Annotated in this window: 55 protein-coding genes and 2 pseudogenes (2 of these 57 only partly in view); 26 read left to right on the plus strand and 31 right to left on the minus strand. The window is 59.6% G+C overall.

The features are described from left to right. The 5 genes in view from peaD to qhpG are tightly spaced (at most 36 nt apart) and all read right to left on the minus strand, a layout consistent with a single transcriptional unit that may run on beyond the window. Nucleotides 1–175: the beginning of a quinohemoprotein amine dehydrogenase subunit beta gene (peaD, locus tag AC2A6O_RS13330; protein WP_498927692.1), read on the minus strand. 917 nt of this gene lie to the left of the window's left edge; the window shows 175 of its 1,092 coding nt (coding positions 1–175); it begins with the start codon at nt 173–175; the stop codon falls past the left edge of the window. A 36-nt stretch (nt 176–211) separates the two neighbouring features. Then, nucleotides 212–544, minus strand: coding sequence for a quinohemoprotein amine dehydrogenase subunit gamma (gene qhpC / locus AC2A6O_RS13335; protein ID WP_148586296.1), 333 nt, complete (start codon nt 542–544; stop codon nt 212–214). Continuing rightward, the gene (peaB, locus tag AC2A6O_RS13340) at nt 541–1,977 is read right to left on the minus strand and encodes a quinohemoprotein amine dehydrogenase maturation protein (RefSeq protein ID WP_498927694.1); all 1,437 of its coding nucleotides are present in this window, start codon (nt 1,975–1,977) and stop codon (nt 541–543) included. Before peaB ends, qhpC begins: the two co-directional genes overlap by 4 nt. A gap of 17 nt (nt 1,978–1,994) precedes the next feature. Beyond that, nucleotides 1,995–3,560: a quinohemoprotein amine dehydrogenase subunit alpha gene (gene peaA / locus AC2A6O_RS13345; RefSeq protein ID WP_498927696.1), complete on the minus strand. Its 1,566-nt coding sequence runs from the start codon at nt 3,558–3,560 to the stop codon at nt 1,995–1,997. Next, entirely contained in the window at nt 3,557–4,906 is a 1,350-nt protein-coding gene (gene qhpG, locus AC2A6O_RS13350) for a flavin-dependent monooxygenase QhpG (RefSeq protein WP_498927698.1), read from the minus strand. Before qhpG ends, peaA begins: the two co-directional genes overlap by 4 nt. 240 nt (nt 4,907–5,146) lie before the next feature. Here qhpG and qhpR point away from each other — a divergent pair, with 240 nt between their 5' ends. Then, a complete protein-coding gene (qhpR, locus tag AC2A6O_RS13355) occupies nt 5,147–6,172 on the plus strand; it encodes an AraC-like transcriptional regulator QhpR (RefSeq protein ID WP_498927700.1) in 1,026 nt (341 codons plus the stop codon). A 49-nt stretch (nt 6,173–6,221) separates the two neighbouring features. Here the strand turns inward: qhpR and AC2A6O_RS13360 are convergent, their stop codons facing one another. Then, nucleotides 6,222–7,262, minus strand: coding sequence for a glutathione S-transferase C-terminal domain-containing protein (locus tag AC2A6O_RS13360; RefSeq protein ID WP_498927702.1), 1,041 nt, complete (start codon nt 7,260–7,262; stop codon nt 6,222–6,224). Between the two features lie 74 nt (nt 7,263–7,336). Beyond that, nucleotides 7,337–7,903 (minus strand): hemerythrin domain-containing protein, encoded by a 567-nt coding sequence (locus AC2A6O_RS13365; RefSeq protein ID WP_498927704.1) that lies wholly within the window; start codon nt 7,901–7,903, stop codon nt 7,337–7,339. Nucleotides 7,904–8,052: 149 nt separating this feature from the next. On the opposite strand from AC2A6O_RS13365, the gene AC2A6O_RS13370 reads away from it, so the two are divergent. Next, nucleotides 8,053–8,967 (plus strand): LysR family transcriptional regulator, encoded by a 915-nt coding sequence (locus AC2A6O_RS13370; protein WP_498927706.1) that lies wholly within the window; start codon nt 8,053–8,055, stop codon nt 8,965–8,967. Nucleotides 8,968–9,012: 45 nt separating this feature from the next. Here AC2A6O_RS13370 and AC2A6O_RS13375 read toward each other — a convergent pair whose 3' ends face one another. The 4 genes from AC2A6O_RS13375 to AC2A6O_RS13390 all read right to left on the minus strand — a co-directional run bounded on the left by AC2A6O_RS13375 (nt 9,013) and on the right by AC2A6O_RS13390 (nt 13,260). Continuing rightward, nucleotides 9,013–9,789 carry an SDR family oxidoreductase gene (locus tag AC2A6O_RS13375; RefSeq protein WP_498927707.1) on the minus strand — a complete coding sequence of 259 codons (777 nt, stop codon included), beginning with the start codon at nt 9,787–9,789 and terminating at the stop codon, nt 9,013–9,015. Then, nucleotides 9,786–10,772: a D-erythronate dehydrogenase gene (denD, locus tag AC2A6O_RS13380; RefSeq protein WP_498927709.1), complete on the minus strand. Its 987-nt coding sequence runs from the start codon at nt 10,770–10,772 to the stop codon at nt 9,786–9,788. The genes AC2A6O_RS13375 and denD overlap by 4 nt, the downstream gene beginning before the upstream one ends. Nucleotides 10,773–10,951: 179 nt before the next feature. Next, a complete protein-coding gene (locus AC2A6O_RS13385) occupies nt 10,952–11,722 on the minus strand; it encodes a MauE/DoxX family redox-associated membrane protein (RefSeq protein WP_498927711.1) in 771 nt (256 codons plus the stop codon). A gap of 146 nt (nt 11,723–11,868) precedes the next feature. After that, nucleotides 11,869–13,260 carry an aminotransferase-like domain-containing protein gene (locus AC2A6O_RS13390; protein WP_498927713.1) on the minus strand — a complete coding sequence of 464 codons (1,392 nt, stop codon included), beginning with the start codon at nt 13,258–13,260 and terminating at the stop codon, nt 11,869–11,871. A 161-nt stretch (nt 13,261–13,421) separates the two neighbouring features. Here AC2A6O_RS13390 and AC2A6O_RS13395 point away from each other — a divergent pair, with 161 nt between their 5' ends. Further along, the gene (locus AC2A6O_RS13395; protein WP_498927715.1) at nt 13,422–14,282 is read left to right on the plus strand and encodes a DMT family transporter; all 861 of its coding nucleotides are present in this window, start codon (nt 13,422–13,424) and stop codon (nt 14,280–14,282) included. A gap of 170 nt (nt 14,283–14,452) precedes the next feature. Continuing rightward, the gene (gene lysM, locus AC2A6O_RS13400) at nt 14,453–14,887 is read left to right on the plus strand and encodes a peptidoglycan-binding protein LysM (RefSeq protein WP_498927717.1); all 435 of its coding nucleotides are present in this window, start codon (nt 14,453–14,455) and stop codon (nt 14,885–14,887) included. An 882-nt stretch (nt 14,888–15,769) separates the two neighbouring features. Here lysM and AC2A6O_RS13405 read toward each other — a convergent pair. Continuing rightward, a pseudogene (locus AC2A6O_RS13405) lies at nt 15,770–15,925 on the minus strand (IS6 family transposase); the annotation flags it as partial. Between the two features lie 148 nt (nt 15,926–16,073). Here AC2A6O_RS13405 and pncB point away from each other — a divergent pair. Both pncB and AC2A6O_RS13415 read left to right on the plus strand, forming a co-directional pair. Beyond that, the gene (gene pncB / locus AC2A6O_RS13410) at nt 16,074–17,366 is read left to right on the plus strand and encodes a nicotinate phosphoribosyltransferase (RefSeq protein ID WP_498927718.1); all 1,293 of its coding nucleotides are present in this window, start codon (nt 16,074–16,076) and stop codon (nt 17,364–17,366) included. Between the two features lie 38 nt (nt 17,367–17,404). Next, entirely contained in the window at nt 17,405–17,671 is a 267-nt protein-coding gene (locus AC2A6O_RS13415) for an IS66 family transposase (protein ID WP_498927720.1), read from the plus strand. A gap of 374 nt (nt 17,672–18,045) precedes the next feature. Here AC2A6O_RS13415 and AC2A6O_RS13420 read toward each other — a convergent pair whose 3' ends face one another. Further along, nucleotides 18,046–18,681 carry a TetR-like C-terminal domain-containing protein gene (locus AC2A6O_RS13420; protein WP_498927722.1) on the minus strand — a complete coding sequence of 212 codons (636 nt, stop codon included), beginning with the start codon at nt 18,679–18,681 and terminating at the stop codon, nt 18,046–18,048. Nucleotides 18,682–18,737: 56 nt separating this feature from the next. On the opposite strand from AC2A6O_RS13420, the gene AC2A6O_RS13425 reads away from it, so the two are divergent. Genes AC2A6O_RS13425 through AC2A6O_RS13435 form a run of 3 tightly spaced genes read left to right on the plus strand, consistent with a single transcriptional unit; the run spans nt 18,738 to nt 20,375 of the window. After that, a complete protein-coding gene (locus AC2A6O_RS13425; protein WP_498927724.1) occupies nt 18,738–19,184 on the plus strand; it encodes a nuclear transport factor 2 family protein in 447 nt (148 codons plus the stop codon). Continuing rightward, on the plus strand, nt 19,177–20,010 hold the full coding sequence (locus AC2A6O_RS13430; RefSeq protein ID WP_498927726.1) for a Rossmann-fold NAD(P)-binding domain-containing protein: 834 nt from the start codon (nt 19,177–19,179) through the stop codon (nt 20,008–20,010). Before AC2A6O_RS13425 ends, AC2A6O_RS13430 begins: the two co-directional genes overlap by 8 nt. After that, the gene (locus AC2A6O_RS13435) at nt 20,010–20,375 is read left to right on the plus strand and encodes a transposase family protein (RefSeq protein ID WP_498927728.1); all 366 of its coding nucleotides are present in this window, start codon (nt 20,010–20,012) and stop codon (nt 20,373–20,375) included. The genes AC2A6O_RS13430 and AC2A6O_RS13435 overlap by 1 nt, the downstream gene beginning before the upstream one ends. On the opposite strand, the gene AC2A6O_RS13440 is transcribed toward AC2A6O_RS13435, so the two are convergent. Continuing rightward, nucleotides 20,372–20,557: a hypothetical protein gene (locus AC2A6O_RS13440; RefSeq protein WP_498927730.1), complete on the minus strand. Its 186-nt coding sequence runs from the start codon at nt 20,555–20,557 to the stop codon at nt 20,372–20,374. The two genes, AC2A6O_RS13435 and AC2A6O_RS13440, sit on opposite strands and share 4 nt — an antisense overlap. A gap of 709 nt (nt 20,558–21,266) precedes the next feature. Continuing rightward, nucleotides 21,267–21,611: an EthD domain-containing protein gene (locus AC2A6O_RS13445; RefSeq protein WP_498927732.1), complete on the minus strand. Its 345-nt coding sequence runs from the start codon at nt 21,609–21,611 to the stop codon at nt 21,267–21,269. Nucleotides 21,612–21,719: 108 nt separating this feature from the next. Here AC2A6O_RS13445 and AC2A6O_RS13450 point away from each other — a divergent pair, with 108 nt between their 5' ends. Continuing rightward, on the plus strand, nt 21,720–22,643 hold the full coding sequence (locus AC2A6O_RS13450) for an AraC family transcriptional regulator (protein WP_498927734.1): 924 nt from the start codon (nt 21,720–21,722) through the stop codon (nt 22,641–22,643). Nucleotides 22,644–22,891: 248 nt separating this feature from the next. Beyond that, nucleotides 22,892–23,101: pseudogene (locus tag AC2A6O_RS13455) on the plus strand (cold-shock protein). Nucleotides 23,102–23,252: 151 nt separating this feature from the next. On the opposite strand, the gene AC2A6O_RS13460 reads toward AC2A6O_RS13455, so the two are convergent. After that, a complete protein-coding gene (locus AC2A6O_RS13460; protein WP_498927736.1) occupies nt 23,253–24,131 on the minus strand; it encodes a LysR substrate-binding domain-containing protein in 879 nt (292 codons plus the stop codon). 100 nt (nt 24,132–24,231) lie between these two features. On the opposite strand from AC2A6O_RS13460, the gene AC2A6O_RS13465 reads away from it, so the two are divergent. The 3 genes from AC2A6O_RS13465 to AC2A6O_RS13475 all read left to right on the plus strand — a co-directional run bounded on the left by AC2A6O_RS13465 (nt 24,232) and on the right by AC2A6O_RS13475 (nt 26,225). Then, nucleotides 24,232–24,954, plus strand: coding sequence for an SDR family oxidoreductase (locus AC2A6O_RS13465; RefSeq protein ID WP_498927738.1), 723 nt, complete (start codon nt 24,232–24,234; stop codon nt 24,952–24,954). Then, a complete protein-coding gene (locus AC2A6O_RS13470) occupies nt 24,951–25,262 on the plus strand; it encodes an Atu4866 domain-containing protein (protein WP_498927740.1) in 312 nt (103 codons plus the stop codon). The genes AC2A6O_RS13465 and AC2A6O_RS13470 overlap by 4 nt, the downstream gene beginning before the upstream one ends. 486 nt (nt 25,263–25,748) lie before the next feature. Then, a complete protein-coding gene (locus AC2A6O_RS13475) occupies nt 25,749–26,225 on the plus strand; it encodes a hypothetical protein (RefSeq protein ID WP_498927742.1) in 477 nt (158 codons plus the stop codon). 440 nt (nt 26,226–26,665) lie between these two features. Here AC2A6O_RS13475 and AC2A6O_RS13480 read toward each other — a convergent pair whose 3' ends face one another. Beyond that, a complete protein-coding gene (locus AC2A6O_RS13480) occupies nt 26,666–27,133 on the minus strand; it encodes a GNAT family N-acetyltransferase (RefSeq protein ID WP_498927744.1) in 468 nt (155 codons plus the stop codon). 528 nt (nt 27,134–27,661) lie between these two features. Between AC2A6O_RS13480 and AC2A6O_RS13485 the strand changes: the two genes are divergently transcribed. The 3 genes from AC2A6O_RS13485 to AC2A6O_RS13495 all read left to right on the plus strand — a co-directional run bounded on the left by AC2A6O_RS13485 (nt 27,662) and on the right by AC2A6O_RS13495 (nt 28,647). After that, complete coding sequence (locus AC2A6O_RS13485) at nt 27,662–27,871, plus strand: cold-shock protein (protein WP_148586277.1); 210 nt, start codon at nt 27,662–27,664, stop codon at nt 27,869–27,871. Nucleotides 27,872–28,005: 134 nt separating this feature from the next. Further along, nucleotides 28,006–28,230: a hypothetical protein gene (locus AC2A6O_RS13490; protein ID WP_498927746.1), complete on the plus strand. Its 225-nt coding sequence runs from the start codon at nt 28,006–28,008 to the stop codon at nt 28,228–28,230. A gap of 36 nt (nt 28,231–28,266) precedes the next feature. Continuing rightward, nucleotides 28,267–28,647, plus strand: a complete 381-nt coding sequence (locus tag AC2A6O_RS13495; RefSeq protein WP_148586275.1) for a DUF6481 family protein — start codon at nt 28,267–28,269, stop codon at nt 28,645–28,647. Between the two features lie 5 nt (nt 28,648–28,652). Here the strand turns inward: AC2A6O_RS13495 and AC2A6O_RS13500 are convergent, their stop codons facing one another. The 4 genes from AC2A6O_RS13500 to AC2A6O_RS13515 form a co-directional block, all read right to left on the minus strand. Beyond that, nucleotides 28,653–29,069 carry a hypothetical protein gene (locus AC2A6O_RS13500; RefSeq protein ID WP_498927992.1) on the minus strand — a complete coding sequence of 139 codons (417 nt, stop codon included), beginning with the start codon at nt 29,067–29,069 and terminating at the stop codon, nt 28,653–28,655. 227 nt (nt 29,070–29,296) lie between these two features. Then, nucleotides 29,297–32,398, minus strand: a complete 3,102-nt coding sequence (locus tag AC2A6O_RS13505) for an autotransporter outer membrane beta-barrel domain-containing protein (RefSeq protein ID WP_498927749.1) — start codon at nt 32,396–32,398, stop codon at nt 29,297–29,299. 260 nt (nt 32,399–32,658) lie between these two features. Continuing rightward, entirely contained in the window at nt 32,659–33,447 is a 789-nt protein-coding gene (locus AC2A6O_RS13510) for a helix-turn-helix transcriptional regulator (protein WP_498927751.1), read from the minus strand. A gap of 473 nt (nt 33,448–33,920) precedes the next feature. Continuing rightward, on the minus strand, nt 33,921–34,424 hold the full coding sequence (locus AC2A6O_RS13515) for a TetR/AcrR family transcriptional regulator (RefSeq protein WP_498927753.1): 504 nt from the start codon (nt 34,422–34,424) through the stop codon (nt 33,921–33,923). Nucleotides 34,425–34,532: 108 nt separating this feature from the next. Here AC2A6O_RS13515 and AC2A6O_RS13520 point away from each other — a divergent pair, with 108 nt between their 5' ends. Beyond that, nucleotides 34,533–35,423 (plus strand): sterol desaturase family protein, encoded by an 891-nt coding sequence (locus AC2A6O_RS13520; protein ID WP_498927755.1) that lies wholly within the window; start codon nt 34,533–34,535, stop codon nt 35,421–35,423. 273 nt (nt 35,424–35,696) lie between these two features. Here AC2A6O_RS13520 and AC2A6O_RS13525 read toward each other — a convergent pair whose 3' ends face one another. Both AC2A6O_RS13525 and AC2A6O_RS13530 read right to left on the minus strand, forming a co-directional pair. After that, nucleotides 35,697–36,740, minus strand: a complete 1,044-nt coding sequence (locus tag AC2A6O_RS13525) for a metallophosphoesterase (RefSeq protein WP_498927757.1) — start codon at nt 36,738–36,740, stop codon at nt 35,697–35,699. Between the two features lie 369 nt (nt 36,741–37,109). After that, nucleotides 37,110–37,925 (minus strand): SDR family oxidoreductase, encoded by an 816-nt coding sequence (locus AC2A6O_RS13530; RefSeq protein ID WP_498927759.1) that lies wholly within the window; start codon nt 37,923–37,925, stop codon nt 37,110–37,112. Nucleotides 37,926–38,087: 162 nt separating this feature from the next. Between AC2A6O_RS13530 and AC2A6O_RS13535 the strand changes: the two genes are divergently transcribed. Together AC2A6O_RS13535 and AC2A6O_RS13540 are read left to right on the plus strand one after the other, a co-directional pair. Then, complete coding sequence (locus tag AC2A6O_RS13535; protein ID WP_498927761.1) at nt 38,088–38,975, plus strand: AraC family transcriptional regulator; 888 nt, start codon at nt 38,088–38,090, stop codon at nt 38,973–38,975. Between the two features lie 254 nt (nt 38,976–39,229). Next, on the plus strand, nt 39,230–39,709 hold the full coding sequence (locus AC2A6O_RS13540) for a GNAT family N-acetyltransferase (protein ID WP_498927763.1): 480 nt from the start codon (nt 39,230–39,232) through the stop codon (nt 39,707–39,709). A 147-nt stretch (nt 39,710–39,856) separates the two neighbouring features. Here the strand turns inward: AC2A6O_RS13540 and AC2A6O_RS13545 are convergent, their stop codons facing one another. Continuing rightward, entirely contained in the window at nt 39,857–40,762 is a 906-nt protein-coding gene (locus tag AC2A6O_RS13545; protein ID WP_498927765.1) for an alpha/beta hydrolase, read from the minus strand. Nucleotides 40,763–40,889: 127 nt separating this feature from the next. Between AC2A6O_RS13545 and AC2A6O_RS13550 the strand changes: the two genes are divergently transcribed. Next, a complete protein-coding gene (locus AC2A6O_RS13550; RefSeq protein WP_498927767.1) occupies nt 40,890–41,795 on the plus strand; it encodes a LysR family transcriptional regulator in 906 nt (301 codons plus the stop codon). A gap of 110 nt (nt 41,796–41,905) precedes the next feature. Here the strand turns inward: AC2A6O_RS13550 and AC2A6O_RS13555 are convergent, their stop codons facing one another. From AC2A6O_RS13555 to AC2A6O_RS13565, 3 genes are all read right to left on the minus strand, one after another. After that, complete coding sequence (locus tag AC2A6O_RS13555; RefSeq protein ID WP_498927769.1) at nt 41,906–42,880, minus strand: GGDEF domain-containing protein; 975 nt, start codon at nt 42,878–42,880, stop codon at nt 41,906–41,908. Between the two features lie 492 nt (nt 42,881–43,372). Then, on the minus strand, nt 43,373–43,780 hold the full coding sequence (locus AC2A6O_RS13560) for an MAPEG family protein (protein WP_498927771.1): 408 nt from the start codon (nt 43,778–43,780) through the stop codon (nt 43,373–43,375). Nucleotides 43,781–43,894: 114 nt separating this feature from the next. Continuing rightward, a complete protein-coding gene (locus AC2A6O_RS13565; protein ID WP_498927773.1) occupies nt 43,895–44,206 on the minus strand; it encodes a hypothetical protein in 312 nt (103 codons plus the stop codon). 96 nt (nt 44,207–44,302) lie between these two features. On the opposite strand from AC2A6O_RS13565, the gene AC2A6O_RS13570 reads away from it, so the two are divergent. Then, nucleotides 44,303–45,142 (plus strand): LysR family transcriptional regulator, encoded by an 840-nt coding sequence (locus AC2A6O_RS13570; RefSeq protein ID WP_498927775.1) that lies wholly within the window; start codon nt 44,303–44,305, stop codon nt 45,140–45,142. A 287-nt stretch (nt 45,143–45,429) separates the two neighbouring features. Here the strand turns inward: AC2A6O_RS13570 and AC2A6O_RS13575 are convergent, their stop codons facing one another. After that, the gene (locus tag AC2A6O_RS13575) at nt 45,430–46,482 is read right to left on the minus strand and encodes a 2,3-butanediol dehydrogenase (protein WP_498927777.1); all 1,053 of its coding nucleotides are present in this window, start codon (nt 46,480–46,482) and stop codon (nt 45,430–45,432) included. A 635-nt stretch (nt 46,483–47,117) separates the two neighbouring features. Here AC2A6O_RS13575 and AC2A6O_RS13580 point away from each other — a divergent pair. Further along, nucleotides 47,118–47,906 (plus strand): phosphodiesterase, encoded by a 789-nt coding sequence (locus AC2A6O_RS13580; RefSeq protein WP_498927779.1) that lies wholly within the window; start codon nt 47,118–47,120, stop codon nt 47,904–47,906. Nucleotides 47,907–48,238: 332 nt separating this feature from the next. Continuing rightward, the gene (locus AC2A6O_RS13585; protein ID WP_498927781.1) at nt 48,239–48,976 is read left to right on the plus strand and encodes a hypothetical protein; all 738 of its coding nucleotides are present in this window, start codon (nt 48,239–48,241) and stop codon (nt 48,974–48,976) included. A 294-nt stretch (nt 48,977–49,270) separates the two neighbouring features. On the opposite strand, the gene AC2A6O_RS13590 is transcribed toward AC2A6O_RS13585, so the two are convergent. Further along, nucleotides 49,271–49,573, minus strand: coding sequence for a putative quinol monooxygenase (locus AC2A6O_RS13590; RefSeq protein ID WP_498927783.1), 303 nt, complete (start codon nt 49,571–49,573; stop codon nt 49,271–49,273). A 74-nt stretch (nt 49,574–49,647) separates the two neighbouring features. Next, nucleotides 49,648–50,664, minus strand: a complete 1,017-nt coding sequence (locus AC2A6O_RS13595) for an NADP-dependent oxidoreductase (RefSeq protein ID WP_498927785.1) — start codon at nt 50,662–50,664, stop codon at nt 49,648–49,650. A 91-nt stretch (nt 50,665–50,755) separates the two neighbouring features. Between AC2A6O_RS13595 and AC2A6O_RS13600 the strand changes: the two genes are divergently transcribed. After that, the gene (locus tag AC2A6O_RS13600) at nt 50,756–51,658 is read left to right on the plus strand and encodes a LysR family transcriptional regulator (RefSeq protein WP_498927787.1); all 903 of its coding nucleotides are present in this window, start codon (nt 50,756–50,758) and stop codon (nt 51,656–51,658) included. 379 nt (nt 51,659–52,037) lie between these two features. Here AC2A6O_RS13600 and AC2A6O_RS13605 read toward each other — a convergent pair whose 3' ends face one another. Continuing rightward, nucleotides 52,038–54,410 (minus strand): arylsulfatase, encoded by a 2,373-nt coding sequence (locus AC2A6O_RS13605; RefSeq protein WP_498927789.1) that lies wholly within the window; start codon nt 54,408–54,410, stop codon nt 52,038–52,040. A 366-nt stretch (nt 54,411–54,776) separates the two neighbouring features. Here AC2A6O_RS13605 and AC2A6O_RS13610 point away from each other — a divergent pair, with 366 nt between their 5' ends. Next, nucleotides 54,777–55,651, plus strand: the 5' portion of a protein-coding gene (locus tag AC2A6O_RS13610; RefSeq protein WP_498927791.1) for a hypothetical protein. 439 nt of this gene lie beyond the right edge of the window; 875 of the gene's 1,314 nt are visible here — the first part of the coding sequence; it begins with the start codon at nt 54,777–54,779; its stop codon lies off the right edge, out of view.

The raw sequence follows: 55,651 nt of genomic DNA on the forward strand, positions 1-55,651 counted from the left end.
CGGGGATCAGGTTGAAGTCGAGCTTGCAGTCGTTCTGTACCTTGCGCGCCTTGGCATCGATGACATACAGCCGGTCGGGCTTTGCCACCGCGACGATCAGGTCCTTGGCGATGGCCGGTAGAGCAGTAACGCTCAGGGCCAGGGCTGCGGCTGCCGCAGCAATCAGATTTCGCATCGGGTTTCTCCGAATATCTTGTAGGGCATCAGCCGGTCAGGTTTCGCTGTCGGACGGGAAAACCGTTCCGAGCGAGCGCCAGTCCTTGCTGGCATTGTCGGCATCGGCGCCCCAATCCGGATAGGAATTGATCGTGTCCGGCACCTGGGCCGGCCACCAGCACGGGTCAGAGCAGCCGTAAAGATCGGCCTCCATCGGCTGGCAAAGGGCGGCGACACCGCCGAACGGGTCGACCTCCCAGCCGGGATCGAGGGTTGCTGTGCAGCCCACGACCACAGACTGCATGGCCCGCACTTCGTCCATCTTGTCGGTTTCGACCGCAGTGACCACGCGGTCGGCTTTCTGGTTCAGGGGTTTCAAGTGTCTCATTTGCCGAATGCCCTCCGAGGCATGATGTGATCCGAAAAGAATGCCGGTGCGCCGGCGATCAACTCGCCATAAACGCCGATGCCGAAATCCACCCAGTCGCGCATGAGGTCGCAATAGTGGTAGGTCGGCTTCATCGGATCGGAGAAATGGGCGTAACTCTCGTGGTAGCAGCCGCCCGCGCAGATATTGCGGATGCGGCAGGTGGAGCAGCCCTTGTCGGTGCGGTCGGCCCTGTCCTCGATGAAGCGGGCCAGCTTCTGCTTTTCAATGCCACCATCGACCGTGCCGTAGGTCTCCATGTCGGAACCGGTGAACCGGTGGCAGAGATTGAGCCCGCCCTCGTGATCGACCGCCAGCATGCCGAGCCCGGCTCCGCAAGGCAGAGCCTTGGACCGGCCTTCGTAAAGGTCGTTCATGAGCTGGTGCATGTTGGAAAAACCGATGTTGCGCCCCAGAAGCGCTTCATCCCGATAGTGCTTCCCGAGACGTTTCATCTCGTCGAACACTGTCTGAAGCTCGTCTCCGGTCAGGTTGAACGGCGCGATGGGACCGGAGGTCACCGGCGAGAAGCCGACTTCATGAAAGCCGATCTCGTTTTTCAGGTGATCCCAGATCTCGTAGACCGCCGTCACGCCATGGGTCAGCGTCACCCGCCCGCCGACAGGGCGAGAGGTGTAGCGTTCCAGCAGCATCCTGGTCTTGGAGGCAACGACGTTGTAGGTGCCCTTGCCGCCGACAGTCTTGCGGTTCTTGTCGTGAAGCGCCTTCGGCCCGTCCATCGAAACGGTCAAGCCGAACCGGTGGGCGTTGAGCCAGTCGACGATTTCCTCGGTCAGAAGTGTCGCGTTGGTCGTCATGGTGAAGTCGACACGCTTGCCGAGAGAGCCGAAACGCTCTTCCGCGTAGGCAACCACTTCCTTGATCAGGCCAAGGTTGCTGAGCGGTTCGCCGCCAAAGAAGACAATATTGTAGCTGTCTCGGTCGGGGCTTTCCGCCAGCAGCAGTTCGATTGAGCGTTTTGCTGTCTCGAACGCCATCCGCCGGCCCTTGGACGGCGTATCCAGATCCTCCTTGTAACAATAGGTACAGGAGAGATTGCAGCCCGTGTTGACGTTGAGGACAATCGTCGTCAGCGGGAAGTTCTGGATATGGATCGGCGGCCGTTCCGCCCTTGGCGGGCGGCCGTCGGTGATGATGTCGAGATCCAGCAGCGAACGGATTCGCTCGGTCACCTCGCTCGGATCGACACGGCCGCCGAAACGCTCCCGGACATCGTCTTCGGAAACCTTGTTGCGGTTGCTGAAGAGGTCAATCACGTCATTGTCGAGCCGGTCGATCTCGAACAGAGATGTCGTCGGCACGTGGAAGAGCAGATGACGCCCGTCCACCTCGACCCGATGCGCGTTCTGCGGCTGAAAAAAGAGATATCCCATGGTTTCAAACTCCTGTTTCAGCGGATCGGGGGATCGTTCCAGCGCTGCACCGTAACGATGAGCTGACCTTCACCGGTCGCCTCGCCGCTGGTTGCCAGCACCTTCAAATTGCCCGCATTGTTGGTGGAGAACGGACGGTCGGGATTGGGGCCGGCAACGGCCGGCATGAAGATGCCGAGCGTTTCGTCCATCGTCCCTGCGAATTGCGTGTCCTTGAGCTCTTCCGCTTCTTCGTTGAAGGGCGCGACCGACCAGGTAGCCGGCACGGAGCCGATGCGGATATCGTCTTTCGTCCCCGGCTTACCGTCCGGACCGTTCCAGTAGCCGACCGCATCGAAGTGCGCCGGAACCTTGCCGGCTGAACCACCGCCGCCACCGACACGGGCAACCGCAAAGGCCGGTTCCACCTTCAGGCTGTCGATATGGCTGTAGACAGCAAGCGTGTCTTCGGAAGTGGTATCCCCGGAGGCAATCGTGATCAGGCCGTCGGCATCTGCGGCGGGGTCCACGTCGATGGCTGCACCATAGGAATTGGCCTCTCCACCAGTGGCCTCAAGCGCACCGCTGAGGGCGACTTCGCCAAGCCCTGTGCCGACGATCTGAACCTTTGCGTTGCTGCCGGCCGGAACAGTGGACGGAACCACGCCAACAATGGCCGGATCACCATCCGCCCTGGCCGCCTTGAAGGCACCTCCCAGGCTGTCTTCGGCATGCAGGAACTGGCGGCCGCTCAGACTGCTGCCGTCTTCCGAAATTTCCAGGATCTGCCGGTACTTCGTGCCGCCAATGTCAAGGTTGGCGCGCCATTCGTAGCCCGTGTAGACGTTCAACTTGCCGGAAAGGGTCAACTCTTCGCCGTCGACGGTCATCAACGTGCCGGATACCTCATAAGGCTGGCTATCGCCGGTGACTTCAAGCGCGCCATAGGCCTCGCCCTTTTCCGGCAGGGTGGTTGCAAACACCCATCTGCCGGTGGCATCCGGCTTCTGGGCCGCCAGCCATTTGCTCCAGGCTTCCGATTCCAGCGGATACCGTTCGGCCAAAAGCGGCACCACTTCCTCGCGGGCCAGTTTCAGCCATTGCCGGTCGCGGGCAAGAGCCTGATATTCCAGGGTCGGCCATTGGCCGAGGTGGAAATCGATATGCAAACCCCATTCTTCCGGTGTCCGCCGCTGCAGCTTGAACCGGGCGCCGGAATGGCAACGGGCGCACATTTCGCCGAGCGGGGCTTCCACCTGCTCCTGGTAATCCGGATCGCGTTCCAGAGCATACCGCAGCCCTTCGGTCTCGCTTGGGGCAAGGCCTTGCGTATCGGAAAGGTAATGGACCAGCTCACTCTGGACGGCGGGCTCGATTTCCAATCCGTGGAAGAGGCGCATGCGCACGATGGTCATCAGCCAGCCTTCGGGCGTCTTGCGCTGGCCGCTGATACGGCTGAGCGCGCCGTTGTCGTCGACCATATGACAGCCGCTGCAATTTTCCTCCAGAAGCGTAGCCCCATCCTGCGCCCCGGCTGGAACAGGCATCAGAAGCATTAGCCCGGCAATGCCGGCCAGATGCCCCTTTCGCATTCGTTTGATCATGCTGTTTCCCTCGTTTTGGTCTGGTGTTGTTGTGTGCGGCTCAACGAGCCGTGCAGAAGGCCGCGGCTTTCAAGCCAGCCGAAGGCGGCCTTGAGCGCGGGAGACGGTGTGCAAGGCGGTGGCTGCGCCCTTGCGGAAGACGGAAAGAACGGCTTGAGATCGCCAACCGGGATACCCGCGACATAAGCAACGCCGCCGGGATCCTGCGGCGTCACCAGAACCTCCCGTTCGACCAGCCGGTTGCTGTCGACAACGACGCGCTGTTGCAGGTGGATTTCCGAAACGTCCGGGTGTGAGGGCGCGTCGTCCGGCCAGCAAACCCGCTCTCCCCAGAAAGAATTGCCAGAAAGACGCGTTTCCAGCCGGTAGAAGTCACGCCCGGTCCGGGCCTGACGCCAGAAGGTTTCCACCACGCGGTCACGGTAGAACCGGGCTGCGAGTTGCGGCCCCTTTTCCGGGTATTCCAGAATGGTCAACACGCTCGGCACCGCGGAAAGTGCGGAGGACAGGGCCCAGAACAGCCCGTGACCGGACAAGGGGTCGATCGCAACCGCGGCATCGCCAACCGGAATGACCGGAAGCTGCAGGCAAGGAGCAGACAGAACCAGACCGGCGGCCCTGGCGATCAATGGATCCTGAAAGGAAAGATCTGAGAACCGACCGGCAAGTTGTTCCTGGGCAAGAAACCGGCTCATCCGGTCCCGCAGGGCTACCTGACCGGATCCGCTGAGATCGTCAGCTCCGATGGAAATCTGCAGCCAACGGCCAAAATCCGGATCTTCCGCAACCCAGAGCCAACCCTGCGGCGTCGCTTCCACATGGGTGCCGGCAACACCTGCCGGTTCCTGGACCAGGCCTGCGATGGCCAGGGTTTGCGGACCTTTGAGGCGCTGGGCGGAACCGGCTTGCCGACCGCGTGCGTCGATCAGCAGCCGTGCGCGGACCTCCTCACCTGTCGAAAGCTTCAGGAGCACGCCCTCATGTACTTCGGATTTCAGGATACGGCCGAGGCGCGCCTGTCGGGTCTGCGCACCCGCTTCAAGGGCTGCACGCCTCAAGGCTTCATCGAAGACATGACGGCGGACCAGTCGCTCACCATTGGCGGTGCTGTTGAGGCCGGCCCATGTCACATGACGAGGTAAGGGCGCGCTGGCAGCCGCCAGCGCTTCGTCGAGCCCCTTGGCAATGAGAAGCTGCGCCACCCGCTCGCCAAGGCCTTCCAGCCTGGGTCGGCAAGTTGCCGGGTCGATCATGAGCACGCTGAGCCCGGCACGAGCCAGCTCACGCGCTGTGAAGGCACCAGCGGGTCCACCGCCGGCCACTGCCACATCGATGCAGGTTACCAAATCTGTTCCCTCGTCCGGACGCCCAAGTTTTCAAGGTACTGAACCGGATCTCTCTGTGCTGCCCATTAGAGAGAGGGCTTTTGCGTACTTCTCGACAATTTTGGCCAATCTTTACGTAGATCTTGAAATCCCGCGGACCTCAATTGCAACAGCTGCTGAACTCTGCTGTATTTGTTACTTCCACTTGGCGTCACCTGCGTCAGGTGGTTGAAGCGAGGCTGTCGGGAGAGGGCGAGAGTCATGCCAAGAAGTGCAACAATCATTTCAGGTGCCTTGAGCGGTCTGCAGTCGATGCTGATCGACAAGGGCCTCGAACCTGCGGCACTGGGACGCCAGAGTGGCGTCCCGATTGACGCCTGGCACGACACGCACGTCGAGATACCGCTGTGTTCCTTTGTCGAAATTTACGAGCAAGGTGCGGCGATGCTCGACCAACCTGGCATCGGCTGGCAAACTGGCCCCAGGCTTCGTCTTCACGACCTCGGCGAGCTGGGTGATGCGCTTTTGACCGCATCCACTGTCGGCTCGGCCTTGCGGACTTTTGAACGCTTCATAAAATTCGTCCAGAGCGAGACGGATTTGCAGCTGTCCGTCGAAGACGGTGTTGCCACGCTCACCTACCGCATCCTCAATCCGGATATCTGGCCACGCAGGCAGGATGCCGAATTCACACTGTCCGTGTTAAGGGAACTTATCCGGCGTGGCGCAGGCGCCGACTGGCAGCCCGATCTCATCTGCTTTGAACATACCTCTGCACGCCCGCTGTCGATCTGGGCGGAAACCGCAGGGGGTTTCTGCCTGTTTGACTGTGAAACGAACGCTCTCAGTTTTCCTGAAAGGGTTCTGAGCGCACCAATGCCACGAGAGGTCGAAGACGGTCATCGAAATGCCCTTGCCAGTCTGAGCCAGGCTCTTGCGAGCAGGTCCCACACCAAGTCTTTGACAGCCCGCACCCGCACGGCCATTTACGAAGGGCTCGGTTCAGGGGCTTCCGACCAGGAAGCCGTTGCGCGGAGGCTTGGCCTGTCACGCCGCAGCCTGCACCGGCACCTGGGCGAGGAAGGCTTGCGCTTTTCCACCCTTCTGGAAGACTGCCGCTATCGCATAGCCCGCCATGCCCTTGTCGACACCAGTCACTCGCTGGCGCAGATTGCCTGCGAACTTGACTATTCCGACCAGACCGCCTTCGAGCGGGCGTTCAAGCGCAAGACCGGCATAACGCCGAAGCAATACCGGCTGAGCTATAGCCGGACACCTGCCCGCTAGTGATCCCCGGCGAGGTTTGCCGAAAGCCCCGCGCCCGTTCCGGCCCAAGCTAGCACCGCTCAGCAAGTTCGGGATGCGCATAGGCCTGCGGATAAGGCATTGGCCGGAAAGGCCCAAGCGGAACGACGTTGTTCCACGAGCGTCCGAAATAGCCCTGTCTGCAGTGGATCAGCGACGAACTGTCGGCGACACCCGGCAAGGCGTGAACGCGGCACAGCCAGCGCCACAGATTTGGATAATCCAGAATGCGCGCGCCGTTCAGCTTCATGCGTACAAAATAAACCGGGTCATGCCGATAAAGCGTCGGAAACAGTCTCAGGTCGGCTTCGGTAAAGCTGTTGCCGGTCAAAAACGGCCTGCCATCGGCACCCAGCCGGTGTTCCAGCTCTGCCAGCAGGGTGAAATACCCTTCGTAAGCTGCTGCATAAATACTCTGGTCGGATGAAAATCCGGCCTTGTAGGCGCCATTGTTGATCCGCGCGTAGATCGTTTCGTTCAGGGCGTCGATCTCCGCCTGCAGATTCGCATCATCCGGATAAAGGTCAGGCCGCGCTTCCTGGGCAATTGTGCTGCCCAGCGCCCCGGCGTACGCGTTCAGCATGCGGATGATCTCGGCGCTTTCATTGTTGACGATGCGCTTTTGCGTCTTGTCGTAAAGAACCGGGACGGATCGTTCATCCGATCCTTCTGCCTGGTAGATCTGTTTCACCAGACGCAGCCCCTCCCCCGTCGCCGTTTCCTCCGTGCACTCCGGCAGGGGCTCACCCGTCAGGCTGGCAACTCTTTCAGGATTGAATTCCCATAGATTCTCCCCTGCCGGGTCATCTTTTTCAGTCCGGCCCGGAAAGGCGACGTCCATGGAAACCCCTGCCTCCAGCCCGAGCACGCTTCTGGCCAGCGTCACCCGGTGACACCAGGGGCAATTGAGTGCGACGAACAGATGGTACCGCCCGGGCTCTGGCGGAAAATCTTTATCGCCAATGGCAGAGCGAAACCCGCTGACACCGCGCACGAACTCCCCTTCCGCACGCCGGCTGGCGGCATCGGTCTGGTTTTCTTCCTTCGACAAGTCGGCAGTCGGCTTGGGCATCGTCTTTCTCCGCGTCTTTCAGTCTGAAACCAGCACACGGCCGGGAGCAAAACCGCGCCGGCCGTGCGTTGCAGCTATCCGCGCAGGCGATGGTGAAGAATGATCGGCACTGCCAACTCCTCTTCATCGCTCAGGTGGCGCGACAGCAGTTTTTCTATCATCTCGGTTACCGGCTGCAGCTTTCCAGCCTCCTCGCGCGCCTGTGCTTCGTCAAGCTGGACCAGCTTGATTGCGAGGTTGGCGGTCCGCGAAAACCGGAACAGCATCGCGTCCAGCGCTTCGTGGTCCTTTTCCAGGATTTCCAATCCCTTCTCGAAACGCGGGTCGGCCTCACACAGTTCCGGAAAGTATCGACTGTCTTCCCAAGTGTGGTGGCCGTGGAGATTGCGCACCAGAAGGTCGCCGTAACGAGACAGTCTGGCGGCAAAAGCGTCCGGGTCTATCAGCTTCTCCAGATAGGCCTGCGTTTCGAGACGCACCAGTTCCGCCAACTGCCGGAACATCACATGTGCCCCCAACCAGTTGCTGGTTTTCTCCTTGAAGCCTGGATGCGCTTCCCAGGTATCACGCGGATACGCATCCAGCAGAATGCGCATGTCCGCGGGCATTTCCGTGGTGCGAATATCAATCTCTGCGTTCATGGCGTTTCCAATCTGCTTGTGGGCAGGCCGGAGCACATTTCACCGCTGTGAAATGGTCCGACACTTCAGGTTCTCCAACAGATAGGAAGTTGCAAATTTCATAACCAGATATCAAAATAAGGGTTCTTCGTTCTAATTTGGAGAACATCATGGGGCAGATGGAAGACCTGCGCCTGTTCGTTCAGGTGGCTTCGAGCGGCAGTATCTCGAAGGCGGCTGCGGAACTCGGCATTGCAAAATCGGCCGTCAGCCGCCGCCTCTCCCTGCTGGAAGATCGCTATGGAAGCCGGCTGGTCGACCGGTCTCCCGGCCGTTGGGACCTGACCGAAACCGGACGCGAGCTTTTTCAGCGTGCGAGCCGCGTTGTCAGCGATGTCGACGACATCGAGGACGATTTCCTGAGCAGCGGGACAGCGCCTTCCGGGCCGCTGTCGATCTCTATCCCGAGGGATTTCGGCCACGGCTTCCTCAACACGGCGCTGATCGATTTTCAGGCTGGGCACCCGGAGGTCCAGCTGACGGTGGATTTCGATGATCGGCTGGTCGATCTTGCCAGAGAAAACTATGACTTTGCGATCCGCATCACCGATACGCGGCCTGACGATGCCATCGCCCTGAAACTGGGCACCGTGGAGCACTGTCTCTTTGCCAGCCCGGGCTACTTGCGCGCCCATCCCGCGCCGCAATCGATAGACGATCTGCAGCAGCATCGGCTTCTTCATTTTGGCTGGGCACGGCGGGCCGTCTGGGAGTTTCAGACACACAAGGGCAAGCGCCAGCGACTTGAGTTTCAGCCCGCGCTCAATTCCAACAGTAGCACCTTCCTGCTGGAGGCAACCGTTGAGGGGCATGGTATCAGCCGTCTGCCGGATTTCATCGCGACAGACGCTCTGGCAGCCGGAAAACTGGTGCCCCTGCTACCGGACATCGCCGAACCGGCATGGGGCATTTATCTGCTCCATGCCCGCGAACGCCGCCTCAACCGGCGCATGCGCCTGTTTGCAGAGGAAATCCGGGCAGCGTGTCTTTCCGGCCTAGGCAACGAGCCGGAAACAACAGCCTGACTTAACAGCCGGCTCCTGGAAAACCCGGCTCCATCTTTCGCAAATCTAGCCCCGGCCCACGAACGGCATGCCGGTTGCCATCACCGTCAATGTCAGCACATTGGCGTCCAGCGGCAGGCTGGCCATATAGGTGACCGCATTGGCAACATGGGCGGGATCGATGGTTGGCTCTGAGGCTGTTTCGCCGTTGGCCTGCAGCACACCGCCGCTCATTTTGGCCGTCATGTCACTGGCCGCATTGCCGATGTCGATCTGGCCGCAGGCAATATCGAACGGACGCCCATCCAGAGCGGAAGATTTCGTCAGGCCGGTGATCGCATGTTTGGTCGACGTATAGGGAGCTGAATTCGGCCTTGGCGTCGTTGCTGAAATCGAGCCGTTGTTGATGATGCGTCCGCCGCGCGGCTCCTGCGCCTTCATCAGCCGGAAGGCCTGCTGGGTGCAAAGAAAGGCCCCGGTCAGATTCGCCGACACCACAGCGCTCCATTCCTCGAACGAGATGTCCTCCAGCGGGACGGACGCGTTCGAGATGCCCGCATTGTTGACCAGAAGATCCAGCCTGCCGAACGTCTTGGAAATCTCATCGAAGAGAGACTTTACCGATGCCGGATCACCGACGTCCGCGGCAATCCACGACACATCGTTGCCGGTATCGCCGGAGAGCTCGGTCGCCGTCTTTTCCAGGACATCCTTGCGGCGACCGCTGATCACAACCCGCCAGCCGGCCCGGCTCAAACCAGCAGCGACAGCCTTGCCGACCCCCGTACCGCCCCCGGTCACAAGCGCAATCCGGCCCTTCACGTCAAACCCCTCTGCGGTCATGGATATCTGCCTCCCAATTCGTCTTCGATATGTATGCGGATGATGTCGTCAAAGCTGGTTTCCGCCTGAAACCCGAGATCCAGAGCCCTTCTGGCGTCGAAGTTTCTCGGCCAGCCGTCAACAATCTGAACGATGGTTTCGTCCGGCTCCCGGCGGATCAGGCGCACAGCCTTTTCCCCGGCAACCCGTCGCAGTGCCTCGATCTGCTCCCCGACGGTGGCGGAAAGCCCCGGCAGCGTAAGCGTGCGGCGCGGGCCCATGCGGCCTGTGTCGAGCCGCGCGGCATGAATGAAAAAGCCGACAGCAGCACGTGGGCTTGCAAACCAGTGGCGCACCTTTTCATCCACCGGCAGCACAGCCTCCTGCCCGGCAAGCGGCTCGCGCATGATGTTTGAAAAGAAGCCGGAAGCGGCCTTGTTGGGCTTGCCCGGGCGAATGCAGATCGTCGGCAGGCGCAGACCGATGCCGTCGAAGAAGCCCTTGCGGCTATAGTCTGCCAGCAGCAACTCGGTGATCGCCTTTTGCGTGCCGTAGCTGGTCAGCGGTGTTGTGAAGAACTCGTCGCCGATCTTTTCGGGAAACGGTTGGCCGAACACGGCAATCGACGAGGCAAAGATCACCTTCGGAAAATACGGCTCGCGCGCGCCTTCGATCCGGATAGCTTCGAACAGCTCGCGGCTGCCGTCGAGATTGACCGCATATCCCTTTTCAAATTCCTGCTCCGCCTCGCCGGAGACGATGGCCGCAAGGTGGAAGATGACATCCGGGCGTGCAGCGATCAGCGTCTGAGCGGCTCCAGGCGTCGAAAGATCCACGGTCACCGCCTCGGCAACACCGGGCAGCGCCGCAGGAACGTCAGGAGCGACAGCATCGGCCAGGGTCAGCCGCGACACGTCGAAACCGAGACTCCCCGGCTCTGCCGCCAGCTTTTCAACAAGCTTCCGGCCAACCATACCGGCAGCGCCGATGACGAGTATGTGCATGGAGGGTCTCCGCGGAGTTCAAGAGGCAGGAACGTTCCAACGAAGACTTGCGGAGATTGAGCGCAAGGGCAAGGCGGTTTCAGCGAAAAGGTGTTCTCCGCCCAATCGTACAACCTGTTTCTTCAATCGCGTGTTCCGCTTTCCGTGCCGATCTGGAGCCATGAAAAAGGGAGTAGTCGTCATCCCTGTAGAACAAACACACGAAACGGTATCCACAGCCCCATGGCCATCATCATCAGGCTTTCAGTCAACGAGACGAAACCGAGCGGAACCGGGGAACTGCCGCCAGCGCACGCGCACTTCAGCTCACGCTTTTCCAGATAGACCGCCTTGAAAATGCTGACAGCACCGATCAGACCGATGAAGAAGGACACCGGCGCAGACAGCCACACCAGTGTACCGGCCGTCATTAGAATACCGGCAAAGGCCTCTGCGTAGGGATAGATCCTGGAATAGGGAACCCAGCGCCGCGCCAGCAGGTCGTAGTTGAGAAACATCGTGGAGAAGCTCTCCACGTCCTGCAGCTTCTGAATCGCGAGGATCGTCATCGAAAGCGACACGAACCATTCCGCCGCGCGCAAGGTGACAGGCGTTCCATATTGATGCCAGGACAGGCCAAGGGCCAGAAACAGGGCAACGGCAAAGATGGCGATCACCGGCCTGTAGGTCGTGTCGCTGCGTTCTTCCTCAGGCGGATCGAGTTTGAAATAGACACGAAGGTCGTCATAGCCGCCGATCCGTTTGTTGCCGATGAAGGTTTGCGGCGTCGTCTCCACGTCGTGTTTTTCCATGAAGGCGTCGGTCTCCTCACGGGTCGTGAGGTGATGGTCCTCAACCGTGTAGCCCTGCCGCTCCAGCAGGTCTTTCGATTTGAGGCCATAAGGACAGATATGCTTGGGCATGACCATGCGGTAAAGCTGGGCCGTCTTTTGTGCGGCTGTGGCGTTCATGGGAAAGAGCTCCTTCATCAGGCGGGCCCTGACCGGAAAAGCCTCCTTGTGAGGAGGCTGCTCAACGCTTGAAGCAGTCGTCGCCAATCCAGCCAGATGCAAGTGTCTGTCGAGCAAACGCTAAGGCACACGGATGGTTGCGGGGGTCAGGTACCGTCTGATGTCATGGCGTCTTCCAGCACGTCATAAACCTGTCCCTCCCCCATCTGGCTGACATTGAACCTCAAAAATCCGGTCATCGATTGCGAAACGCTGAAAACGTTGCCGGGGCCCAGAACCACGTTCCGGCGCAATGCCGCGCGGGCGATGGCGGCAGCGTCCCTGCCCTCCGGCAATCGGCACCAGAGGTAAAAGCCGCCTTTGGGGTTGAGCCAGGGCTTTATCCCGAGCGGCTCCAGCCTGGCAGCGACCTCGCGCCGCTTCTTCGCAAGGCGCCCCCGCAAGGCATCCATGTGCTTGCGATAACTGCCGTCACTCAGAACACCATGGACCAGATCGCTTGCGACCGGCCCCGGTCCACCGAAATTGGTAGCCACCTGCAAGTCGACCAGCGCCTCGATCCAGTCCGCCCGCGCCGCGATGTACCCACAACGCACGGACGCAGACAGGGTCTTGGAAAAGCTGCCGATGCGGATGACCCTGTCCAGCCCGTCCAGAACGGCAAGGCTTGGCAGGGGCTCGGGTGCAAAGCCGCTGAAGATATCGTCCTCGATCACCACCAGACCGTGAGCTGCCACCAGGTTCAGGACCTTGTGCGCAACCTGCGGCGAGATGGTCGCGCCGGTCGGATTGTGAAGGGCGGAATTGGTAATATAGAGCTTGGGTTTGTGCCGTTTCAGCGCCTCTTCAAAAAGCACGGTGTCTGGGCCGCTGCGCGTGAACGGCACACCGGCAACGTCCACCCTGTGGGCCTTCAAGAGGGCTTGAAAGTTGAAATAACACGGGTCATCGACCAGCACCGTATCTCCCGGCCGCAGAAAGAACCGGCAGATCAGGTCGATGGCCTGCGTTCCGGAAGGTGTCAACAGAATCTGGTCCGGGCTCACGTCCAGCCCTTCGTCCGAGAACTGACGCGCCAGCAGGTGGCGCAGGTTCGCAGCACCCCGCGTTTCGCCATAGTCGAACAGGTGGCCGCCGCCGGCCCGGGCAAGAGCCCGCAAACCGCGCTGCATGGCCTCGTCCGGCATCCAGTCCGCCGGCAGCCAGCCGCAGCCGGGCTTCAGAACATTCGGCCCGGCATCAAGCGATTGGCGCGACACCCAGAACGGGTTGATCTCCCGGTCGAGCTGCGGCCCGACCTCCGCAACCGAAAATGGACGGGCGGCATCGGCCACAAAGAAGCCGGACCCGCGGCGGGCATAGATGATGCCTTCCGCTGCCAGCCTGTCATAGGCAGTCACCACGGTGGACGGCGACACTCGCATGGTGGCGGCAAACCCGCGGATGGACGGCAGTTTTTCACCGGGGTTCAGCGCGCGGCTGGCGATCTTGCGCTTGACGGCTTCCATCACCGTGGCCGTGCGTGTGTCCTGTTCCATGGGCGTGTCCGCAAAAGTGTATGGCAAGTGTAGTCAGTACAGTTTTTCAAAATTGTATTGCACTGTCTCTGTCCTGACCAGCCCCGCCGGACTAGTCCTGATCGAGCAACATGTTCCACCAAACGGGAACATTCGAAAAAAAGACAACAGAAAGACCGGAAATGCAGGCATCGATGGCAGGATGGGGCAGCGGGCTCCTGGGCGTTCTTATCTTCAGCGGCTCGCTACCGGCAACACGGGTTGCCCTTGGTGGCTTCAGTCCGCTGTTTCTGACCTCCGCCCGGGCTGTGGTCGCAGCCTTTCTCGGCATGGCTGTCCTGCTGCTTCTTCGGCAGGCGCGGCCACAGCGGCGCGATCTGACCTCGCTACTGATCGTCGCCCTTGGCGTCGTTGTCGGCTTTCCATTGCTGACGGCCCTCGCCTTGCAGCATGTCACCGCCGCCCATTCGATTGTCTTCATCGGCCTCCTGCCGCTTGCGACCGCCCTCTTCGGCCTGCTGCGCGGGATGGAAAGGCCGAGGCCGCTCTTCTGGGTGTTTTCCTGCACCGGCAGTGCCGCCGTTGCCGCCTATGCGCTGTCACAAGGGGCCGATCTTTCCTTCAAAGGGGATCTTCTGATGCTGGCGGCGGTCATCGTCTGCGGTTTCGGTTATGCGGAAGGTGCCGTGCTGTCCCGCCGACTTGGCGGCTGGCAGGTCATTTCCTGGGCGCTTGCCCTCTCGCTCCCGGTCATGGGCGCACTCGCGCTGCTCACATGGCCGGACAGTTGGACCGGCATCGATACCGCCGCCTGGGTGGGGCTCGGCTATGTCTCCGTTTTCTCGATGCTGGTCGGCTTTATCTTCTGGTACCGAGGCCTTGCCATCGGCGGCATTGCCAGTGTCGGCCAATTGCAATTGCTGCAGCCTTTTTTCGGATTGATGCTCGCCAGCCTGCTGCTGCATGAACCGGTGACCTCCACCATGATCCTCGTCACCACGCTTGTCGTCGGCTGCGTTGCCGGGGCCAAACGCTTCGCCTGACCACCGCCCGCTCGCCTGCCCGCACTCCCTGCCTGCTGGCACCTCGCTCATGGCGTTCCCTATTTTGCTTCCGCCTTCGGGGAAAATTTGCAATATGGTTCCGCTGCGTGAAATGACCTTCACCAGAGCGTGCCGGCGGATTTCGGCAAAATTTACTTAAGGCAAAAGACATGGGTTTCTTTGATTTCGTGAAGGATGCAGGCAAGAAGCTGTTTGGCGACGACGATGCGCCGGAAGCAAGCGCTGAAGCCATCCAAAAGGAAGTTGCCGAGCTGGGTCTCGACGGCGACGTCAAGGTTCAAGTCAGCGGTGACACCGTCAAGATTGCAGGTGCAGCCCCCAGCCAGGAAGCCCGGGAAAAGCTGATCCTTGCCGCCGGCAACGTGCTCGGCATTTCAAAGGTCGAGGACGAAATCACCGTAGAAAGCAGCGAACCGGAAGCCAGGTTCCACACGGTGGTCAAGGGCGACACGCTCTGGAAAGTCGCCGAAACAGTCTACGGCAACGGTGCCAAGTATCAGGCAATCTTCGAAGCCAACAAACCGATGCTGTCCGATCCGGACAAGATCTACCCAGGCCAGGTTCTACGCATCCCCGCCCTCTGACCTGCCAGTCGGCAAGACGAGGCCAACTCCCTGGAGGGAGACCAAGCTATGCGCCCCGGCTCCGTCCGCGCTGCAAACAGCGTCTCCCTCCTGCTGCTCCTTCGGCAGCAAGCCGCATGCAACCGTTTCCAGCAAGCCTTCCGCGCGCCACGCCCAACGACCACCGTGCGAATGAGTGATATGCCACCGCGTGCGGATCACGGCTTCCCCGGCAGATAAGCTGAGAGGCATCAGTTGAACGCTTTCTTTCGTATGCGTTTTACAACTGCAAAAGGCTTGGGAGGGAAGAGGTCTGTCGCACGAAAGATGCGACAAACCCAGGCCTGGCTAACCGAAAATGCCGCTAAGCAGGTTCGCAAACCAGAAATCCACTTGTCCAAATGGCAACACGTCATGCAGAAAGCCGACCAGGGCTGACGTGGCCGTAAGCGTGCTTATCCCAAGAACGACGCCGAGCGCTATCCCAATGCCCGCATTCCGCGGGACCCTCGCCAGCCAACAAGCCGATACGAATGAGAGAACAACGAATAAATACAGGAGCACGATTTCGGTAACTGAATAGCCGAAGGGCATGGAAATTTCCTGCTGCGCAATGTTTGAACCATCCTCGGTTGAATGTTTAGGACCCATCCACAGAAAGCCGATGAGATACTCCCGAGAGGCGTGCCTCTTAGCACAAGCACAATCCGTTTGAATATCCCGCCAATTCGGACCTGCAGCCATTTTCCGGACCAGCCGACCGGCGAAAAATGTTCGTTCGTCTCAGGGAGGCTCGGCAACATCAGCCTCTACACACGGCGATCAATCCATCTGACCGCTATGCGCCCGGGCGTGTCGCAACTTTCGTCGGCGGGCAGCTTTCTCCCGTTTTGGGAGCGCCTTTCAGGCTTCGTTCCCTTTTTCAATTCCGAAGAGCACGGCAAGCAGATCGTTCTGTTCGCGGACGCTCCACTGACTGTCAAAGTCGACGCCCTTCCTGAGCCACAGCATGGCTTCAAAACCGGCGATGGGTTTTCTGGCTGAGTTGAACGAACGGAAGCAGACCTTCAAATTCAGAAGCGCTCTTTCAACAGTCAAATCTCAAGGCCTGGTCAACACGACAATCTTTGCGACACGCCCCTAAGGGCTTGCAATCCGGGTTCCTCTGCTACCTTATGCTCGCCATTACAGGAGGAAAGCCAGGGACATGGTCGATATTGCTACCCGCGTCTATAATCACAAATGGAAGATCGATCCGATCGTCCGGTCCCTTATAGACACGGACTTCTACAAACTCCTGATGTGTCAGTCGGTGTTCCGAAACAAGCCGGACACCAAAGTGACGTTTTCCCTGATCAACCGCTCCAGGTCCGTCCGCCTGGCGGAGATGGTCGATGAAGGCGAACTGCGCGAGCAACTCGACCATGTACGCTCGCTCTCCCTCAGCCGGGGCGAGAGCACCTGGATGCGCGGCAACATGTTTTACGGCAAGCGGCAGATGTTCCGTTCCGACTTCATGGAATGGTTCGAGAACCTGCGCCTGCCTCCCTACCATCTGGAAAAGCGGGACGGACAGTACGAACTGACGTTCGAAGGCGCCTGGCCGGAAGTGATGCTCTGGGAAATCCCGGCCCTCGCGATCCTCATGGAACTGCGCTCGCGCGCCGTGCTCAATTCCATGAAGAGGTTTGAACTTCAGATCCTCTATGCCCAGGCCATGGCCAAGCTCTGGGAAAAGATCAAGCGCCTGCAACCGCTCGAAGGTCTCAAGATTGCCGACTTCGGCACCCGCAGGCGGCACTCCTACCTGTGGCAGGACTGGTGCGTTCAGGCGATGATCGAAGGCCTTGGCAAAAAGTTCACCGGCACGTCCAATTGCCACATCGCCATGCAACGCGATCTGGAGGCAGTCGGCACCAATGCCCACGAGCTCCCGATGATCTATTCTGCTCTCGCAATGACGGACGAGAAACTCGCCGCCGCCCCCTACGATGTGCTGCGAGACTGGCACGAGGAGCATGAAGGCAACCTGCGCATCATTTTGCCGGATACTTATGGCACCAAAGGATTACTTGAGCGTGCGCCAGACTGGCTGACCAGCTGGACGGGCATCCGTATCGACTCCGGCGACCCTGCACAGGGAGCAGAAACGGCGATCGACTGGTGGCGCTCACGCGGCGAGGACCCAACTCAGAAGCTCGTCATCTTTTCCGATGGGCTGGACACGGACAAGATCATCGAGCTGCACAAGCAGTTCCAGGGCCGCGTCCGGACGTCCTTTGGCTGGGGAACGCTGCTGACGAACGATTTTCGCGGCCTCACCACCAACGACGCCCTCGCCCCTTTTTCCCTGGTGTGCAAGGCGGTTTCCGCGAACGGCCGCCCGACAGTCAAGCTCAGCGACAACCCGAACAAGGCCATGGGCCCGGACGACCAGATCGAACGCTACAAGCGCGTCTTCGATGTCGGGGCGCAAAAGGCCGTGGAAGTCGTCGTCTGACGACTTAACGGACATACGCAATTTGAACCTGTCACGGTTTGACGCGGATATCGGGAAAATCACCGCTGAACGCTGCGATCCGCTATGCACTCAGCCGCCTGCCGAAAGCCCGGCCGGACCTCGGCAACGGGCATCTGGTACTGGACAACAATTGCGCGGAGCGGGCAAGGAAGCCGATTGCCCTTGGACGAAAAAACGACTTCTTCATGGGCTCAGAAGGCGGCGGAAAATCAGCGGCTATCGCCTATACCCTGATCGAAACCGCCAAACTCAACGGCATCGACCCGCAAGCCTGGCTGACCTGAGTTCTGGCACAAACCGCCGACCGCAAGATCAATCGCGTCAACGAACTCATGCCTTGGTGTTACGCTGCAAATGCAGCGTAATAGAGCGCGCCGCCACCATGAAGACCGCCTTCACCGGACGGACACGACCAACCACTTGCTGGGATAGGCTTACACACCAGAAGACCGTTGCGCTTCATGCCCCCGCGCCCAAAGGAATCTCGGAGGTTGGGTGGAAAGCCGGCATTCGCTGCGGTTGGAAGGAATGACGGGAATGGGCGGCAAGCAGACTTTCGCTGCGGTTGGAACGAATGACCGGAAAGGACGGTGAGCGGTCATTGCAAAGTCACCAACCTAGGCGGCTCTCAGGTCGTTCCAGGCTTTCGAACGAGCGTCTAGTCCGCTCGCTCTTCGTTCACCAAGGTCTTCAAGCCCGCCGTTATGGCACGGCCTTGCGCCGCTAGTTCGCCGAGCGTCGGCGTGACACCCCGGACGATCATCCGCCAGTAGAGAGGAGCAGCGAGCAGATCAAGTGCGAGGTCCCGATTCAATCCTTCGGGGAGCTCGCCGCGATCCACGGCGCGGTCCAAAAGGGCGTCCGCCCGGTTTCGCCGCGCTTTGGCCACGCGGTCGTTGATCGCTCGCATCTCTGGTGAACGGGCCGCCTCGGCATGAAGATCCGGCAGAATCCGGCGGACCAGCGGATGCCGCAGTACGGCGCGTGTCTGAAGGAGGAAGGCGAACACGTCTTCCTCAAGCGTCGAAGGCCCGACCTCCGGCAAGGCGAGCCGCAAACCGAGTGCGGAGATTGCGGCATCGGCAAAAGCCAGGCGCGAAGAGAACCGACGATAGATCGCCGCCTTGCCTGCCCCGGCCCGGGCGGCAACCCGCTCAAGGCTCAGCGCAGAGAAACCGCGTTCGGCCCATTCCTCAAAAAAGGCGCGATACAGCGCCTCGGTCAGTTCAGCACGCGGGACGGCTGCACCAGAGGGCGTGCGTCGCTTTTTTTCGTCGGAACGCTTGCGTTTCATCCATTAAACTCCCATTTGGTCGATACGACACCGTTCCATCCATAGGAGATTTATTCATGAACGACAAATTCGACAGCTTCTCCGATCTGCTGCGAGGTGCCCTCAGCAAGCGCCTGAAGGCGGGACCGGAGATGACTGACCTCTTTACTGAAGACGTCGTCTTCGAGTTTCCCTATGCGCCGGAAGGTTTTCCCCAACGGCTCGACGGCATCGCGTCCCTTGCCGAACACCTGAAGCGGCTTGGCCCGTTGCTGGAGCTCGGCGTGTTCACGCTCCACGCGGTTCACCCTTGCGAAGAAACCATGGTCTTCGAGTTCTCCTGCCATGGGCAGGGCATCGAAACCGGAAAACCCTACGATCAGGACTACATTTCGGTTGTGACCCTTCGCGACGGCCGCATCTGCCACTACCGAGACTACTGGAACCCTCTTGTTGCGCTTCACGCGCTCGGGGGCGCGGAAGCTGCCGCAACCGCCTATGCGGGAGAGACATACAATGGATGAGCGCATTCTCGTCATTGGCGGTAAAGGCACGACCGGAAAGCGGGTGGTTGAACGCCTGGATGCCATCGGGGCCGAAGTCGCCATCGGCACCCGCAAGCCATCGGGTCCGCGGGACCGGCGGTTCGACTGGAGTGACGGCCCGTCGCCAGCCGTCTTCGACGGCTGTTCCGCAGTCTATCTGGTGGCGCCGACAAATCGGACCGACCATCTCGATGTCATGCGTCCCGTTCTCGAGGACGCCCTGGAGCGCCAGGTCCGCCGCTTCGTCCTCCTCAGTTCCTCTCTGCTCGAGCGCGGCGGCCCGATGATGGGCGGGGTCCATGGATGGCTTGCCGACAACGCTCCCGAATGGGCGGTCCTGCGCCCCTCATGGTTCATGCAGAACTTTTCGGAGGGGCCCCATGCCCGCACAATACGGGAGGACAATGCGATCTACAGTGCGACGGCGAGCGCCCGCGTGGGCTTCATCGACGCCGGGGACATCGCCGCGGCAGCCGTTGCCTGCCTGACGTCCGTCCAATCCCTCAATGACGACGCGATTCTTACGGGGCCGCAGGCACTGAGCTACGATGAAACGGCCGATATCCTTTCCAGGGTTACCGGCAGGACCATCCGCCATGTTTCGCTCTCCACCGGAGAGCTCGCCAACCGCTTCGAGGCGCAAGGATTGCCGCCGGACTATGCGGGCATTCTCGCCGGCCTGGACGAGACGATCCGAAGTGGAATCGAGGATCGCACGACCGACGGGATCGAGCGTCTGACCGGATACACGCCACAGTCTTTTGCAACCTTCGCCGAACGAAACGCAACGCGTTGGATCCCATGATGTCCAGGCACCTGCGGAACGGGGACCCTGCCGAGAACCAGAAGCGGATCCGGCGGTTGATGCGGCTCATGGGGAAAATGCCGATCCACGAGAAGCCGAACACCAGCAAACCGGCCAAGGGGCACAAGACATCCCCCTGTCTTCTTGGCGCACCACGGGTCGACAGGCCCAATCAGGTCTGGTGCGCCGACATCACCTGGCCGCCGGTGCGGCGTGGCTTCCTCTACTGGTCGCGATCATGGACTGGTTTGCCCGCAAGGTTCTGTCCTCGCATCTCCAACGCTCTGGAGGCGGACGTTTGCGTTGAGGCGCTGAACGAGGCGGCCAACCGGTTCGGCCCGCCCGAGATCAGGAATACGGATTAGGGCAGCCAGTCCACATCCTTTGCCTGGACCGACCGGCTGAAGGGGTCGGCACCTGGATCTCGATGGACGGCAATGGCCGTTGCCTCGACAATATCTTCATCGAGCGCGTACCCGGTGTTTTCGCACTCGCAGCGAATGGCAGGTTCGATAGGCGCACTACAGCGCACGCGATGTTCACTCAATGACTACTCCGGGCCGGTTCCTGCCAGTCTGGTTCTGGCGTGGAGAAACAGTCAGCGGCCGTTGACTTCCGACGACTTCAGCGACCGCTCCCGACCCATTTTAGGCGTTCAGTATTCAATTTGGCCGGCTCGAAGCGGACATTCGGTTCTCCCATACGAAACCTGTCCGATTGCGGGACGGCAACTGAACCGGTAAATTCACGCCGGCCTATATCGATGCGCCGACCGCAATTCGTGTCCTGGGGCCTGCGAGGAATTTCGGCGCGCCACGTATGACCGACACGCGCCCTGCGCGGACTTGCCAGTCGGACCGGCAGCAAGTTTGTGCCTGCGCTATCGATCGCGAGGCGGGCTCCCCGAACAAGCCCCCCCTGAAACATCCGCGACGAGTGGTTGGGGCAGCGGTCGCTTCGCGGATGGCACAAGGACGCCGTCTCGGGCAGGATCAACGGGCCACAACCTGCGCTGACGGAAACGCCTGACTTAGCCGGGGCTCTCTTAAAGGGCCGCCTGGCAGTTCAGACGTCTCCAGCATGGCTGCAGTTACATGCCTCCTCGGCTCAAGTGGCAGTGTCGGCTTTGTCCGCGCCGCCGTCATCAGGTGGCACGCCGCCTTCTTAGCTGAAACAAATCGGCTTCGAGGCAAGATGTTGGGAAAGCGAAACGCGCCGGCCATGCGCCTGCGCCGCGCAGGTTGGTCGACCCTTGCTCACAGCTGCCCGGGCACGACGATAATCTCCTCGCTGATGATACGGCTCACCGACGACACATCGATGAAGTTGACATGATCCGGATCGACTTTCGTCCTGAAATTCTCGCACGAGTATAAAGCATCAAGGTCTTCTATCGTGTCGAACCATGCTTCAACCACCGCATCGAAGCTCGGCTCGCCCCAACCGGTTGTCTCAACGGGGTAGGATACCACGAAGCGTCGAATAAGGGCTGCTTCAGGAATGGCGAAAAGCAACGGGGCGTGTACGTCGCGCCGGTAGTCCTTGAAAGCCTGGAGGCTCATCCCGGGACGTCGGCGGAAACCTATTAGCATCTTGATCATGTTGGCGCTCCTTTCGATCAGTGCGGCAGGGAATGGCAAACAGCTAGCGCACACGACGGAGATGATCTATAAGAGTGCAGCCCCATTTTCTTTTAGATCGTCCCGACATTGTCAGCCGACCTCCTTTCAGACGCACTCACAGCCTTCTCACCTGTCGCGCATACGGCGGGTGCCCTTGATCTGGGCGGCGACTGGGCGATTTCCTTTCCGGCTCATGAGGGATTGAAGGTTTTTGCCATTGTCGCGGGCCGGGCGCTGCTGCATGTCGAAGGGGAAGCAGAACCGCTTGCGCTGACTGCGCAGGATTGCGTTATCCTGCCCAACGGGCGGCCATTCACTATCGCACGTGACTTGTCGTTCCCACCCATTGGGATCGGCACGATTGAGCCCGGCGAATGGCACGAGCGCGTGGCCACCGTCGGGGGCGGCGGTCACACGATGCTGCTGGCGGGCCACTTTGCCTTCTCCGGTACGCAAACAACCCTGCTTCTTGGAAGCATGCCCCCCGTCCTGCGATTGCGGGATCAAGCGGGGCGAGATCATCTTCATTGGGTTCTTGGCAAGATCCGCGAGGAACTGGTCGAAGCAGGGCCGGGCAGTACGTCCGTGATCCAGCACCTCGCCTATCTGCTCCTTGTCCAGGCGATCCGCCTCTACCTTGCGGCTGGGGCAGGACGCACGACAGGCTGGCTGTTTGCACTCAACGATCCACGGATCGGGCGGGCCACGCAGGCCATCCACAACGCGCCTTCGCAGGAATGGGATCTGGCAAGATTGGCTGCGGTGGCAGGCATGTCCCGCTCCAAGTTCTCCGAACGCTTTCGGATGCTGACCGGGTCGTCGCCGATCGACTATCTCATTCGCTGGCGCATGCTGCTGGCCTGCCAGCGACTGAAAACCGGCCGCGAACCTGTGGGCAAGATTGCGTTCGCCCTGGGATACAAGTCGGAGGCGGCGTTCAGCACCGCTTTCAAGCGCGTCATCGGGTGTTCTCCGCGGCGATATGGTCAGGAAATGCCCGACCTAAAGTAGCGCGTCACCTTCGACGGACACATGGGGACCTACGTAAACCACAGCACTGGATGATCAGACCAAAACCATAAGTTGACATTCGCACTGAAAATCCAGAAGTACACTGCATAGATATTTTCTTGCCGAGCTTTGGTTACAACGCGATTGGCACTGCGTTCCTAACGAACCCTCCCTTTAAAGCATCGTTATAACCACCTGCGAGCCGCTGGCTTGCCGGTTCCTTCCTCTGTGCTATGAAGGGGTTCATCATGACCACTGGCACAGTAAGATGGTTCAATTCCTCCAAGGGCTTTGGCTTTATCCAGCCTGACATCGGCGGTCCGGACGCATTCGTCCATATCTCCGCTGCCGAGCGCGCTGGAATGCACGAGATCGTTTAAGGCCAGAAAATCGGCTACGACATGGAGCGCGACACCAAGTCGGGCAAGATGTCCGCCTGCAATCTGCAGGCCGCCTGATAGATCCGGGTCCTGCTTTCCCTTGACCATGGATGTACTGGCACTGTCGAAAGCATGAAACCAAGCAAGGTCATGGTTTCGCAGGCTTTTCCTTCCTCTCCTTTGCCGGATTGCCGCTGCAAAACTCAATTTTATGGGCCCACACCCTTAGTCAGCCTCGCCAACTGCGCACGTGGTCAACAAGGGCGCGCAGTTTCGGCGCAATGTGCTGGCGCTGCGGATAGTAGAGCGAAAAGCCCGTGAAGGGTGGCAGATACTCTTCCAGGAGCGGCACCAAGGCACCGTTGTCAAAATGCGCTTTGAAGCAATCCCAAGGGCCAAAAGTAATCCCGCCATCGGCCAACGCAACGCGCAGCATCAGGCGCAGGTCATTGGTCGTCACCTGAGGCTCGACCGTGACGGCGAAAGGCCGCCCGTCCTCGACAAATTCCCATCGCCAGGGCGCAGTTTCAGGCGCCGGCCGCCAGCCGATGCAACGATGTGCCAGGAGGTCACGCGGATGTGCGGGCGCTCCATGACGAGCCAGATAGGCAGTCGTTGCGGCAGCGATCTCACGCTGCGGACCGCCGATTGGCACTGCGATCATGTCCTGCTCGATGACCTCACCCAACCGTACTCCCGCATCGTAGCCTCGGGAAACAATGTCGAACTCCTCGTCCGTCACGGTCACATCCACTATGACTGCGGTGTAACGTTCAGCGAACCGCGCCAGTAGCGGTCCGGACAGAAACTCTTCGGCGATCGAAGTGACGGCCAGCCGTAGCCGCCCACGGGGCACCTCATCCCGCGCCTCCAACGCACTTTGCAATGTTTCCATCGGCGTGCGGAGGCTTTCCACCAGTCTTTCTCCGGCTTCGGTCAGCCGGACCGAGCGCGTGGTGCGGGCCACCAACTGTTGGTCCAAGGCATCCTCGAGCCGACGCACGCCTTGGCTGACGGCGGAGCGCGTCACGCCCAACCGATCAGCGGCGGCGCGAAAGTTTCGCTCCTCGGCAACGGCCAGGAGGAGGGGTAATAGGTTCAGGTCCATTGTACAGAAATACTAACCATTCAGTCCATGACTAGCACAATACCGAAGACGATTGCGAGCGTCTATCTTTCCCACTCAACAGGCTGAGAAGGAGAAAGCCATGGACAAGGTCATTTTAATCACTGGCGCGTCGAGTGGCATCGGCGAGGGGCTGGCGCGGGAGTTGGTGGGTGCAGGGGCCAAGGTCCTGCTTGGCGCGCGCCGGACCGACCGGCTGGACGCGCTGGCAAGGGAACTGAAGGCCAAGGGCGCGCAGGTCGACACAACTGCGCTGGATGTCACCGACCGCGCCGGCCTGCAGGCTTTCGCGCATCGTGCGCTGGAGCTCTGGGGCCGCATCGACGTACTGATCAACAATGCAGGTGTCATGCCCCTGTCGCCCATGTCGGCCTGCAAGTTCGACGAATGGGAGCGGATGGTGGACGTCAACATAAAGGGCGTGCTCTGGGGCATTGGTGCCGTATTGCCGGTGATGGAAGGCCAAGGCGAGGGCCAGATCATCAACATCGGCTCGATCGGCGCGTTGCAGTCTGTGCCGACGGGGGCAGTCTACTGCGGCACAAAGTTCGCAGTGCGGGCGATCTCGGATGGCCTAAGACAGGAGAGCACGACAATCCGCGTGACCTGTGTCAATCCGGGCGTTGTCGAGAGCGAGCTAGCCTCGACCATCACGCATGCCGAGACGATGACTTTCATGGACGACTACCGCGCCATCGCCTTGCGACCGGCTGATATCGCCCGGGCAGTGCGCCAGTTGATCGAGGCACCAGCGAGCGTCGATACGACCGAAATCACCATCCGCCCCACGGCGGCATCCCGATGAGGCCCGCAATGAAGTCCGGTCTACTCAGCGCATGCCTCTTGACCCTCGGGGCCGGGACCGCTCAGTCGGAGGGCGCCCCTTCATACGTAGGTCTTTGGGTGACGAAGGACAATCACATCCGGCACGAACTGCTGCCCAACGGTCGCTACGTCGAGGCCCGTGGAAACCGCGAAAGGGCCTACGAAGGCCGGTACGAGGTGACCGGCACTCATATCGAATACTGGGATGACACCGGCTTCACCGCCGACGGCGATTTCGTTGAGCCGAATGTGCTGCATCACGCCGGGATGGTGCTGATCCGGCAGTGAGCCTTGCAACTGCATCCGTCGGCCAGGAAAGCGCAGCTGGCGGATGCGCGCGAAGCGATCGGGTCAGGTTGCGGTCACTATGCTCGCGGCTGACGTGATGAAGCACCAGCCAACGGCGGCTCCGTCTGCGCTACTGACCTTGCCGAGTTACCTGGTTGAGCAGTTGCAGCGAATGTCTCCTGCGACTTACCGCACCGCAGCGAAGTGGAACCAGACGAACGACAGCAATGGGCCGAATTCGCCCACACCTGTATAGCCGACGAATGTCAGCTCACCGCCCAATTGTTGAGTTCAGAGCGCTGCGATAAATGTCTTTGGTGGGGTTGAAGTCTACTGTCTTTGCAGTTGATACGACGACAGCTAAACGCCTTCACAGGACGCTGAGATGCCGTAAAGGAAACTTCCCAGCAAGGGTAATTTCCCAGATACTTTTTGGAAGGTTCAACCTATAGTACTTTGAGGTTCAAATTACGTGAGGAGGCCAACTTGGAAATCCAGTGGATTTTGGTGGCTGGTCTGGCCCTAATGGTGACCGGCGCGATCACAGTCTATTTGAAGCGGGAAATCACGACCGGCCAGGCGCTGGTTTTTGCCTTTGGCGGCGCCATGATCGCAATACCGCAAATTGCCAATTTCGAGTTCAGCAACGGGACGGTCAAATTCACGACAAAAATCCAGGCCGCGGCGTTGACGACCCAGGTGGAGACCTTGAACAAGGAGCAGGCCGATCTGGCAAGCACCGTTCTGGCTCTGACAAAGCAGAACCAGAAGCTTGCGGAACAGGTTGCCAAACTCAGCGGGGACGTGTCCGATGCACCCGAGGGCAATCCAGCATCCGCTCCTCCCGAATTCGTCGTACCCGACTGGTCGACCTATCAGAAAAACACGGAAAACCTGATCCAGCAGAGCGAGGGCCGGACACTGCAACTAGACAGCTTGAAGCAGCAGCTGAAAGCAGAGTGAAGCGGCCCATGTTCCGTCCTGCTAAAGGGGCCTTCCGCGTGACGGACGGAAACGTGCCTTTGACGACCGATCAGGGAGTAAGTAGCGAAAATCAACAGCTAAATCCTATCGTCCAGCAATGTCGAGCAGAGTCCCGGAAGGATTGGCGCGCATTGAAGACCTTTTTCGAGCTGCGGCATTCGGTAATTCGGGACTCGAAGGCGACCATCGCCGCGGGTGAACAGGACGACAGCAGTGGCCTCCGGTCGGTCGTTCACCGGCTCTTGGCCTGGTCCTGAAACCGTCCATTCGATGCGGGGCGAGCGAATGCCCGGTTTGGGCGTATTACGTTGAAAACTCGTTTGTTTTCCGTCTTTGAAGGCGCACGTGCTTTTGAGTGGGGACGACCCATCAGGTACCGGACAGGATCGGCATCGGCGTGCCGAGCCGCCGCAAGGATTTCATTCTGGAATGGGACGTTCCATGAAGCAGTGAATATCCGACTGCCCGGTCTCTATAAAACCAAGTCTACGGTAGAGTGAACCCACTGGGTTCCAGTGTAAATATTCCAGCCTCACCGGAAGGCTGAGGCTGTCAGCCAGCTGCAGACAGTGTTGCAACACCCTCGATCCTGTCCCTTGTCCCTGAAATTCAGGAAACAAGTAAAATTCACCAAACTGGACATGATCAGGAAAGACCTGAAAAGAAACGGTGCCTAGTCGATTTTCCGCACTGGTGATCTCAAAGAATGGTTTCTCTAGGTAGCGGCGGAAATGAATGTTGCGCTGGAACTCCTCGTCCCACGCCCACTTCCGCATTATGTGCGGCCCCATCGCCGCGCGTTTGGCTTCGAAGGAAAAATCAATATCAGCAGGCGTGTTTTTCAGTCTGGGAAATATCAGGTCGGGTTGAAGTTTTGGAATGTCCATTTTTTCAAATTAGCTGACAGCTAGGTACGTTTCCAATCGCCTATTCAATTCAGGTTCGGTTTGCCCGCATAGCCCCTGCCCTACAGCAAGGACCTTCGCAAATGCGATGACTGACGGCCTCGGCAGCCCCGTACCGCAGCAGCCCTTCAGCGCGTGAATGACCGCTTTGGGCCGCTCTCCGAGCTTTATGAACCTCCCTATCCCTCACCCCGAATAGCCGCCTTGCAGACTGGACCAGTATCTCCCGAACGACCGACATGGGGATGCCTTGGTGGCAGACAGCTCTGACCAAGACAGCCGCCGTTCTTGAGTTTTCGCGAGAACGGCTGGATTACAAGACCAAAACCAGAAGTTGACATTCGCATTGAAAGTCCATAAACACACTACATCGATATTTTCTTGCCGAGCTTTGGTTACAACGCGATTGGCACCGCGTTCCTAACGAACCCTCCCTTTAAAGCATCGTTATAACCACCTGTGAGCCTCTGGCTTACCGGTTCCTCTCTCTATGCTATGAAAGGGTTCATCATGACCACTGGCACAGTAAAATGGTTCAATTCCTCCAAAGGCTTCGGCTTTATTCAGCCTGACAACGGCGGCCCGGACGCATTCGTCCATATCACCGCTGTCGAGCGCGCTGGAATGCACGAAATCGTTGAAGGCCAGAAGATCGGCTACGACATGGAGCGCGACAACAAGTCGGGCAAGATGTCCGCCTGCAATCTGCAGGCCGCCTGATAGATCCGGAATCTGCTTTCCCTTGACCACGGATGTACTGGCACTGTCGAAAGCATGAGACCAAGCAAGGTCAGGCAAGTTGCCTGGCCTTTTTCGTAACCGCTCTCTGGTGAGCGGCCTCTACGAGGAAAGCCATGACCGAGAAATACAGCAAACTTCGCCAGCAGGCCGAAACCGCGTTTGGCAAAGCCCAGTCGCAACTCTTCGAACGCCAACGAGCGATTGAAGACCTGAACTCGATCGTGGTTACCCGCAACGAAAAGACCCAGAGACTGCGAGAGGCTCGGCTTGCCAAGGAATTGCAAGACCGTGCGGCCTCTGCAGCCAAGCCGGCTTCGAAACGGGCAAGAAAGCCCTGAAGCCGCTCTACGTATCCCGTCAAATGGAATTGAGATTTGAAAAGAATTACAAACAGCGAACACACCGACCGTCGCAGCGCTGCGAAAGACGCCAAGGCAGCCCTTGTTGAGGCCTTCCGCGCCGCCAAGGAAGCTGCCGAACCGACCCGCGAAGCCAAACAGGCCGAGCGGCGTTTGATCGCCGAAGCTCGTGAACAGCGCCGCGCCGAGCGCGACCAGGCGAAACTTGAAGAACAAAATCGCGCTGCAACGGAAGCAGCAGCTAGAGAGGCCGCCGCTGCTGCCGCAGCCAAAGCTGAAATCGAGGCGCGCGAGCTGGCTGACAAAACCCGTATCGAGCGCGTCCTGCAGGACGAGGCAGATCGGAAAGCTGAACGCGATCGCCGCTACGCAAATCGAAAGGCCCGTCGGGCCTGAAGGTGTCATGACGCATGGTCGTGCTCCTGCCTGTTGAAGGTGATCACGACCTTGCCTTTGGCACGTCCGGTCTCGACATGGGCCAAGGCGTCTGCCCTCTGTGCAAACGAAACCACCTTGTCCACGACGGCCGGATGACGCCTGCGACAAGACCCGTTGCCCGGGTGAGTGTCAACCTGTGTCAGACCGTGCTGACTGACTGAAACGGTGAAAAGCTTGTCCGTCTCTACACGGACCGGCAAAGCAGAACAGCAACGGAGGCGTGTCTCGGCTTCGCGGATGGTCAGGTCAGCCGCGATGGTTGCTGCCGTGTCACCGTACTCCATGGACAGTGTCACCATGTGCTTCCGCCATTCTATCTTCGGATCGACGAGCGCGCGTGCATGCTTCCATGAGATCGCGACAGACGCGACCGAAGACATTGCTGTCCCCGCCACGACCCGCGCGGCGATGTCGACGCAACAGCCGGCGAAGAAGCCCTGAGATCAGCCCGCTGAGAGAAGACCCAAGACTCCGATCACCGTCGATTTGCGGCAGGAACAGGCCGCGGGTGTTCTCACAACACCTTTTGTCAGCCTTTTTTGAGCACCAAGGAATGAAGGTGGTCGGAAATTGATCGAAGCTGACGAACGACCGCCCCAGAAGCCCCTCAGAAGCTGATATTGACTCTTGCGTTTGCTCCCTGGTCGCTTGCGTTTTCCCCGAAGGCTCCCTGGTAGGAAAGGCCGAGGGTGGTGCGGTCGGTGATGCTGAGGGCAAGCCCTGCCTCGACAAGGGCTGTGTCCCGGTCGAGGGGCACGCCCTGAACCGTGAAGGGATCAAGTCCGGACAGGGCCATGCGCTGATCGGGCGTCAGATCGCCTATGGCGTGGCGCCAGCCCAAGGCCCCGGTGAGAGCCACCGAGACACCGTCGGTGGTCGCAAGCGTTTTCGACATGCGAAGGCCGAGCGTGCTTGAGCCGAGAAGCTGGCTGGAGCCGTCCCCGGTGAGCGCCAGGGTGGCGGAACCCTGCTCCTGGAAAGCGTCGGTCTGCTGATGCAGGAGCGCCAGTCCGGCGAAGGGAGAGACCTGCAGCCAGGGTGTTTCCAGGGCATAGGAGGCTTCGCCGAAGACTTGCGCGGTCCGGGACCAGTAGTCGGCGGTGAGCGTGTCCTTCAGGCTGCCTACGGCAACGGCCCGCTCGCTTGACACATCGTGCCAGCTGTAGGCGGCGCCGAAGGTGAGACCGAGGTCGGCAAGCCGCACCCCGCCATAGGCGCCAAGGGTGTAGCTGTTCGCATCCGCTGAGGAAGATCGCGCGGAAACGCTGGCCTGGCTCTGGCCGACACCGGCCAGCACCCCGAAGCGGGCCTGGGGCCAGGCGGTTGCCTCAAGCCCGATGAGGGCGCCGCCGGTGCTGCGCGAGAGCGTGGCTGCATTGCCATCACCGTCGAGCTTGCCATAGGCCCCGTAGGCGCTGCCCCAGGTGCTGAGGTTAAAGCCTGAACCGGTGCCCAGACCTGGACCCCGCGGGCCGACCGGACCGTTGAAGGCGATCTCGGGCACCTCCGAAAAGCCGGCAAAGGCATCATGGATGCGGGTGGTCACCGTGTCGCGCAGCCGGGCACTGTCGTTTAGGAACATGGACGGCAGCGAGGCATGGATCTCGCCTGACAGGCTGTCATAGGCGCGCCGTGCCTGGGTCTCGTTCAGGCCCGCGACAACCCGGTAGAAATCGCTGGTGGAGGCAAGCCCACTGAGGGAGCCTGCCACCGCCCGCTGGTTGGTGGTGCGCGCCACATCGGCAAAGCTTATGTCGTTGCGGATCAGATCCAGGGTCACCGAGGTGGCGCCATAGGACAGCTCGGCATCGAGGAAAGCAAAGTTCTCGTTGACCGTGCCAAACGTGCCGGTAACAGCTGTGCCTGCGGTTATGATTGTGTATGTGGTGAACGGAGCATAGCTGGAGCCATCGTCTGTACCGTTTTCCGCCAGAATTTTGACTGCGGCGCCACTGTCGATGGTCACGGTCCCGGTGGCGGCGATCTTGTCGGAGTTCCCGGCGCTATCGACTTCCACGTCATAGGTCGAGCCAGCGGCAAAGGAAACGTTGCCGGCGACATTGAGAGTGCCGATGGAATTGCCCGGCGCGATCGTGCTGCCGGAATTGGCGGTCACATTACCAAGTGTGCCAGACCCGCCCACGGTGCCGCCGTTAAGGGTCGTGGCGCCGATGCGCCCGTTGACCACCAGCCTGCCGCCGGAAACCGTGGTACCCCCGGTGTGCGTGTTCGCCCCGGTCAGGGTCAACGTACCCGCACCGGATTTGGTCAGCGAACCGGTGCCGCTGATTGCCCCGCCATATGTTGTGGTGCCCGACTGGTTCACCGTGAGCCCCGCACTGCCCAACGAAACGGTTCCACCGGTACCGGAAAGCGCCGACATCCCAAGATCGTACCCGTTGAGGTCGAGTGTGCCGCCATTGACCGTGTAGACCGTGTTTGCGGCGAATGCGCCAGCCGAGCCAGCCTGCAAGGTGCCGGCCTCGACCGTCGTGTTGACGGTATGGGTGCTCGTACCGGTCAGGGTCCATGTGGAGTTGCCTGTCTTCGACAGGACTTCGAAGCCGGTGTATTTGGTGCCGATTTCTCCGGCATCGAAACTTGCGGCCGGGCTGGTATCGCCTCCCAGAACAAGCGTGTCGCTGGTGCCGCCCGCGACGACATTGCCGATGATCATCGAACCCGCTCTCAGCTCCAGAATATTAGTGCCTGAGGTGAATTCGATGGCATTGGCGCGAACGCCGCCGCCGGAGAGCCCTCCGGAAATCGTCGCTTTGTTGACGATGGTCAGGCCTGATCCCGTGATGCCGGCTGCGCCAACACCTACGCTTCCGGCACGCCCGGTACTGTGATTGAAGGAGCGACCGCCTCCGCCCCCGTGGCCGCCCGCACCGCCGGCGATCATTCCGCTGTTTTCAATGACGAGACCCGTGCCCGCAATCCCCGCGCCACCCGCGCCGCCGTTGCCACCTCTGCCGCCATCTTCATAAATTGCGAAGCCGCCACCCCTGCCGTTGCCGCCGCTTCCACCCGTTATCGCGCCTTGGTTTTCGAGTTTGAAATCGCTGCCTGAAAACGCCGCCGCACCGTTGCCGCCGTCGCCACCGTTGCCCGGCGATTCGAGGAGAGGAGCGAAAGGGTCGACGTCGCCGCCGCTGCCGCCCGCACCGCCATTACCGCCGGTTACCGAGCCGGACAGGGTCAGGGAAAACCCGCTTCCAGAGAGCGCGCTGGCGCCCGCCTCTCCTGCCGTACCGCTGACGCTAGCCGGGCCGTTGACACCGCTCGCCCCTGCCTCGCCGGCCAGCGTGCCCAACAAGGCGGAAGCAAGCGCGTTCGTGGAGGACACGCCAGACAGGACAAGCGATGTGTCACTCGCCGCGAGTGGCGAGCCGGAGATCTCGACCGGAGCGCTCGCCCGAACCGTGACGTCCTGTGCAAAGGCCGGCAATGTTCCGGACACGGTAATGGTCGAGACCGCAGGATCGATCTCGATCACGTCCCCGCTGGCGCCTGCGCTGGCAATGGCCCAGCTCAAAGACCCGGCGACAGTGCCGCTGCCGTCATCGGTTGCTTCCGTGACGGTATAGGTAGCGGCTCTGGCTGTGTGAGGCAGCGCGACAAGCAGGGTGGCGGCGCAAAGGGCGGTGGAGAGGCGGAGCCGGGCCGACAGCCGCGGCAGAATGCAATGAGCGGAAATGGTTTTCATCAAGGTCTCAGCGACAAAAGCAGGCAGACAACGGCAAGGAGGCACACGCGGTGTGGCGCTTCAGGCTCGCAGGAGCTGAGAGGGCGTCAAATCGGGGCATGGGACCTCCCTGCTGGTTTCAGGTGGAACCATGCCGATGCAAGGAGGCCGTTGCTGTGCGCGCCGGCCCCGCGATTGACATATTTCGCGAGGCATGGTCCGAGACAGCTTTTTGCCGCTGCTTGAGGTGACGCGCTATCCCCTGTTTAGGGGTTATTGTTTCAAATCAATCCCTTGCCAAGCCAGAGCGCCATCAGCGCCGAACGGCTGGACACGCCGTATTTGCGGAAGATCCGCTTCACATGGTCGTGGGTGGTATGCGGGCTCTGGTTGTTCTGCTCGGCGATCTGTTTTTCCGTCAGGCCAAGCAGCAGACCTTGCAATACCTGCTGCTCGACCGGGGTCAGCGGCGCGGTTGCCACGCCAACGCCTTCGCCCAGCATCTGGTGCTTGAAGAACCAGCGTATGCCGCGCAGCGCATGGGAGACGATTTCCTGATCGTCCGCGGTAAACGGCTTGCTGGCGAAGCTGCGATGAAAACCGATCTGGATTTCCGCATCCTCGTTGATCGGGATGCCGGCCCAGAGGGAATCCTGCCGGTCGAGCGCCTTGTAGTAGTTCTTGTAGGAAGGCCCTTCGAACCACTCCGGCGTGGCCAGCTCCTTCAGGCTGAGGACCCGGAACGTCCCGGCCAGCTCCACGTTGCGCGTGGTGGTGATGTCCGGCTCGCCCTTTTCCATCTCCTCGAAAGCCGCGTCAATCGCCGCATTGGTGTGATCACACGGGTTCAGCGTGAACAGCGTGCGCGGGCGCCAGCCCTTCATTGGATCGCGCGACTGGGGCGAGTTCAATCGCACACAGCCGATCCAATCCGCGTTCTGTGCGTCGATGAGGCCGCAGATCGTCTCGAGCAGGAACCTGCGGGAAGCGTGGATATCCCCGACGTCGTGGTCGGCCAGGTTGTCCCATAGCAAATAGATACGTTCGAGTGGCGTCGGCGCGATTGGCATGAGATTTCCACGAGAGACAGAACAGGCGGGTTGCATCTTGTCTGGATACCCCCCAAAGCCAGCAATGAAAAGGGCCGCAAGGATCCTTCCCGGGGTTTTCAATCGGAAAGCATGTTGCTGGAGTTAAGTCATTTGTTTCAAACTGTTAGGGGTATTTTTCGCTGCCCCTCCCCCCCGGATAACGCACCGATTTGGTCAGTCCAGCTTCGACCTGCCAGTGCGAGAACAACAGCTTTCGAAACCTGCGACTGGGCTTCCGATGTCCGAATTGGGGCACGAAGGAACCATTGGATTAATGGTTATAAATTTCCGCTCCGAGCCATTTGTATCGGCCAGGCATCAGACAGTGTCAGGATCGGCACGCCGCACCGCCGCAAGGCGGGTTTGAGCCCATCTTGGCCAACGCTGCGGCGAAAGTGAACGTCCGCAATCTGATTTCTTTGGCTTGGCGCAGGGCTTGTTTCTTGCCGGGCCTATCTGATCAAGCGTCTGGCCAGTTCCTGAATGAATTCACGGGTAGCGCCCGGGTCGTTCTCCGCGAGATAAGCCATTGACCCGCCGACCACATAGGCGGCTTTCACTCTGGCGTCCGAAATGCTCCGTGCTGCCAGTTCTTCTGACAATCGTTGAATGAGCGCCTCGCGGAAACGTGGCAAGAGCGCATCGCCCCGCCCGCCCTGCATGGCATGGGCAAAGAATTCGGGCGCCTCCGCGACGTGATCGACGAGCCAGTCCAACGTTGCGAGTGCTCCGTTCGGATTGGTCGAAGGGCGGATCTTGGCCATGTTGTCGGAAAAAACTTCGTCCAGCAGATCCGACTTGGTGCCGTAATGTTCGTAGAAGGACGACCGCGCCACCCCGGCACGGCGGCATATCCCGACGATCGTGATCCCGCCCCAGTTGTCCTGCTCCAGCAGTTTCATAAGGGCCTGCTTGAGAGCCGATTTCGTATGCGCTGCGCGCGGGTCTTCGGACACATCGCCTCCGCTCTGTCCGGAAAGTCTCCTCCCGGTCTGGTCCTAGGTCATCCGTTTGCGTAGCGAACGCTATCGGACATGTGTCCGAGACTTCAAGGAGTATCTGGAATGAACGACAATAGCCTGCCCCGCCGGATCATCCGCTGGGGCCTCTATCCCGCCTCGTGGGCCTGGATCATTTTCGGTCTTTGGTACTTCCTTCAGATGAAGGTCGACGAACGGCCCGCATGGGTCCTGATCACCCTGCCGCTCTTTCTGACATATCTCGTTCTCGAGCTGACCTTTCCAATGGACCGGCGCTGGTCCATGACGTGGCGCAACTTGCTGCCCGACTTCATCTATATTGGTCTTTCCGGGGGAACGGTCGGGCTCCTGTCCGCAGGGCTCGCGATGCTGTCCATCACCATTTCGGGACAAGGGGACGGCCTCGCCCGCGACTGGCCGCTCTGGATTCAGGTGCCGGTTCTGTTCCTCGTTTTTGAAATTCTAAACTACCATATCCATCGGGCCATGCACGAACTCCGCGGGCCGATCGGTCGGGTTTTGTGGCAAATCCATGCCGCCCACCATCTGCCCGACCGGCTCTATCTGCTGATGCACGCAGTGCTGCACCCGTTCAACGCGGTGTTCGTTCAGGGCATGACGATCATCGTGCCGATCTGGCTCATGGGGTATCGACCCGAGGCTGTCTTGATCTTTCTGGTGGTCAATGCCTTTCACGGCATCATCAGTCATTTCAATGTCGATCTGCGCCTTGGCTGGGCCAATTATGTCTTCGTCGGCCCCGAGGTTCACCGGTATCACCACTCCGCGAATGTGAGCGAGGCGAAAAACTATGGCGCGACGCTAACGGTCTGGGATCAGATTTTCGGCACGTTCGTTTACCGCCCTGGAACACCACCACGCGAATTGGGAACCGATCCGAAAACGAAGTTGCCTGACTATCGCCAGGTTTATTCAGTCCTGATGTTACCGTTTCGCCGTGGAACCGGAGGATAGAACCGGTTCGTGCAAAAACGATCGCAAAGCCGCCATTCAAAAACTTGCGACACATGACGGCTTCGTCGGACCGCACCGCAGCAGCGTATCAACGAGTGGATGACCGGTGAGGCCGTGAACGACGCTGGCGCAAAATTGGTCGCTGCGATCATTGTTGCGACGCCGCAAGTCCGATTAGAGCCCACTTTGACCAGTGCTGCAAAAATGCATGGAACGGCGGTTTCGGCGGAAGTGTCGCTTGTGCGCGATGATACCACGGCGACCAACGGCAGCTCATCCGGCTTCTTCGAAAGCCTGGTCCACCTTCCTCGGAAAAAGCGTACCATCCATTGGGTCAGCCTCACCGACATAGGCTTCGAAGTGGACGGCACAGTCGGACCCGTTAGACACGACGACACCATAGTGCGCCGGTCCTTCGTAACACTGCTGGCGTCCAGTCCGACCGCGAAGGAAAGGCTCGACGCGATGATGGTTTCCCGCGAGCGTGGCGCAGGGGAGGCCTCCCCAGCTGCCCGCCGACGAGATGTGGCAATGCCCTGCGATGACCTGAAGAATATCAGCACCGCTTTGTTTCAATACCGCGAGGAGGTCGCTCGGTGCGCTGAGACGATAGGTGTCGACAGGCATCTGAAGGGCCGCAGGATTATGGTGGAGGATGACAATCACCTTTAGTCCAGACCTGCGCGCATCTGCGAGTTGTTCGGCCACCCAAGCCAGCTTCGGCGCAGGGAAGCCACCACGCTCATGACCCGGTTCGGAGCTGTCGAGCACGAGCACACAATGCCCTTTGATATCCCTACGACACTGCACGTAACCGTTCGGATCGGTCTCGAAGTTCTCCGCATAAGTCAGGTAGACGTTACGGTCGTCATGGTTACCCAGTGTAACGCATTGAGGGATCGGCAAAGCCCTGCGCAGACTATCAAAGAGCCGGTAGGCCTCGGGCTCGGCCTGATCGGCGATGTCCCCGGCGAAGACGCACAAATCTGCGTCGCCGTGCCGTGCGGCAGCGCTCCTCAAGGCAACTGCAAAACGGGCGGTAGTGTCCATATTGGGTCGTCGGGTGCCGGGCGCAACGAGGTGAAGGTCATTCATCACGACGATCTTGAGGAGCTTGGAATGGGATGCGGAAGTCCGGGGATGATCCAATGACAGAGTCCAATTTCTTTTTTCGCGATACCAGTGGCGTAGTCGGATTTTCAAGTGTTGTCCATAATCGCTGGCGGCTTGTGTGATCGCGGTGGGGCCGCATTGCGAACGTTCGGCCTGGATCGAATGAGCCGAGTTGCAGAAGCCCCCCTGGCGGGCCTTAACCACGTACCAGCTTTGTTATCGGACATTGGGATCTGACTGGCGAAAGTCCGCTTCGTCCCGCATTGCCGACCTTGCCGAATTATCTGGTTGAGCAGTTGCAATGAATGTCTCCTGCGACTGGCCGCACCGCAGCGACATCGAGTTGGATGACCGGCAGCAAAGGGCCGTTTGTGTCGACCAGGCACCAGCCAAGGTCCGGATCGGGATGCTGTGGCGCCGCAAGTCCGCTTAGAGCCCAAACTACCAGCATGCCGCATCGCGTCGAAACACTGCTTCGAAGCGAGTGCGAGAGCAGGCCTTGCACCAGCAAATCGTCACCGAGCTGCGGCTTCCAGCAACAACTAAACATTTCTGGGCCCCTGGGAAGGATCGCTATCCTTCTCGCATCAACTCTTTGATGCCGCCCATGAAAGTCTCGTCGTCTTGCGCCTTGCGCCTGTCCAGCAACGCCTCGGCATCCGCTCCCGCGCGGTAACGTAGACGGTCACCTGTATCGTTGATGGCGCTCCAGATCACCTCTGCAACGCTTTCTGGCGCCGATGGGCTGGACGCCAGCTTGCCAAAGACGCGCCCCATGGCCTCGGCTGTGGGCGCATAGTCTGGCAGGCTTTCATCCATGGCAAAATCGAAGGAACTGCCGCCGAAATTTGTTTTGATCATGCCCGGCTCGACAATGCAAACCCGGATGCCAAGCGGTTCGAGTTCATAATGCAGCGCCTCGGACAGGCCTTCGACCGCGAATTTGGTACCATGATAGAGCGTGCCCAGCGGGAAGGTGATCTGCCCTCCGATGGAAGAGATATTGACGATCGTGCCCGCACGGTTTTCCCGCATGTGCGGCAGCACTGTTTTCGTCACCTCCAAAAGACCGATCACATTGGTATCGAACTGACGCCTTATGCGCTCCATCGAGAAGGCCTCCAGCGCGCCATAAGCCCCGTAGCCCGCGTTGTTGAGCAACGCGTCAATTCGGCCAAAACGGCCGATTCCGGCGTCAACGGCCCCGGCGATCGTATCCGGGTCGGTCACGTCCAGTTTGGCCACGTGCACATTGTCGAGTTCGGCAAGATCACCCGCAGCATCCGGCTTCCGCATCGTGGCGATCACGTTCCAGCCGTTGGCCTGAAAATGCCTGGCCGTCGCTGCACCGATGCCTGAAGAGGCTCCTGTGATCAGTATGGTTTTCATGTCATGTCTCCCATGGCTTAAATTTGGTGACGTTACTCTCGATTTTTTCGCCAATCTTCCTCGAAATTCCGGAAAACTTGCCTGTTTCTCCATTCGAACCGAGTTTTGTTTTAGTTCTTGAACGCGTAGTGCTATTCGAGTCGCGAGAGATTGGAGGCCGCCATGACACGTCCAGGATTGGTCAACCATGTTACGGCGCTGCTGGATCAAGCTGAGGTCCGTGAAGGGGCGATGCACGACAACAGCAGCGGTACGCACCTGCTACGGCACCACGCGACCACTGGTTTGAGCGCAACGGTTTACCGGCCTTTGCTGTGCCTCATTCTGCAAGGCGCAAAGCAAGTTGGGTCAAATACCAAAACGATAACAGTGCGAGCAGGACAATCACTGATTGTGAGCCACACGCTGCCCGTAGTCTCTCGCATAACCGAAGCCTCGCCGGAATGCCCCTACATAGCCCTGGTTTTTCCGCTCGACCTTGACCTGTTACGATCCCTGGCCCCTGCTATGTTGCCGGCTTCGGGGGCGTCGTCTGACCCCTTCTCGATCTGCCAGTGTGACACCGCCCCTTCCATGGATGAGGCTCTTCTTCGGTACTTCTTTCAGTGCGAAGCTGAAGAGACACGTCAACTCCTGGCCCCGATCACGTCCCGGGAAATCCATGCAAGGCTTCTGATCGGACCGCAAGCGCCCGTGCTGCAAAGGTTACTCTGGCACGAAAGCACGGCAAGCCGCATTTTCTTGGCCACGCGCGATATCCAATCGAATCTGTCCGGCGCCATCGTCGTCGGTGATCTCGCTCGCCGCGTCGGTATGAGCAACTCGGCCTTCTTCGAGCAGTTCAAGGCCGTGACAGGAACATCCCCACTCCAGTATCAGAAAGACCTGCGCCTTCTCAAAGCCAGGGATGATCTGAAGACGAGTCGAGCAAAGGTCTCCGAGATCGCATTTGGCGTGGGTTACGAAAGCTCAGCGCAATTCTCGCGGGAGTACTCCCGGAAATTTGGAAGATCACCGCGGCAGGATCGGGAGCTTCAAGCTGTCGGATAGTTCTGTTGCGCTTATGCGTTCGAAAGCGGACCTTGAAAGTTGGAAATCGAGCAGCAGGATTGTCCGCGATGCTGGCATCTGGCGGCCACCCGTCTTCGCAAATGCAAGGAACGGCGGCTTCGGCGGACCGCACCGCAGCAGCGTATCAGCGGTTTGTTTTGAACTTGACCATCGAGCGTGCGGAACGTAGTCCGGTTTTCACCACGAACGCTGCTCCCTACGGCACGCTCATTTGACAGGAGATTGGCACAAGGATGGTTGAGCTTCGGAAAATGAGGTCTGACGAGTTTCCGGGCTATGTCGATTATTTCGTTCCGGACTATGCCACTGAAATCTCTGCAAATTATGACGTGGACATCCAGACAGCCACGAAACAAGCCGCACAGGCGGTGGCCGAAAGCTTTGAGCAGGGCGTCGAAACGCCGGGTCAGGTTTTGTTGTGCATCGTCGCAACAACGGACAACGCGGACGCCCCGATCGGGTATCTTTGGTGCCAGCCGAACGCGAAAAATCAAACCGTGTTCATCAGCGACTTTTCCATCCTGCCGCCTTATCGGGGAAAAGGGTTTGCTCGTCTTGCATTGGCAGCGTTGGATGAGTGGTTCTCAGAAACCGAGTTTGCCGAATTTCGGCTCCGTGTTGCAGCAGACAACAGCATTGCAAAGAACCTGTATCTGTCGGCGGGGTTCACGCCGACAGGCATCAACATGCGACGAGCGATAGAACGCACATAGCACCCAACGCGCTTTGTCGTAGCAACAACGTCCGCTTTGTCCGCAGCGGGGGCTGAACGAGTGCTCGACGGTCAATGACGCCTTGCCTCAGGAAGAAAAACGGCTCTCCGAAAAGTTCTTTCGGAGAGCAGCCGCTAGGAGCGGACGTTATTCCTGGCTCAACGCGGTTTCCAGAAACGCCCGAGCACTTTGCAACGCTTGCGCGCCTTCAAGCAGGACGGAGGCAAACATGTGCCAGACATGGAACATCTCAGGCCATATTTCCAGCGAGACGCGCACTTGCCCCTCGCCCAGGTGCGCCGCGAGGCGGATCGCATCGCTCAGCATCACTTCGCTCTCCCCAATCTGAACGAGGATTGGCGGCAGGCCCGCGACATCCGCAAACACCGGCGACGCCGCAGGATGCGCCTTCGACGCCCCCTGAAGGAAGGCGGCAGCCATAAGATCCAGACCAGCCAGGCTGACAGTGGGATCGATCCCGTCGCGCGTGGTCATGGATGCACCGGTATGTTCCAGATTGGCCCACGGCGAGATGGCGACCCCGGCAGCCGGCAGGGGAAGACCGGCATCCCTGGCAGCGACCATCACCGACACAACCATGGCTCCCCCCGCGGAATCGCCCGCGAACATGATCCGATCAGCGCGGTTCCCTTCCTCCAGAAGCCATCGATAGGACGCGAGAGTGTCGTCGATTGCCGCAGGGAACGGATGCTCCGGCGCGAGGCGATAGTCCGGCATATAGACGACGGCCTTCAGCAGCTTCGCGAAATGCCCGGCGAGCCCGTGATACCCGGCCGGGCTTCCGGCAATATAACCTCCGCCGTGGATGTAGAGGAGTGTACGCCCGCTCTCGACTTCGTCAGGCGTTACCACGGTGCCGGGCACGCCCCCCATGTTGGTTTGGCTGATCGTGACGCCTTCAGGCGTTGGGTGAGCGGATAGCACGTCCAGATACTGGGCGCGCGCAGCCGCCCAATCCCCCTCCCCCTCAAGGAGAAGAGGACCAAAGGAGGCGGAAGCTTCGTTCCAAGCGGCAATACGTTCTTGAACCATGGGAGAAAAGGGCATTTTGAACCTTTAAGTGTTGCGTCTCCTGTCACCTCGACTAGAGAATACTAGTCTCTATAATGGAAATATTCGGGAACTGATTTCCCGTCTATGGTGCCAGCGGAGATGCACGATGCCTGCCAGCGTGGAAGAGATACGGGCCTTCATTGCCACAGTGGATGCCGGTAGCTTCATCGGCGGCAGTCGAGCGATCGGGCTGACGCGGTCGGCCGTCGGGAAGGCAATTGCCCGCACAGAAAAGCGCCTGGGGACCCGGCTGTTGAACCGGACGACGCGTGCGTTGAGCATGACCGACGAGGGAAAGCTCTATTACGATCACTGCAAGCGCATTCTGCATCTTCTGGAGGAGACCGACGCGATCATTGGCGGAGAGCGCGGAACACCCAGCGGCCTGCTGCGCCTGACCGTGCCAACTGCGTTCGGACGGCTGCACGTGCTGCCGCTCCTGCATCGTTACATGGCAAAATGGCCCGATCTGCGCGTGGATGTCAGTTTCAGTGACCGTGTCGAGGAACTGGTGGACGGTGGATACGATCTCGCCGTGCGCATCGGGATTGGAAGCCCAGATTCCCAGATGATCTCACGTGTGGTCGCTCACCATGTCGGGATCTTCTGCGCCGCACCGTCCTATCTCGACCTGCGCGGACGGCCTGAGAAGCCGGACGATCTGCTGTCGCATGACTGCGTGGTGTTCCGCAGCGAGACCAGGCGGCATCCTTGGCGCTTTCGCGATGACGACGGGTCATGGGCAAGCATAAGTGGCCGTGTTCGGTTGCGGCTCGACAGTGGCGAGGCGATAAGAGACGCCGCCATTGCCGGCGTGGGCATCGTCAACCTCCCAAGCTTCCTTGTGCAGGAAGCGTTGCTCGATGGACGTCTGGAACAAGTTCTCTCGAAACACGACACCGAAAGCGTGCCAATCCAGGCGGTCTATTCCAGCAAGCGCTACCTGCCTGCCAAGGTACGCTGCCTTGTCGACCTGATGTCGACTGAATGGGCTGAGACACGTCGTCGTTGATGAACGGGCTATAAGCAACGGTATGGATCGGGCCACTTTCGGACAATCGCTGCGAACGGATGATCTGAAAAAAGCTGCCGTTTCAGGAAAAATCCCGTCGGGACCAACCGCTACTGTTCCAGTGTCTGCCGCCCATCACAGCTTGCGAACGGGGTCTGTCGCCCACTTTCCTGCTCAACGTCAGACTGACCAAAAACCTTCAGTTGATTGCGGCCACATTCCTTGGCTTCGTAGAGGGCAGCATCGCATCTGGAAAAGATCCTGGATGTATCATCGCTGGTCAAGATAGGCGTAAGGCCGACGCAAAATGATATCATCAGGTCAGGCGCATTCCTGACCGGGCGAACCTGGGAAATGGCTTCATAAAGCTGTTCGATTGTTGCGGTGGCGGCCTTTACGCTTTGTCCGGGAAACAGGATCAGGAACTCTTCTCCGCCAAAACGCCCAAAGGCATCACGCAGCTTGATCGTCTCTCGAACAACTCTGGCGAAGGTGACCAGAACTTCGTCACCTGTCTGATGACCATAGGTGTCGTTGATCTTCTTGAAATGGTCGATGTCCAGCAAGCCGACGGTTCCGCCCGCCTCGACAGCGACTTCGCTGGGCTTATGCAATTTTTCCGGTCTGGAAGGCAGCATTCTTTCCAGTTGGCAGATTATATGCCTGCGATTGGAAACACCCGTCAGCTCATCTGTGGAAGAGGCGCGGACGGCTTCGTCCCGAGCCTGTCGAAGCCAGCGTTCTGACTGGCGCAATTCCGAGACATCCGTCCCGACGTAAATGATCCACCCATTAGGCAGCATCGTTTCCGTCACCCAGATGTAGGCGCCGCAGTGTAGATCACTTTCGTAGGTTCTGACCTTGTTTTTGCCACGTCGAGACCTGACCGACGCGATCCAGGCATCGATGTCATCCGACTGGATGATCGTGCCGCGCTTGGCGGCAAAGTTCCGCCTCATCAGCTGTTGCCAGCACAGGTCCTCACCAGGGAGTATGTAGTAGGCTTTGCGAAAGGACTCGTTGGTAAATCGCAGGCGTTCCTGCTCATCATAGACCCCGATCAGGGCAGCGGAGTGCTGCATCATCGCGATTATGTTACCGAGAACAAAATCATCGTCGGGGTGCAAGTGGGATGATGTGCTCTGCGAATGCAAAATACCGATAGGGTCCATATTGCAGACGTCGTCCTCACTGATTGAGATAACTCTCTAATAAAAACGCCCTTTTAGTGTAGCACCATTATTTTGCAGCCAGTATTTGGTGAAAATTACCACTGTATCCCGTCAGCAACCATGAGACATATTAGTAACACTGGGCTTGTCGCAAAGATTTCCGGGGGGGCGTAATTGTCTCGTAACCAGCTGTGTTCTTACGCCCTGTTCTCTGTTCAAGCAGTCCGCAAGAAAGATCCTCGGTCTGCACCTCATCGTGCTGGGACCGGGCGCTGGGGCCGCGGCCATTTGTAAAATGTCGCGTTCCGACTTGCGCTTCGCGACTTCGTTGCGCAGCCCGTCAATCTCCATTTGCTCCGGCTTCATCGACTGGCCCTCACCGCCATCTGGTCGCGCATCCACGACCTAAAACAGCGCGAGGGCGAAGGTCATCGTCGCGGCCCAGCCGACAAGGAAAGCGATCACGCGCAGTGCCGGGATAGCCAGCGTGTAGGACACGAAGTGCACAAGCCGCGCGAAAAAGAACACCGCGCCCGCGGCAGCGGTGAGAGCAGAGGAGTTGCCCGTCGCCAGCACGAGAAGCGCGAGGGGTGCGAAAACCGCGATGTTCTCGACCGCGTTGCCGTGAGCACGCCGTGCCCGAGCGGCCCAGGCGGCCTTGTGCGGCGTTTCGCGTGTCGGATCCCAGATAGCGGTGACGAGCCCCTCCTGCGCGATCAGTTGCAAGATATGCGGCACCCACATGAGGGCAACGGCAATGACGGACAGCGCGAGCCAGAAGGCGTCGGGCTGGCTCATGTCGATGGCAGGCATTCGATGAGGTTCCTTTCGGAGTTCGGTTGAAGGGTTCGCATGACCGCAAGGGGCAGCCTTCGAGGACGCGCCGCAGTCTCGGAGCGGCGATACGAAAACGGAAAAGGTGACGGTTCAGGCGATGGCCTGATCGCGGAACCATGCCGCCTGTACCTGGGGCGAAAGCCCGAGATCCCAGCCGGTCACGATGAGCGGGGGCAGCCCGGCCATCAGGCAGGACAGGTTCCGCGCGGGGGGCCCGGTAGCGGCCCATGGAATGCCCCTGACACCAAACGGCGCATTGCCGGCATTCTCGAAGATCTCCGCCAACCATTCCTCATCGCCATGGCCAGCGCCGCTCGGGCCAAGGCCGCCAGCATCCGCCACGGTCGTGGCAACGCCGGGCGGGTGTTCGGCGGTTTTGTTGCGGGTGGCATACGTCGGCATCGGATGGGCCCCTCTCATTGCACCCCAAGGCCTAGCATGAGCTTTTTCGCAATAATAATGATTGAATGGATAACTTTAATTCTCTAAATGAGATAGATGGATCTAATACAACTCCAGACTTTCCTTGCCGTCGCAGACGGCGGCAGCTTCTCAGCTGCGAGCACACGACTCCATTCAGTCCAGTCGAACATCACGCAGCGGATCAAGAAGCTCGAGGAGGATCTTGGCGGCGTCCTTTTCGAGCGTGGGCGAGCAGGTGCGCGCTTGACGCCATTGGGCGAACGGCTTTTGCCCCAGGCGCGCGAAATCCTGTCGCACGTCGCGACGGTGCGTTCGGATCTTCGCGACGCCTCCGGCGAAGCGGCGCCTCTGCGTCTCGGCGCCCTTGAGACCACGGCGGGAAGCCGCCTGCCGCCAGTGTTGCGCGCGCTCGCGGACCGGGCGCCTAAAGCCGAACTGCGCCTAGTGACCGGCTCCTCCGGCGTTCTGAGCGGAAAGGTCTGGACACGGGAAATCGATGCGGCGCTTGTCGTCGGCGATGTCGATCCAGACCGTTTCCATGCCGTCCCCGTCTTCACGGAAACCCTGGTGGTTGTCACGGCAGCGTCCGGCGCATCCGACAGGGTGTTGCTAGCTTTCAGTGACGGGTGCAGCTACCGGGTAGCGGCTCAGACTTGGCTTCGCCAGAAGGGCAGAGCTGACACGCCGGTCCGCGACTTTGGCGCGCTCGACACCATCCTCGGCTGCGTCGGTGCCGGAATGGGGTTCGCGATCGCCCCCGAAAGCGCGGTAAGGACCTATAATGCGCTCGACACCTTGGCGCTCGCACCGCTCGACGACGCCATGTCGGTCTCCACGACGTCGCTCATCAGGCGCCACGACACCAGGCTGACCCGGACGATGCGGACCCTCGAGGCGATACTGTCCGAACAATGAACCCTTGCGCTTTCCTGTGTTTTAGTTGGTCGGAATAACGAACAACGGCGCTTTGGTGGCGCAATACCAACATGCGCAGATGAGTTACAGGAAACTCGTATTCCTCGTCCTCGGTCAGCCACAGGTGTCAATTTCGGTTCCTGGATTCAACGATCCGGAAATTGACGCCACACGGATGTCGCGACGAAGTTCCGGTATCCGGTGGGGATTGTCGCGCAGCGTCTCGATGTGGGGCTTCCGGCCGCTCTTTCGTATGTGCGCGGCCGGATTTTCCGAGCGGCGGAAGGTCAGTCGGGGGCTTCGACCAGGATCTTCACATGGGATTTTTCCGCGACAAGCGCCTCGAACCCTTCCGCGACGATGTCATCCAGGGGAATCCGCTTGGTGACCAGTTGATCGGCGCTGAAATAGCCTTGGGTCATCAGCGCCATGACCGCCGGATAGACGTTGCGATAGGCGATGGTGCCCTGCAACTGGCGTTCCTTGAGCACGATGGTGTTGGGCTGGAAAGAGGCCTCTTTCTCCCAGATTGACACGACCAGAACCTGCCCCTCGTGGCGGGTGGCGTCGATGCATTGCGGCAGCACCTGAGGCACGCCGGTCACTTCGAAGGCCACATGAACCCCGCCCGTTGCATCGCGGATCGCCGCGACCGCGTCCGTCGCGGTCGGGTCGATCACCGAGGTCGCGCCGAGATCCAGCGCCTTTTGCCGCCGCACTTCCGAGGGTTCCACAACGTGAATCTCCGACGCGCCGGCGACGCGCAATGATTCCACCACCAGCAGGCCGATGGGACCCGCGCCAAAAACAGCGGCTTTGTCACCCGCCTTGATTTTGGACAGGCGCACGGCATGCAGGGCGACGGCGGCGGGTTCGACCAGCGCACCCTGCTCCATCGACAGCGCCTCGGGCATCTTGTGCACCATGCGGGCGGGCACCACGCTATGGGTGGCGAACCCGCCGTGCCCGCCGGACAGGCCGACGAAACCGAGGCTCTCACACAGGTTATACTTGCCTTCGAGACAGGCCGGGCATTCGCCGCAGGCAAAGATTGGCTCGATGGCGACGCGGTCGCCAAGCGCAAGCCCGGTGACACCCTCACCCAGCTCCGTCACGGTGCCACAATATTCATGCCCCATGGTGATCGGAGCCTTGTCGTGACTTAGAGGATGGTCTTCGTCCACGGGGACAAAGATCGGCCCGGCGAGATATTCATGCAGGTCACTGCCGCAGATCCCGGTCCAGGCGACCTTGACCTTCACCTCGCCCTTGCCGGGGACCGGTTCGGCGATATCTTCGACGCGAATATCCTTTACGCCATGCCAACGTGCTGCTTTCATTTCTTTTCTCCGATGTAACTAAAAGGGTACGCCCGGCAGGAGGACGATGCCGGGCGCTTAGGCGCGCCATCAGGGGGCGCGGCCCAGTCAGGGCATCACGCCAGGTGATGTACCTCTTGCAGGCCGTGGACCGGGGTGTCCAAACCCGTCACCGGCTTCAGGTTCCATGTCACGGCAACCAGATCGCGTCAGTCGCTGTCGGTGGCAAACAGCGCGGTGTTCAGGCTGTCGAGCGTCTCTTGCACCTGCGCGGTGACTGTCGAGTCGAGCATTGCGTTTCCTCCTCATCAGCAACGTGATGAGCAGACAGTGGCGAAACAAACCGTGTCTCCACCACCCAAATCTGTCGAAAATCTCTCTACTGGGCGCTTACGCAGTGCAGCATGTTGCAAACGCAACGCCGCGCAACGTGTCAGTCGGGTACGCGCAACCGACAAGCCACACCAGCCGTTCGCCGCATACGTTCCAAATGGTGGCACTGGGCCCTGAACGACGCTGGCACAAAATCGTTTCCTGCGATCAGTGTTGCGGCGCCGCAGGTCGGCCTAGAGCCCAACTTGCACGCGTTCTGCAATGCAGCCAAAGTCCGTTTTGTGGGCACACCAGCGTTTTGCCAAAAAGGAGTTGTAGCGACGATGAAAATTGTTTGGATGTCGGATCCTCATTTTACCCAAGAGGGTCAGGTGCTTGGGCACGATCCACGGATTAGGCTCCAAGCTGCCGTTGAGCACATCAATGAGCACCATTCGGATGCGAGAATGTGCGTCATTTCCGGCGACATGGTCAATCGAGGAACAAAGGCTGACTACGAAGGCGTGGCAGGGCGACTATCCGAATTGGCTATCCCTTTTTTCCCCATGATGGGAAATCATGACAGCCGGGAGCTATTCCGCCAGCTTTTGCCACTTCCTGACGCGGCAATGGAGGGATTCATCCAGTATCGGGTGAAGACACCTGAAGCGCACGTGATTTGTCTAGATACACACAAGACCGGCTCTGACGCCGGAGAATTCTGTGAAATTCGGCGCAAATGGCTCATGGACCGCCTACACGATGCAGGAAAGAAGCCGACCATTCTATTTATGCACCATCCGCCGATGCCACTTGGCCTGCCAATGCAAGACACGGAAAACATGGAAGACGGGCAGGACTTCATAGATTTAATCTCCAGATTTGGGTGCGTGAAGTACATGTTTGTTGGGCATGTCCACCGACCAATTTCTGGCTCGGTTGAGGGTATCCCATTCTCGACGATGCGCTCTGTTCTCTATCAAGCGCCGCCGCCGAAACCCGAATGGAACTGGGATACCTTCGAACCCAGCAAGGAAGCGCCCAATATCGGGATCATTCGACTTGAAGCAGGCTCAGTCACCTTACACTACGACCAATTTTGCTCCTACCAGCTTGGGGTAACTGCATCCTGACTTCTGTCGATTACGTGCAAGACGAGACGAAATTGAGCTGTGAGCAGACCTTGCGCGTTTCGATCCCAACTGCAGCAAAGTCCGCGCTGCCGACCTTGCCGAATTATCTGGTTGAGCAGTTGCAGTGAATGTCTCCTGCGACTGGCCGCACCGCAGCGACATCGAGTTGGATGACCGGCAGCAAAGGGCCGTTTGTGTCGACCAGGCACCAGCCAAGGTCCGGATCGGGATGCTGTGGCGCCGCAAGTCCGCTTAGAGCTCACGTTGACTGATGCTGCGTTGTCCACGAATGTCGGCAACGTGGACGGGAGCGTAAACTAGGACTTTTCGCGTTGATGGACTTCGAGCAACTTCAAAACCTGCTTTCTGACTGGTACGAAGTGCCTTCTTCCGATCTGGGCATTCCCGAAAGCGATATTCGCACTTTGTCGAATCCGATTCTGAAGGACTTCTATCGTCGATTTGGCGCGCTAGCGCAGCGCAAATCTCAGTTTGCACATCCAGAGTCACACAATTCACCGCTGTCATGCCAAGACCACATATTTCCAATTGATGAACTGAAGACTGAAAACGGCTTCACGGTCTTTTGTGATGAAAATCAGAGTGTCTTTGTTGTTGCTGCGAGCGATGTCTCGTCCGATAGCGAAACTTACGCTAGGGGCGACGGGGTTTCTGATCATTTTATCAGAGAGTTGACAGGTGTTCGTGTTCCGTTGCAGGAATGTCTGATTACCTGCGTTCTCCGTGAGACGATAATGAGCGTGGGTGACAGATATCGCAGCATTACGCCCGACAACTTGAAAATGGCTCTGCAATTAGCTCAGGCAGGCGAAACCGTAAGGAGTCGATATATCTGGTCAGACAGCTATTACTCTTTCCACCTTTCAAAAGACGTTTGGTTCATGGACTGGGGCGGCATGCAGTTTGCTGCACATCGTGGTCTGTGGCGGCAAAAACCGTGCACTTGGCAAGAACAGGTCTTCGAGAATGGCGGTAGTTGGTCTTCTGGCCCGTCTGAACCAACGATGAAGCAGAAAATTGAACGTTTTCTGACTCGATTGCGGAAGTGACGCGGCCATTGGGAGGTTCTGTTTGAAAGTAGGTTCGTCCGCACTGCCGACATCTGGCGGCCACCTGTCTTCCCAAATGCAGGGAATGGCGGCTTCGGCAGACCGCACTGCAGCAGCGTATCAACGAGTGGATGACCGGTGAGGGCCGTGGACGAACTGGCGGCTGATGGAGGCGTTGACGTGGGAATCCGTCTCACACGCATCGAAACGGTATGCTCAAACAAACGCTGCAGATCGGTCTGGGTGGTGGCATTTCCTCTGCTCACATAGATGACATGAGCGTGTGGCAAGAGATCAATCTTCGGCAAGGCCACGTTCGTTCGATGCATCATACTTGCGGATCTCGCCCTGCATACTTCCGCGCCACTTTACGATGAAAGCTTCCGTGTCTTCAGCTTCAAGATGGGCTGAGAGTGCGGCTTGGTCGGCCCAGCGTTCCGCTATGAGCAATCGACCAGCCTTGGCATCATCAACGGAAGCGTCATACGAAAGGTTGCCCGAACGTTGGCGCGTCGCCACCGCGAGTGATGCCAGATCCGCAGTAAATTCCGCCAGATCCGAAGGACCGACATACATATATCCGGTCACGATCAACATGGGAGCGTTCCTCCTGTTTGGCTCTCCCCGACCGGAATGCAATCGGGGGAGCAGATTTCAGAGTGGTTGCGCGTTTATCTGGCGATGAGAACGATCTTGCCCTGGATACCGCCTTCGAGTGCCCGCTGATGGGCAGCAGAGGCCTCTGACAGCGGGAACTCACTGTCTATCTCGACCCGGATCGTCCCGTCATCCAGCAGGCATCCAGCTTTAGCCAATTGTGCGCCGTTGGAGCGCACCTGTGCCGTTGAAACGGTGATCCCGCGTCCTGCAGCCTCCTCATGTCCGGAAAAGCCAAGTGGATTGACCAGATAGAGCGCGCCATTCTTCCTGATCACGCTCAGGAAGCGTTCCATGCCGGAACCGCCAACAGCGTCGATGACGAGATCGACATCTGGTGCGGTGGTCTCTGCAGCTTGTCTGGTGTAGTCGATGAAGGCATCAGCGCCGAGATCGCGCAGCACAGTTTCATGTTTGCCGGAAGCGACCGCGATGACATGAGCCCTCTTCCATTTTGCCAGTTGAACTGCCAGGTGACCGACGCCGCCGCCGGCGCCATTGACCAGCACTGTCTTTCCTTCAAGCGGGATCGGCGCATGGTCGAAATCCTGGAACGGATTCGGTGCGTCGTGACCGGGGTCGACAAGGAACTGCCACGCCGTGAGCAGGGACATCGGGGCACCGGCCGCCCGAATGTGGTCGATTCCTGCGGGTTTAAGCGCGAGGTCGGAGACCGGAACCTTGACATAGTCGGCATAGGCATTGCTGCCGGTCATGAGATCATGCGGGAAACGCACCATCGAAAAAACCTCGTCGCCAATGCGGAAACCCGAGACATTCTCTCCGAGCGCTGCGACGACACCGGAGATGTCCGTGCCGAGGATCAGCGGAAAGACCGGGCTGGGCCGCCATTCGGGCGGAAGCGCCCGGTAGCCATCCCGCAGGTAAAGGTCCGGCGGATTGAGGCTTGCCGCATGCACGCGGACAAGTACCTCTCCCGTACCGGCCACCGGTCGCGGCGCCTCCTCGTAGCGCAGCACCTGCGGACCGCCAAATTCATGCAGTCGGACAGCTTTCATCATCTCGGTCATGGGAACCTCTTTCCGTTTCTGATTTTGTTGACCGGATGTATAGGCTTGCTCACAGATTGATAATGGCCCTTCAATTCGCTTTAATAGTGCCATGAAGGAACAAATTGGATTTGAAAGCCTGACCGGCCTTATCGCTTTTGCCCGCGCCGGCTCGCTGGGCAGCTACACGGCCGCCGCGCGCGCGCTCTCCGTTTCGCCCTCGGCGATCAGCAAGAGTGTCCAGCGTTTGGAGCGTCAACTCGGTGTCTCGCTCTTCACCCGCACCACACGCTCGATCACCCTCACGAATGAGGGCCGCGATCTGCATGAACGGGCGCTCAAGCTGCTGCGCGATGCCGAGGAGATCCAACAGGCCGCCAAGGCTGCCCGGTCCGATCCTGCCGGCACCTTGCGCATTGCGGCTTCGTTTCCGATCGGGCTTCACGTCATCGCCCCTTTGCTTCCGGGCTTTCGCGCACGTCATCGGAAGGTCTCGATCGATCTCAGACTGAGCGATCACAAGGTGGATCTGATCGAAGAGGGAATCGACCTTGCCGTGCGCATCGGTGACCTTCCCGACTCAAGTCTCCTGTCACGGAAACTGTCGCCGCAGCGGCTCTGCTGTTATGCCTCACCGGACTATTTGGCTGCGACAGGCACGCCCAGTCATCCTGACGAGCTTCAGTCTCACGAGACGGTAAACCTGCGTTATCAGAGCAGCGGCCAATTGTTCCGCTGGCCGTTCCGGATCGGAGGCCGTGATGTCGAGATCGTGCCGCCATCTGCAATCGTCGTCGATGCGAGCGAGGCCGTGATTTCTGCCGTCGCGGCGGGAGCCGGCATCGGAATGGCGACAAGCTTCATGGTGGCACCCTGGGTCAAGCGTGGAGAACTGGTGCCCGTTCTTTCCGATTTTGCGGTCGAACGTCACAACATCACGGCCGTCTGGCCGCAGAACCGCCGGACGAACCCGGCTGTACGCGCCTTCCTAGACATGCTGACGGAAGCAACGTGACAGTCTGCCTTTGCAAATACGTCAGCTTGCAGCCTGCCACACTTCATGACCGACATCCGAATTATGCTGTTCACGTCCACGCGTCGAGGACGAATTTCGTCTGCTTTCCGGAGGAGAATGGCGTCAAAACCATGGCCGGTCAGGAAGCGCACAGCCGCCTTGCGACAATGTTCTTCGACAATGCAACAAATAGCCGGGTCGGCGGGTTGCGCCGCGGCATCATTTCGGCAAGTGAATGACAGGTCCGGCCTGTGAACGACGCTGGCGCGAACGCTGTCCTCCGAAGATTTTCTGAGGCAGGGCAGAGAAGCCGTTTTGCACAGCCAAACTTGGGCTGAAGCAATGCAGTTGCTCTTTCCACTGCGACCCGAAATCGGCGCTACTGCAATTCTACGCTCACCTGCTTGATCGTGCCAGTAAACGCAAATGGCGCCTCCTCCCTGTAGACAGGAGTAACCGTTGCGCCGAGGTCCATTCCAATGTCCAGCGTCTCGGTTGCAGAGTAGCGGGACGGAACGACTTTCTCGATATCACCGCTTGCAACTTCGGCACCGTCCACAAGGAGCGTCGCCGTGCCGCCAGTGATCTCCTTCCCGGGCTCGAAGGGAAGTTGTTCATAGACCATGGTCACCGTGTGCTCCCCCGGCTCCAGCGGTTCCTCTCCTGCGACCCGGTAGAGGTCCTTGCCGAAGAAGTTGAACTCATACACCGGAACCCCGTTTTCGAGATACAACGTGTATCCGGCCGACGACCCGCCGTTCGCGATGAGTACACCGCTTGCACCTCCCTCAGGGACCTCGATCTCGGCTGTGATCGTATGAGAGCGCTGATAGGCCGGAGCCGCGCTGCCTTCCGGTATGCGTGTCGTTCCCGGCGCATAGGTGAACACGTCTCGACCGCGGGTCACTGACGGGCGTTCGGGGTTTCTGGCACGATCAGAGAAGCGGTCGTCGAGCGGGTAGACCTGGAACTTCCGGGCCTCTTCGTCGAACATCGCCTGAAGCTCGGCGAGTTTCTCGGGGTTCTCGGCAGCGACGTCATGTGCTTGCGAGAAATCTTCCTCGATGTTGTAGAGCTCCCAGGTGTTGTCGTCGAAACCGACGGAGCCAGTCAGCTCCCAGGGTGCGCCATGGAACGACGCGGCGACCCAGCCGTCATGATAGAGCGCGCGATGCCCTCCGGTCTCGAAATACTGTGTGTGCCGTGTCCCGGGAGCATCGGCATCGGCAAAACTGTACTCCATGCTGACGCCTGCCATGGGCGTCTGCTGGGTGCCGTTGACCACTTCGGGCTCTGGAACCCCGACGGCCTCGAGGATCGTTGGAGCAATGTCCACGGCGTGATGGAACTGTGTTCGGATGCCCCCACCGTCGGTGATCTTCGCCGGCCAGCTGACAACCATGCCATTCCGGGTTCCACCAAAATGCGAAGGCACGCGCTTCATCCACTGGAACGGCGATGAGCCCGCCCACGCCCAGCCAACAGGGTAATGGTTTTCATGCAGCGGGCCGCCGATCTCGTCTATCACCGGCAGCTGCGCTTCGACCGTGTCCGGAATGCCGTTCTGGGTCATCATGTTGTTCAGTGTACCGGTGACGCTGCCCTCGGCGCTGGGGCCATTGTCGCCTGCTATCAGAATGATCAGCGTATTGTCGGCCCCGGGCAGAGCTTGAACCTTGTCGATCAGACGTCCGATTTCATAGTCCGTCTGGGCCAGGAATCCGGCGAACACTTCCTGGTGCCTGCTGTAGAGCCGCTGCGCGTCGGCGTCCAGCGTGTCCCAGGTCTCGATTTCCTCCGGTCGCGACGTGAGGTCGGTGTTTTCGGGAACAACACCGATTTCCTTCTGCCGGGCCAGCGTTTCTTCGCGGACCTTGTCCCAGCCCTGATCGAACTGGCCGGAGAATTTGTCGATCCATTCTTCGCTGACGTGCAGCGGGGCATGAACCGCGCCCGGTGCGAAATACATGAAGTAGGGCTTGTCCGGCGCGATGGAGTGCTGCCGATCAAGCCATGCGATCGCGTCGTCCACCAGATCGACGTTGAGGTTGTAGCCCTCCTCCGGGCCTATTTCGGGCTCCACCGGGATCGTGTTCCGAAAGAGCTGCGGGTCCCATTGGCTGGTCTCGCCCCCCTGGAAACCATACCAGTATTCGAACCCCAGCCCGGTCGGCCAGTGATCGAACGGCCCCATGGGAGAGGTTTCCCAATCAGGCGTGTTGTGCCATTTGCCGAAGGCAGCGGTCGAGTAGCCGTGATCCTTGAGGATCTCTGCGATTGTGGCTGTCGAGCGCGGCCAGATGCTGTCGTAGCCCGGATAGCCGGTGGACAGCTCGGTAATCGTGCCAAAGCCACTTTGGTGGTGGTTGCGCCCGGTCAGCAGAGCCGCACGCGTCGGCGAACAGATTGCGGTGGTGTGAAACCGCGTGAAACGCAGGCCATCTTCTGCGAGAGCATCCATGGCCGGGGTCGGAACCGGCCCGCCGAATGTGCCGGGCTGCCCGAAGCCGAGATCATCGATGAGGACGACCAGAACGTTGGGCGCCCCCTCGGGCGGCGTTACGGGTTGCGGGTAATCCTGTGTCGAGCCTTCAAAGGTTTCCGTAATGACGCCTTCAAAAGGTGCTGGTGGGAATGGCAACACGCTGCCGTCCTGCAGCGTATCCTGTGCGCTGGCCGCTGATGCTGACGCGATGAGCAGGAGGAAAGCACCTCCTTGAAGTGCACGCCTGAAATAGAATGGCTGGGACATAAACTTCCCTCCGCGATCATCGAGCTCAATTTTGACGCAGGGTAACATACAATCCATGCGTGCATAAACTCATTTTTAGTCATCACTCCTTGAAGCTGACCTGTGTTCGTCAGGCTGGGGAGTATTGTCGCGGGCTACCAATGAAGAGGCACACTGGCTCAGTCCCGTGCCCTGTCCGTCGCTGTGGTGCAGGTGCAGCGAGTAGCGGACGCGTGCAAACCCTCCGGTGATGCAACAGTGATAAGCTTGACGCAGCTGCGCCACACGAAAAGCGGTTGTTCGCCCCCCTATCTACACAGTGTGTTTGCCGGGGTGGCCTGCAGTGTGTCATCTTGAGATGGGCCGGGCACCATGACGGGTTGAGACATGACAGCGAAGCTAGCGCCAGTTCTCTTGGTTGCTGCCGTGGTGGCCACCGCCCCGGACTTTGCGGTTGCACAGGCGGACGAGTTGCGGCGTTGCATCGCGAGCCCGAATGCCAGTTGCGTAATCGAGCTTGCGGAGCGTTCGTTCGCTGAGGTGCCGGAGAGCCGGTGGCACCTGGTGTTGCCGAACCTTGGCCAAGCCATGATCTACAGCGGGCGTATGGCACGCGGCCTGCGACTTGCCGAACAGATCAAGAGCCCGGCGGTACAAAGACTCGTCTACATGGCACAGGCACATGTCCTTTTCCGAGATGGTGATCTTGCGAGCGCACGAGCGGTTTTGGACGAGCATGGCGGGTCAACGAGCCAGAGCGTGAACGACGTGGCGGACTGGGCGCTGGCCGCCTACGAGCATGGTGACACGGCGCGAGGGGATGCAGCCATCGAGCTGGCGCGCACCCTGCTGCAAAGTCATGAAGCCGCCACCAACCAGGCCGTCTCGGCCGTGTCTCTGCCAAGCGCGGTTGCCGCCTCTGGCGACACCGACACGGCCATCGAAATGATCCAGCAGATGCCTGAGCTTTACGACCGTGTGAGCGCGGCCACCCTGTTGGTTGTTGAAGAACTCGCGGAGGGGCCGGATACAGAGCGTAGCCGGGCGCTGCTGCGGGATGTCTCCACCTGGCGGGCAAGCCTTGATCCAGTACGGGCGTCACAGTCTTTGGTGGGCGAAGCTTGGGCCTGGTTATTGCTTGGCGACACCGACAAATCCCTGAAAATTGCAGACAGCATCTCCGAACCAGGGCAACGCGACTTCACGTTGTCGTTCCTCGTTTTGCGCGCAGGATCGAGCGGTAGCGCCAAGGCCGCATTGTT

The sequence above is a fragment of the Labrenzia sp. ATLA3 genome, from assembly GCF_057180185.1.

Excerpts from the sequence above, each read along its gene's own strand:
- AC2A6O_RS13550 (WP_498927767.1), top strand. The coding sequence starts at position 40,890 with ATGCCTGCCAGCGTGGAAGAGATACGGGCCTTCATTGCCACAGTGGAT.
- AC2A6O_RS13565 (WP_498927773.1), bottom strand. The coding sequence starts at position 44,206 with ATGCCGACGTATGCCACCCGCAACAAAACCGCCGAACACCCGCCCGGC.
- AC2A6O_RS13510 (WP_498927751.1), bottom strand. The coding sequence starts at position 33,447 with ATGCCAATCGCGCCGACGCCACTCGAACGTATCTATTTGCTATGGGAC.
- AC2A6O_RS13595 (WP_498927785.1), bottom strand. The coding sequence starts at position 50,664 with ATGACCGAGATGATGAAAGCTGTCCGACTGCATGAATTTGGCGGTCCG.
- AC2A6O_RS13360 (WP_498927702.1), bottom strand. The coding sequence starts at position 7,262 with ATGCCCAAGCCGACTGCCGACTTGTCGAAGGAAGAAAACCAGACCGAT.
- AC2A6O_RS13435 (WP_498927728.1), top strand. The coding sequence starts at position 20,010 with ATGTCCAGGCACCTGCGGAACGGGGACCCTGCCGAGAACCAGAAGCGG.
- denD (WP_498927709.1), bottom strand. The coding sequence starts at position 10,772 with ATGCACATACTCGTCATCGGCGCTGCCGGTATGGTTGGCCGGAAGCTT.
- AC2A6O_RS13465 (WP_498927738.1), top strand. The coding sequence starts at position 24,232 with ATGGACAAGGTCATTTTAATCACTGGCGCGTCGAGTGGCATCGGCGAG.
- AC2A6O_RS13530 (WP_498927759.1), bottom strand. The coding sequence starts at position 37,925 with ATGAAAACCATACTGATCACAGGAGCCTCTTCAGGCATCGGTGCAGCG.
- AC2A6O_RS13485 (WP_148586277.1), top strand. The coding sequence starts at position 27,662 with ATGACCACTGGCACAGTAAAATGGTTCAATTCCTCCAAAGGCTTCGGC.
- AC2A6O_RS13575 (WP_498927777.1), bottom strand. The coding sequence starts at position 46,482 with ATGAAAGCAGCACGTTGGCATGGCGTAAAGGATATTCGCGTCGAAGAT.
- AC2A6O_RS13535 (WP_498927761.1), top strand. The coding sequence starts at position 38,088 with ATGACACGTCCAGGATTGGTCAACCATGTTACGGCGCTGCTGGATCAA.
- AC2A6O_RS13470 (WP_498927740.1), top strand. The coding sequence starts at position 24,951 with ATGAGGCCCGCAATGAAGTCCGGTCTACTCAGCGCATGCCTCTTGACC.
- AC2A6O_RS13600 (WP_498927787.1), top strand. The coding sequence starts at position 50,756 with ATGAAGGAACAAATTGGATTTGAAAGCCTGACCGGCCTTATCGCTTTT.
- AC2A6O_RS13370 (WP_498927706.1), top strand. The coding sequence starts at position 8,053 with ATGGGGCAGATGGAAGACCTGCGCCTGTTCGTTCAGGTGGCTTCGAGC.
- AC2A6O_RS13420 (WP_498927722.1), bottom strand. The coding sequence starts at position 18,681 with ATGAAACGCAAGCGTTCCGACGAAAAAAAGCGACGCACGCCCTCTGGT.
- lysM (WP_498927717.1), top strand. The coding sequence starts at position 14,453 with ATGGGTTTCTTTGATTTCGTGAAGGATGCAGGCAAGAAGCTGTTTGGC.
- AC2A6O_RS13490 (WP_498927746.1), top strand. The coding sequence starts at position 28,006 with ATGACCGAGAAATACAGCAAACTTCGCCAGCAGGCCGAAACCGCGTTT.
- AC2A6O_RS13540 (WP_498927763.1), top strand. The coding sequence starts at position 39,230 with ATGGTTGAGCTTCGGAAAATGAGGTCTGACGAGTTTCCGGGCTATGTC.
- AC2A6O_RS13520 (WP_498927755.1), top strand. The coding sequence starts at position 34,533 with ATGAACGACAATAGCCTGCCCCGCCGGATCATCCGCTGGGGCCTCTAT.
- peaA (WP_498927696.1), bottom strand. The coding sequence starts at position 3,560 with ATGATCAAACGAATGCGAAAGGGGCATCTGGCCGGCATTGCCGGGCTA.
- AC2A6O_RS13395 (WP_498927715.1), top strand. The coding sequence starts at position 13,422 with ATGCAGGCATCGATGGCAGGATGGGGCAGCGGGCTCCTGGGCGTTCTT.
- AC2A6O_RS13480 (WP_498927744.1), bottom strand. The coding sequence starts at position 27,133 with ATGGACATTCCAAAACTTCAACCCGACCTGATATTTCCCAGACTGAAA.
- AC2A6O_RS13390 (WP_498927713.1), bottom strand. The coding sequence starts at position 13,260 with ATGGAACAGGACACACGCACGGCCACGGTGATGGAAGCCGTCAAGCGC.
- AC2A6O_RS13605 (WP_498927789.1), bottom strand. The coding sequence starts at position 54,410 with ATGTCCCAGCCATTCTATTTCAGGCGTGCACTTCAAGGAGGTGCTTTC.
- qhpR (WP_498927700.1), top strand. The coding sequence starts at position 5,147 with ATGCCAAGAAGTGCAACAATCATTTCAGGTGCCTTGAGCGGTCTGCAG.
- AC2A6O_RS13580 (WP_498927779.1), top strand. The coding sequence starts at position 47,118 with ATGAAAATTGTTTGGATGTCGGATCCTCATTTTACCCAAGAGGGTCAG.
- AC2A6O_RS13460 (WP_498927736.1), bottom strand. The coding sequence starts at position 24,131 with ATGGACCTGAACCTATTACCCCTCCTCCTGGCCGTTGCCGAGGAGCGA.
- AC2A6O_RS13445 (WP_498927732.1), bottom strand. The coding sequence starts at position 21,611 with ATGATCAAGATGCTAATAGGTTTCCGCCGACGTCCCGGGATGAGCCTC.
- qhpC (WP_148586296.1), bottom strand. The coding sequence starts at position 544 with ATGAGACACTTGAAACCCCTGAACCAGAAAGCCGACCGCGTGGTCACT.
- AC2A6O_RS13375 (WP_498927707.1), bottom strand. The coding sequence starts at position 9,789 with ATGACCGCAGAGGGGTTTGACGTGAAGGGCCGGATTGCGCTTGTGACC.
- AC2A6O_RS13385 (WP_498927711.1), bottom strand. The coding sequence starts at position 11,722 with ATGAACGCCACAGCCGCACAAAAGACGGCCCAGCTTTACCGCATGGTC.
- AC2A6O_RS13560 (WP_498927771.1), bottom strand. The coding sequence starts at position 43,780 with ATGCCTGCCATCGACATGAGCCAGCCCGACGCCTTCTGGCTCGCGCTG.
- AC2A6O_RS13500 (WP_498927992.1), bottom strand. The coding sequence starts at position 29,069 with ATGTCTTCGGTCGCGTCTGTCGCGATCTCATGGAAGCATGCACGCGCG.
- AC2A6O_RS13570 (WP_498927775.1), top strand. The coding sequence starts at position 44,303 with ATGGATCTAATACAACTCCAGACTTTCCTTGCCGTCGCAGACGGCGGC.
- AC2A6O_RS13555 (WP_498927769.1), bottom strand. The coding sequence starts at position 42,880 with ATGATGCAGCACTCCGCTGCCCTGATCGGGGTCTATGATGAGCAGGAA.
- AC2A6O_RS13545 (WP_498927765.1), bottom strand. The coding sequence starts at position 40,762 with ATGGTTCAAGAACGTATTGCCGCTTGGAACGAAGCTTCCGCCTCCTTT.
- AC2A6O_RS13365 (WP_498927704.1), bottom strand. The coding sequence starts at position 7,903 with ATGAACGCAGAGATTGATATTCGCACCACGGAAATGCCCGCGGACATG.
- AC2A6O_RS13590 (WP_498927783.1), bottom strand. The coding sequence starts at position 49,573 with ATGTTGATCGTGACCGGATATATGTATGTCGGTCCTTCGGATCTGGCG.
- AC2A6O_RS13425 (WP_498927724.1), top strand. The coding sequence starts at position 18,738 with ATGAACGACAAATTCGACAGCTTCTCCGATCTGCTGCGAGGTGCCCTC.
- pncB (WP_498927718.1), top strand. The coding sequence starts at position 16,074 with ATGGTCGATATTGCTACCCGCGTCTATAATCACAAATGGAAGATCGAT.
- AC2A6O_RS13430 (WP_498927726.1), top strand. The coding sequence starts at position 19,177 with ATGGATGAGCGCATTCTCGTCATTGGCGGTAAAGGCACGACCGGAAAG.
- AC2A6O_RS13505 (WP_498927749.1), bottom strand. The coding sequence starts at position 32,398 with ATGAAAACCATTTCCGCTCATTGCATTCTGCCGCGGCTGTCGGCCCGG.
- peaB (WP_498927694.1), bottom strand. The coding sequence starts at position 1,977 with ATGGGATATCTCTTTTTTCAGCCGCAGAACGCGCATCGGGTCGAGGTG.